The 56958-nt window shown below is 65.4% G+C and carries 48 protein-coding genes (2 of these 48 only partly in view); 16 read left to right on the top strand and 32 right to left on the bottom strand.

Annotated elements, in window-relative coordinates:
• Positions 1-812 carry the 3' portion of a TRAP transporter large permease gene (locus CK620_RS12530; protein WP_095550578.1) on the top strand. The gene continues 454 nt to the left of window position 1, outside the view, so 812 of the gene's 1266 nt are visible here — the last part of the coding sequence; its start codon lies off the left edge, out of view; the stop codon is at positions 810-812.
• Between the two features lie 108 nt (positions 813-920).
• Positions 921-1394: a Cys-tRNA(Pro) deacylase gene (gene ybaK / locus CK620_RS12525; protein WP_095550577.1), complete on the top strand. Its 474-nt coding sequence runs from the start codon at positions 921-923 to the stop codon at positions 1392-1394.
• 93 nt (positions 1395-1487) lie between these two features.
• Here ybaK and CK620_RS12520 read toward each other — a convergent pair whose 3' ends face one another.
• Positions 1488-1994, bottom strand: coding sequence for a disulfide bond formation protein B (locus CK620_RS12520; protein ID WP_095550576.1), 507 nt, complete (start codon positions 1992-1994; stop codon positions 1488-1490).
• Positions 1995-2363: 369 nt separating this feature from the next.
• On the opposite strand from CK620_RS12520, the gene rlmD reads away from it, so the two are divergent.
• Together rlmD and orn are read left to right on the top strand one after the other, a co-directional pair.
• Positions 2364-3893 carry a 23S rRNA (uracil(1939)-C(5))-methyltransferase RlmD gene (rlmD, locus tag CK620_RS12515; RefSeq protein WP_095550594.1) on the top strand — a complete coding sequence of 510 codons (1530 nt, stop codon included), beginning with the start codon at positions 2364-2366 and terminating at the stop codon, positions 3891-3893.
• A gap of 168 nt (positions 3894-4061) precedes the next feature.
• Complete coding sequence (gene orn / locus CK620_RS12510) at positions 4062-4610, top strand: oligoribonuclease (RefSeq protein ID WP_238945884.1); 549 nt, start codon at positions 4062-4064, stop codon at positions 4608-4610.
• Here the strand turns inward: orn and CK620_RS12505 are convergent.
• The 3 genes from CK620_RS12505 to CK620_RS12495 are packed head-to-tail and all read right to left on the bottom strand — an operon-like array spanning position 4597 to position 7037.
• Complete coding sequence (locus tag CK620_RS12505) at positions 4597-5013, bottom strand: group III truncated hemoglobin (protein WP_095550592.1); 417 nt, start codon at positions 5011-5013, stop codon at positions 4597-4599. The two genes, orn and CK620_RS12505, sit on opposite strands and share 14 nt — an antisense overlap.
• Before the next feature lie 18 nt (positions 5014-5031).
• A complete protein-coding gene (locus CK620_RS12500; RefSeq protein ID WP_095550575.1) occupies positions 5032-6597 on the bottom strand; it encodes a diflavin oxidoreductase in 1566 nt (521 codons plus the stop codon).
• 14 nt (positions 6598-6611) lie between these two features.
• On the bottom strand, positions 6612-7037 hold the full coding sequence (locus tag CK620_RS12495) for a PAS domain-containing protein (RefSeq protein WP_095543106.1): 426 nt from the start codon (positions 7035-7037) through the stop codon (positions 6612-6614).
• A 277-nt stretch (positions 7038-7314) separates the two neighbouring features.
• Here CK620_RS12495 and CK620_RS12490 point away from each other — a divergent pair, with 277 nt between their 5' ends.
• The 4 genes from CK620_RS12490 (at position 7315) to tfpB (ending at position 11880) form a co-directional block, all read left to right on the top strand.
• Complete coding sequence (locus CK620_RS12490; protein ID WP_095550574.1) at positions 7315-7911, top strand: RrF2 family transcriptional regulator; 597 nt, start codon at positions 7315-7317, stop codon at positions 7909-7911.
• Positions 7908-9290 carry a DUF2254 domain-containing protein gene (locus tag CK620_RS12485; RefSeq protein ID WP_095550573.1) on the top strand — a complete coding sequence of 461 codons (1383 nt, stop codon included), beginning with the start codon at positions 7908-7910 and terminating at the stop codon, positions 9288-9290. The genes CK620_RS12490 and CK620_RS12485 overlap by 4 nt, the downstream gene beginning before the upstream one ends.
• Before the next feature lie 74 nt (positions 9291-9364).
• Positions 9365-9997 carry an aminoacyl-tRNA hydrolase gene (pth, locus tag CK620_RS12480; RefSeq protein WP_095550572.1) on the top strand — a complete coding sequence of 211 codons (633 nt, stop codon included), beginning with the start codon at positions 9365-9367 and terminating at the stop codon, positions 9995-9997.
• Positions 9998-10047: 50 nt separating this feature from the next.
• Complete coding sequence (gene tfpB, locus CK620_RS12475) at positions 10048-11880, top strand: type IV pilus assembly ATPase TfpB (RefSeq protein ID WP_095550571.1); 1833 nt, start codon at positions 10048-10050, stop codon at positions 11878-11880.
• A 342-nt stretch (positions 11881-12222) separates the two neighbouring features.
• Here tfpB and CK620_RS12470 read toward each other — a convergent pair whose 3' ends face one another.
• A complete protein-coding gene (locus tag CK620_RS12470; RefSeq protein ID WP_095550570.1) occupies positions 12223-13170 on the bottom strand; it encodes a peptidylprolyl isomerase in 948 nt (315 codons plus the stop codon).
• Positions 13171-13438: 268 nt separating this feature from the next.
• Complete coding sequence (locus tag CK620_RS12465; RefSeq protein ID WP_095550569.1) at positions 13439-14989, bottom strand: hypothetical protein; 1551 nt, start codon at positions 14987-14989, stop codon at positions 13439-13441.
• Positions 14990-15434: 445 nt separating this feature from the next.
• On the opposite strand from CK620_RS12465, the gene CK620_RS12460 reads away from it, so the two are divergent.
• From CK620_RS12460 to CK620_RS12450, 3 genes are all read left to right on the top strand, one after another.
• Positions 15435-16550, top strand: a complete 1116-nt coding sequence (locus tag CK620_RS12460) for an acyltransferase family protein (RefSeq protein ID WP_095550568.1) — start codon at positions 15435-15437, stop codon at positions 16548-16550.
• 45 nt (positions 16551-16595) lie between these two features.
• Complete coding sequence (gene ubiE, locus CK620_RS12455; RefSeq protein WP_095543098.1) at positions 16596-17327, top strand: bifunctional demethylmenaquinone methyltransferase/2-methoxy-6-polyprenyl-1,4-benzoquinol methylase UbiE; 732 nt, start codon at positions 16596-16598, stop codon at positions 17325-17327.
• Between the two features lie 73 nt (positions 17328-17400).
• On the top strand, positions 17401-18204 hold the full coding sequence (locus CK620_RS12450; RefSeq protein ID WP_179290656.1) for a ProQ/FINO family protein: 804 nt from the start codon (positions 17401-17403) through the stop codon (positions 18202-18204).
• A gap of 141 nt (positions 18205-18345) precedes the next feature.
• Here CK620_RS12450 and CK620_RS12445 read toward each other — a convergent pair whose 3' ends face one another.
• Together CK620_RS12445 and pyrE are read right to left on the bottom strand one after the other, a co-directional pair.
• A complete protein-coding gene (locus CK620_RS12445) occupies positions 18346-18993 on the bottom strand; it encodes a DUF4124 domain-containing protein (RefSeq protein ID WP_143326099.1) in 648 nt (215 codons plus the stop codon).
• Positions 18994-19157: 164 nt separating this feature from the next.
• The gene (pyrE, locus tag CK620_RS12440; RefSeq protein ID WP_095550565.1) at positions 19158-19871 is read right to left on the bottom strand and encodes an orotate phosphoribosyltransferase; all 714 of its coding nucleotides are present in this window, start codon (positions 19869-19871) and stop codon (positions 19158-19160) included.
• Between the two features lie 22 nt (positions 19872-19893).
• Here pyrE and CK620_RS12435 point away from each other — a divergent pair, with 22 nt between their 5' ends.
• Entirely contained in the window at positions 19894-20715 is an 822-nt protein-coding gene (locus tag CK620_RS12435; protein WP_172424495.1) for an exodeoxyribonuclease III, read from the top strand.
• Between the two features lie 24 nt (positions 20716-20739).
• Positions 20740-21822, top strand: coding sequence for an alpha/beta hydrolase (locus CK620_RS12430; RefSeq protein WP_095550564.1), 1083 nt, complete (start codon positions 20740-20742; stop codon positions 21820-21822).
• A gap of 72 nt (positions 21823-21894) precedes the next feature.
• Here the strand turns inward: CK620_RS12430 and CK620_RS12425 are convergent, their stop codons facing one another.
• A complete protein-coding gene (locus CK620_RS12425) occupies positions 21895-23109 on the bottom strand; it encodes a M20 aminoacylase family protein (RefSeq protein WP_095550563.1) in 1215 nt (404 codons plus the stop codon).
• 174 nt (positions 23110-23283) lie between these two features.
• Here CK620_RS12425 and CK620_RS12420 point away from each other — a divergent pair, with 174 nt between their 5' ends.
• A complete protein-coding gene (locus tag CK620_RS12420) occupies positions 23284-24510 on the top strand; it encodes a DUF445 domain-containing protein (protein ID WP_095550591.1) in 1227 nt (408 codons plus the stop codon).
• Between the two features lie 63 nt (positions 24511-24573).
• On the opposite strand, the gene CK620_RS12415 is transcribed toward CK620_RS12420, so the two are convergent.
• The 3 genes from CK620_RS12415 to CK620_RS12405 form a co-directional block, all read right to left on the bottom strand.
• Complete coding sequence (locus CK620_RS12415) at positions 24574-25554, bottom strand: AEC family transporter (protein ID WP_095550562.1); 981 nt, start codon at positions 25552-25554, stop codon at positions 24574-24576.
• A gap of 64 nt (positions 25555-25618) precedes the next feature.
• Entirely contained in the window at positions 25619-30427 is a 4809-nt protein-coding gene (locus tag CK620_RS12410) for a translocation/assembly module TamB domain-containing protein (RefSeq protein ID WP_143326098.1), read from the bottom strand.
• A 65-nt stretch (positions 30428-30492) separates the two neighbouring features.
• Positions 30493-32427 (bottom strand): autotransporter assembly complex protein TamA, encoded by a 1935-nt coding sequence (locus CK620_RS12405; protein WP_179290655.1) that lies wholly within the window; start codon positions 32425-32427, stop codon positions 30493-30495.
• Positions 32428-32720: 293 nt separating this feature from the next.
• Between CK620_RS12405 and CK620_RS12400 the strand changes: the two genes are divergently transcribed.
• On the top strand, positions 32721-33812 hold the full coding sequence (locus tag CK620_RS12400; protein WP_179290654.1) for an acyltransferase family protein: 1092 nt from the start codon (positions 32721-32723) through the stop codon (positions 33810-33812).
• Positions 33813-33978: 166 nt separating this feature from the next.
• On the opposite strand, the gene CK620_RS12395 is transcribed toward CK620_RS12400, so the two are convergent.
• The 3 genes from CK620_RS12395 to CK620_RS12385 all read right to left on the bottom strand — a co-directional run bounded on the left by CK620_RS12395 (position 33979) and on the right by CK620_RS12385 (position 38105).
• Positions 33979-35532, bottom strand: a complete 1554-nt coding sequence (locus tag CK620_RS12395) for an MFS transporter (RefSeq protein ID WP_095550590.1) — start codon at positions 35530-35532, stop codon at positions 33979-33981.
• Positions 35533-35601: 69 nt separating this feature from the next.
• The gene (locus CK620_RS12390; protein WP_095550558.1) at positions 35602-36822 is read right to left on the bottom strand and encodes a CaiB/BaiF CoA transferase family protein; all 1221 of its coding nucleotides are present in this window, start codon (positions 36820-36822) and stop codon (positions 35602-35604) included.
• A gap of 95 nt (positions 36823-36917) precedes the next feature.
• Positions 36918-38105, bottom strand: a complete 1188-nt coding sequence (locus CK620_RS12385; RefSeq protein ID WP_095543088.1) for an acyl-CoA dehydrogenase — start codon at positions 38103-38105, stop codon at positions 36918-36920.
• Between the two features lie 408 nt (positions 38106-38513).
• Between CK620_RS12385 and CK620_RS13925 the strand changes: the two genes are divergently transcribed.
• On the top strand, positions 38514-38738 hold the full coding sequence (locus CK620_RS13925; protein ID WP_143326097.1) for a hypothetical protein: 225 nt from the start codon (positions 38514-38516) through the stop codon (positions 38736-38738).
• Positions 38739-38782: 44 nt separating this feature from the next.
• On the opposite strand, the gene CK620_RS12380 is transcribed toward CK620_RS13925, so the two are convergent.
• The 17 genes from CK620_RS12380 to CK620_RS12300 form a co-directional block, all read right to left on the bottom strand.
• Positions 38783-39505, bottom strand: coding sequence for a DUF937 domain-containing protein (locus CK620_RS12380; protein ID WP_095550557.1), 723 nt, complete (start codon positions 39503-39505; stop codon positions 38783-38785).
• A 32-nt stretch (positions 39506-39537) separates the two neighbouring features.
• Positions 39538-40059, bottom strand: coding sequence for a signal peptidase II (gene lspA, locus CK620_RS12375; protein WP_095550556.1), 522 nt, complete (start codon positions 40057-40059; stop codon positions 39538-39540).
• A 37-nt stretch (positions 40060-40096) separates the two neighbouring features.
• Positions 40097-40282: a DUF2065 family protein gene (locus CK620_RS12370; protein WP_095540742.1), complete on the bottom strand. Its 186-nt coding sequence runs from the start codon at positions 40280-40282 to the stop codon at positions 40097-40099.
• Positions 40283-40460: 178 nt separating this feature from the next.
• The gene (hflC, locus tag CK620_RS12365; protein ID WP_095550555.1) at positions 40461-41492 is read right to left on the bottom strand and encodes a protease modulator HflC; all 1032 of its coding nucleotides are present in this window, start codon (positions 41490-41492) and stop codon (positions 40461-40463) included.
• A gap of 28 nt (positions 41493-41520) precedes the next feature.
• Positions 41521-42948 (bottom strand): FtsH protease activity modulator HflK, encoded by a 1428-nt coding sequence (hflK, locus tag CK620_RS12360; RefSeq protein ID WP_095550554.1) that lies wholly within the window; start codon positions 42946-42948, stop codon positions 41521-41523.
• Between the two features lie 182 nt (positions 42949-43130).
• A complete protein-coding gene (gene hflX, locus CK620_RS12355; RefSeq protein ID WP_095543084.1) occupies positions 43131-44363 on the bottom strand; it encodes a GTPase HflX in 1233 nt (410 codons plus the stop codon).
• A gap of 167 nt (positions 44364-44530) precedes the next feature.
• Positions 44531-44803: an RNA chaperone Hfq gene (hfq, locus tag CK620_RS12350; protein WP_095550553.1), complete on the bottom strand. Its 273-nt coding sequence runs from the start codon at positions 44801-44803 to the stop codon at positions 44531-44533.
• Positions 44804-45201: 398 nt separating this feature from the next.
• Positions 45202-46554, bottom strand: coding sequence for a ribosome biogenesis GTPase Der (der, locus tag CK620_RS12345; protein WP_095550552.1), 1353 nt, complete (start codon positions 46552-46554; stop codon positions 45202-45204).
• Positions 46555-46666: 112 nt separating this feature from the next.
• Positions 46667-47845 (bottom strand): outer membrane protein assembly factor BamB, encoded by a 1179-nt coding sequence (gene bamB / locus CK620_RS12340; RefSeq protein WP_095550551.1) that lies wholly within the window; start codon positions 47843-47845, stop codon positions 46667-46669.
• Between the two features lie 83 nt (positions 47846-47928).
• Positions 47929-48618 (bottom strand): YfgM family protein, encoded by a 690-nt coding sequence (locus CK620_RS12335; RefSeq protein WP_095550550.1) that lies wholly within the window; start codon positions 48616-48618, stop codon positions 47929-47931.
• A 100-nt stretch (positions 48619-48718) separates the two neighbouring features.
• Positions 48719-50017 carry a histidine--tRNA ligase gene (hisS, locus tag CK620_RS12330; RefSeq protein ID WP_095550589.1) on the bottom strand — a complete coding sequence of 433 codons (1299 nt, stop codon included), beginning with the start codon at positions 50015-50017 and terminating at the stop codon, positions 48719-48721.
• Between the two features lie 274 nt (positions 50018-50291).
• Positions 50292-51563, bottom strand: a complete 1272-nt coding sequence (gene ispG, locus CK620_RS12325) for a flavodoxin-dependent (E)-4-hydroxy-3-methylbut-2-enyl-diphosphate synthase (RefSeq protein WP_095550549.1) — start codon at positions 51561-51563, stop codon at positions 50292-50294.
• Entirely contained in the window at positions 51563-52672 is a 1110-nt protein-coding gene (locus tag CK620_RS12320) for a helix-turn-helix domain-containing protein (RefSeq protein WP_179290653.1), read from the bottom strand. Before CK620_RS12320 ends, ispG begins: the two co-directional genes overlap by 1 nt.
• Positions 52665-53486 carry a type IV pilus biogenesis/stability protein PilW gene (pilW, locus tag CK620_RS12315; RefSeq protein ID WP_095550547.1) on the bottom strand — a complete coding sequence of 274 codons (822 nt, stop codon included), beginning with the start codon at positions 53484-53486 and terminating at the stop codon, positions 52665-52667. Before pilW ends, CK620_RS12320 begins: the two co-directional genes overlap by 8 nt.
• Positions 53483-54703, bottom strand: a complete 1221-nt coding sequence (rlmN, locus tag CK620_RS12310) for a dual-specificity RNA methyltransferase RlmN (protein WP_095550546.1) — start codon at positions 54701-54703, stop codon at positions 53483-53485. The genes pilW and rlmN overlap by 4 nt, the downstream gene beginning before the upstream one ends.
• Before the next feature lie 395 nt (positions 54704-55098).
• On the bottom strand, positions 55099-55524 hold the full coding sequence (gene ndk / locus CK620_RS12305) for a nucleoside-diphosphate kinase (protein ID WP_095540730.1): 426 nt from the start codon (positions 55522-55524) through the stop codon (positions 55099-55101).
• A gap of 97 nt (positions 55525-55621) precedes the next feature.
• Positions 55622-56958: the 3' portion of an extracellular solute-binding protein gene (locus CK620_RS12300; protein WP_420894227.1), read on the bottom strand. Its footprint extends 514 nt past the window's final position; the window shows 1337 of its 1851 coding nt (coding positions 515-1851); its start codon lies off the right edge, out of view; the stop codon is at positions 55622-55624.

Here is a 56958-nt window from a genome sequence, read left to right as displayed (position 1 = left end):
TGTTCGTGGTCTATGGCGTGCTGGCGCAGCTCTCCATTGGCGACATGTTCATGGCCGGCCTGCTGCCCGGGCTGATCATGGGTCTGTCCTTTTGCATCATCGTGGCCGGGGCTGGCCTGATACTGCCTTATCCCAAGGGCCAATGGCTGCCACTGGCCCAGGCCATGCGCGCCATCCTCGGCGCCCTGCCCGCACTGACCGTGCCCGCCATCATCGTCGGCAGCATCCTCACCGGCCTGGCCACGCCCACCGAATCAGCCGGCCTGGCCTCGGTCACAGCCCTGCTGGTTGGCCGCTTCATTCATCAAGAGCTGGCATTCTCACAATTGATGGCCGTGCTCAAACGCACCGCCCACAGCGCCGGCCTGGTGCTGTTTCTGGTCGCCGCCGCTGGCGTCTTTGGCTGGACGATCACCTTTGAGCAAATCCCCCAGCTGGTGGCACAGTGGATCTCAGCCAGTACGGACAGCCCTTTCGTGTTCCTGCTGATGGTCATGGCACTGCTGCTGGCCATTGGCATGGTGCTCGATGGCATCGCCGCATTGATTCTGATCGTGCCCATCCTGCTGCCCATCGCCACACAGCAATTCGGCATCCACCCGTTGCACTTCGGCGTCGTCATCTGCATCAACTTAGTCTTGGGCCTGCTCACGCCTCCTGTGGGCACTGGCCTATTCGTTGCTGCAGCCATGACCGGCGAGCCCCCTCAGCGATTGTTTCGTGCCCTGCTGCCATTCCTGCTGGCTGTCTGCCTGTTGCTGGTGTGGCTGTGTTATGACGCATGGGCCATCAAGGCCCTACTACCGGCTTGATGGCAAAGTGCTCGGCTTGGCCATGCAAGCAATGCTGGGCCGTGTGCACCCGGCAAGCCCAAAAAATACCGGCATACTGCAACTCCCAATTTTGAACCGAGCAATCGCATGACACCCGCCATCGAACTGCTCAAGGCGCACGGCGTGGCGCACCAGGTGCTGAGTTACACGCACGACAGCAAAGCGCCGTCCTACGGGTTGGAAGCAGTTGAAAAGCTCGGCCTGGCGCCGCAGCAGGTGTTCAAAACCTTGCTGGCCCAGACCGAGGCTGGCGAGTTGTTGGTGGCCGTCGTGCCTGTGGCAGCCCAGCTGGATTTGAAAGCCCTGGCCTTGGCCGCTGGCTGCAAGAAGTGCGAGATGGCGCAGCCGCAGGCGGCGCAGCGCGCCACAGGCTATTTGGTGGGCGGCATCAGCCCGCTGGGGCAGAAAAAGGCGCACCGCAGCTTCATTGACGCAGCGGCGCAGGCCTTGGATTGCCTCTACGTCAGCGCCGGGCGGCGCGGGCTGGAGATTGCCCTGGCGCCGCAGGATTTGGCCCGTCTGTGCCAGGCGCGCTTTGCCGCGCTGGCGCGCTCGGCGTGATGCCCGGTTGACGACGTTGACGGCGGCGCTGCATCCGCTCAGGCAACGCCAGGACGCCCGATGCCGCGATGGCGCCTGTTGTGGCACCAGGCATCAACGTGCCCGCAAACGCCAGGCCGCCCACAGCAGCGCGATGCAGAATGCGGCAAAGGTCAGAAAAGACCAGTTGGCGATGGACAGCCCCAGCAGCGACCAATCCACCGCCGTGCAATCGCCCGAGCCCCGAAACAGCATCGGGATGGCTTTGCTGATCGGATAGTTCTCAACGATTCCATAAAAATCACGGCCGCAGGTGACGGTCTCGGGCGGATACCACTGCATCCAGCTTTGGCGCGCCGCAACGAAAGCGCCAAAACCGCTGATCAACAAGGCTGCGCCGCCCCACAGCCAAAGCCACCAGCGCCGCCCCCACAGACTGCCCAGCAATGCCGCCATCAGCACGCCCGTCAGCGCATAGCGTTGCACGATGCACATCGGGCAGGGCTCCAGCCCCACGTGGTGCTGCAGGTAAAGCGCAAAACCCAGCAAACCGGCACAGGCCAGGGCCATCACAGCCAGCAGGCGCCGTGGCGCTGCCAGCAAAAAACTCAAGGCATTCACGAATTCATCCTTTCTTCTTCATGGAGATACGCTGCCGGTGCGGCATCGCCAGCATGCGCGTATTGTCTGCCGTCTTGGCGAGTGCTTTGCCAAGGAAGGCTCTCACGCATCCGCTGTTCAAGCGGCCGCTGCGGGACAGCCGGGATACAGGGCAGCGAGCGTCACACAATGGCCGCCAGCCACCGCAAAGGCCAACGATGCAGCAAACCATCCGATCCAGGGAATGGATGCGGCGCGAGGGTTTTGAGTGCGGGCTTTCCCAGAGTTCCCTCCGCCGGTCAGCGCTCAATGAATACAATGCCCGCCCCGCGCTGCCATGCCAGCGGCCATCCGTCCCACAAAAAACACCCAGGCCAAGCCTGCCGCCCCATGCCCGACGACACGACATCACAACCCGCAGCCCTGCCCCCTCATGCCCTGTGCATCGATGCGCTGGACATGGACGCGCAAGGCGTAGCGCACCGCGACGATGGCAAGGTGGTGTTCGTCGAAGGGGCTCTGACCGGCGAAATCGTCACCGCCACCACCGTGCGCCGCAAAAACCAATGGGAAAAAGCCACGCTCGATGCCGTGCTGCGCGAATCCTCCCAGCGCACCACGCCGCGCTGCCCGCACTTTGGCCTGCACCAGGGCGCCTGCGGCGGCTGCAAGATGCAGCACCTGAGCCCGGCCGCGCAGCTGGCCGTCAAGCAGCGCGTGCTGGAGGACAACCTCTGGCACCTGGGCAAGGTGCGCGCCGAGCGCATTCTGCGCCCTATTCAGGGGCCGGACTGGGGCTACCGCTGGCGGGCGCGCCTGTCGGTGCGCTACGTGCAGAAAAAAGGCGTGGTGCTGGTGGGCTTTCACGAGCGCAAAAGCCGCTACATCGCCGACATGCAGGTCTGCCCCATCCTGCCGCCTCAGGTCGATGCGCTGCTGATGCCGCTGCGCGCGCTGATCGACAGCCTGGATGCGCGCGAGAGCTGCCCGCAGATTGAAGTGGCCTGCGGCGATGCCGTCACCGCGCTGGTGCTGCGCCACCTGCAGCCCCTGAGCGAGACCGACCAGCAACGCCTGCGCGACTTCGCCGCCCAGCACCCGCCGCTGCAATGGTGGCTGCAACCCAAGGGCCCCGATACGGTGCACCGGCTCGATGCCGACGATGGCAGCGCGCCTCTGGCCTATGCCCTGCCGGAGTTCGGCATCCGCATGCCGTTTCGGCCCACGGACTTCACCCAGGTCAACCCGCACATCAACCGCGTGCTGGTGGCCCGGGCACTGCAACTGCTGGGCGTGCAAAGACACGAGCGCGTGATCGACTGGTTCTGCGGCTTGGGCAACTTCAGCCTGCCGCTGGCCACCCAGGCCGCTCAGGTGCTGGGCATCGAGGGCAGCGACGCGCTGGTGGCGCGCGCCAGCGCCAACTGGCAGGCCAACCAGGCGCAGCGCGCTGCGCAAGGCCTGCGCCCGCTGGCACCCACACACTTCGTGGGGCGCAACCTGTTCCAGATGACGCCTGCGCTGCTGCAGGCCGATGGCGCGGCGCAAAAATGGCTGGTCGATCCGCCGCGCGAAGGCGCGTTTGCGCTGGCCAAGGCGCTGGCCGACATCCACCAACGCCGCCACCAACAGCACCACCAGGGCGCCAGCGCGGCGGGCGCCGAAGCGGCCAACGCCACCATTGCGGGCGATGAGCTGCCACCCGAAACCAGCAGCGCCGACTGGCAGGACGACGCCCAATGGCAGCCGCCACAGCGCATCGTCTATGTCAGCTGCAACCCAGCCACGCTGGCGCGCGATGCTGGTTTGCTGGTGCACCAGGCCGGCTACCGCTGCACCGCAGCGGGCGTGGTCAACATGTTCCCGCACACGGCCCATGTGGAAAGTATCGCCGTGTTCGATGCACTGCCGACGTGCTGAGCATCAGCGCCTTTGTCCGCATCAGCGCCCCCCAGGCCCTTGCGCTCGCGCCCAACGGCGTCACCATGCCCCACAATGCCCTCCATGAATACCCGCCAGCCCCCTGCTCCTACCCCGGCCCCATCAGCCACCCCCTGCGCCACGGCCACCGACTCCACAACAGCGCCCATGCTCGCCAAAAGTGACGACAACCTGATCTGGCTGGACTGTGAGATGAGCGGCCTGAACCCGGAAACCGACCGCCTGTTGGAAATTGCCGTGATCGTCACCGGCCCGCAGCTGCAGCCGCGCATCGAAGGACCTGTGCTGGTCATCCACCAAAGCGATGACGTGCTCAATGGCATGGACGCCTGGAACAAGGGCACGCACGGGCGCAGCGGTCTGACGGACAAAGTGCGCGCATCCACCATCGACGAGGCCCAGGCCGAGGCGCAGCTGCTGCAGTTCCTTCGCCGCTATGTGGCCAAGGGCAAATCGCCCATGTGCGGCAACACCATCGGGCAGGATCGGCGTTTTCTCGTCAAATACATGCCCAAGCTGGAGGCCTTCTTCCACTACCGCAATGTCGATGTCAGCACCCTCAAGGAATTGACCCGACGCTGGCAACCGGGCATTGCCAACCAGTTCAAGAAAGCGCAAAAGCACACGGCCCTGGCCGATGTGCACGAATCCATCGACGAGCTGCAGTTCTACCGCGAGCAGGTCATGAAGATTTGAACGCCTTCACCGCAGGCAGGGCCGCAGAGCGCAGATCGCCGCTGGCCTGATAGCCCATCCACAGGCTTTGCGCAATGCGCCGCGCCGCTGCCAGGGCCTGCTCGGCCAAGCGCTCGTTGGGCTGCTCGTCCAGGGTTTGCGCAAACAGCTCCAGCCAGTGCCTGAACAGTTCCTGCGTCAAGCCCGGCAGGGCGGCGTGCTTGGGCATGGGAGCCCCGGAAAAGCGCCCGCTGCGCAACAGGATGCTGGACCAAAAGTCCATCAGCTTGGACAGATGCTCGTCCCAATCGTCGATGTGCGCCTCAAAGATCGGCCCGAGCCGCGCATCCTGGCGCACGCGCGCGTAAAAGCGCTGCACCAGCGCAGTGATTTCCTCTTCAGTGCAAATCGGTTCTGCGCACATGGTCATGGCCGGGCTTGCTCAATACAGCTCCAGGTGCACCCGCCCCTCGCGCCCCAGACGCTGCCAAGGGGTTTCATCGGGGTCCGCCGCGCCTTGCTGCGTATCGGCCAGCAACGCATCGAAAGCGGCCCCGATGGCGCGCTCCAGGTGCTGCTTGTTGCCGCAGACGTACACGTGCGCGCCCTGCGCAATCCAATCGCGCAATGTGACGGCGTGCTCCTGCAAGGCGTGCTGCACGTAGTATTTTTCCGCCCCATCGCGTGAAAAAGCCGTCACCAGCTTATGCAGCACGCCTTCGGCCTGCAGGCTCTCAAGTTCCTCGCGGTAGAGGAAGTCCTGCGCCTGGCGCTTTTCGCCAAAGAACAGGCAAGTCTGGCGCGGTTGACCACTGGCCTGCAGCTCGCGCAGCAAGCCCATCAGCGGCGCAATGCCGGTGCCGGTGCCGATCAGAATCAGCGGCGCTGCGGCATCACCGGCCAGGTGAAAGCCGGGGTTGGCGCGGCAATAAACCTGTACTGGGCCACCCTGCGTCAGCAGCCAGTGCGTGGCCATGCCCTCGCGCTGGCGGCCCTGGCGCTCATAACGGACGTGGCGGATACACAGGTCGATGTGCCCGGCCTGGCCGTGCGAGGCGATGGAGTACGCCCTGGGCAGGCGCGGCGACAGCAGCTGCGCCAGCTCCGCCAGCGGCACCTTCTCGGGCGTGCAAAAGTCCTGCAGCACATCGAGCACATCGGCGCCCCAGAGGTATTGCTCCAGCTGCTGGCGCTGGCTGAACTTGAGCAAGCCTTTGAGCGCATCGCTGCCGCCCAGGCGAGCCAGCTCGCGCAGCACGCCCTTGCTGATTTGGCGCAGCTCCTTGTCGCGCAGCAGCTCGGCGGCCTCGGGCGCGCCGTACCACTGGGCCAGTTGCGCCAGCAGTTGTGGATCGTTTTGCGCCAGCACGTGCAAGGTATCGCCGGCACGCCAGCGCATGCCGCTGCCCTCGCAGGCCAGGCGGATGTGGTAGGCGCCGGGCTCGGCATCCGGCCCGGCATGGTTGAGCTGGCGGCGCTCCAGGATGGCCGCGGCATAAGCATCGTTCTCGCCATAAGCAATCACGCGCAGCGACAATGCCAGGCCGGCCTGGGCGTCGCCCTGCAGCACTTGCTCAAGCACCGACTGCCAGCGCGCGAAGAAGTCTGCATAGCCGATGTCGGCATCCACGCGGTTGATGATGGCCTGCGCGCCGCGCTCTTGCAGCAGCGCATCGAGCTGCTTGGTAAAGCCACAGAAATTCGGATAGGCCGTATCGCCCAGGCCGAAGATGGCATAGCGCAGCTGTGCCAGCGCGCCGCTTTGGCGCAACTGCGCCAGAAAGCCCTCGGCATTGCCCGGTGGCTCGCCGTCGCCAAACGAGCTGGAGATGATCAACAGCAGAGCCTCGTCGCCCCAAGAGGCTTGCAGGTCCACGGCGTTGAGCGGCATGACCTGGGGCTGCAGGGCCGCCACGCAGGGCGCGGCGGCCAGCCCTTCGGCCAAGGCCTTGGCGTTGCCCGACTCAGAGCCATAGGCAATCACCACACGTTGGGCAATGGCATGCATGCAAGGGCTCGCTATTACTTGGCGTAGTACTCGTCGAATTGCTCTTTGGAGAATTCCACAGCCTCGAAGTTGTCCATCAAATCATTGATGACGCGGCGAATGCTGATGTAGGCGTTGATATTGCCCTGTGCATCGCGCAGCGGCTGCACTGTGGTGTCCACCACATACACGCCACCGCCCTTGCCCACGTTGGGGATGATGCCCGTCCAGATGTTGCCGGCCTTGATGGTGTCCCACATTTCCTTGTAGGTCTCCTTGGGCACGGCCGGGTGGCGCACGATGCTGTGCGGCTGGCCCAGCAGCTCTTCGCGGGCATAGCCGGTGAGCTTGCAGAACAAATCGTTGGCATAGGTGATGTTGCCCTGCAGATCGGTCGTGGAGATCACGGCCACGTTTTCCAGTGCGGCCAGCAGTTGTGCGGAATCCAGGGTGTTGCTCATGGTGCTTTCCTCTTTCAGAGTGGTTGAAAACATCTAACCGCAGCCGCATGCGCTGGCCCGCTCTGCCCACGCCACCGGGGCCGCAGGCTGCGCAGCACATGCCTGCCGCAGTCAAAAGGTGCATTCTATATGCACCTTTTGACTGCGGCGGCCAATCTGACCCGCTGCCGCGCGCGATGCGCCCGGCCTGCTCGTATGATTCGCATCTGGCTGAGACGCCAACTGGGCCCAGGCCTCAGGTTCAAGAACCTGCTCCAAGGGCGCTGGAGCGCACACGATGAGACTGACACTCAAGACCGACTATGCATTGCGCACGCTGCTGTTTCTTGGGCAGCAGCAGTCGCTTGTGTCCATCGCGCAAATCGCCCAAGCCCATGCCATCTCGGAGCACCACCTCATCAAAGTTGTTCATGCACTGGGGCGCCTGGGTTTCGTCGACACGCTGCGCGGCAAAGGCGGGGGCATTCGGCTTGCGCCGGCCGCATTGCAGGCCACGGTCGGCCAGATCGTGCGCGCCATGGAGGACGACTTGAACCTGGTGGCCTGCTTCGGGCCGCAAAGCGAAGACAATCGCTGCTTGCTCACTGGCAGCTGCCGACTGCAAGGCGTTTTGCATTCGGCCTTGCAGGCATTCATGGCTGAGCTTGACGGCCACACCTTGGCCGATTTGCTCGGGGCTGCCGTGCCTGCCAAAGCCAACAGCACGCAGCCCATATCGATCAACAGGCTTCGGCCCGCTGCGCCAGTGGCCGCTGGCGACCATGCTCGCCAGCAAGGCAAGCCAATTGGCCCCGCACCAACACCCGCGCCGTCAAGGCGACAGCTCCAAAAATCGGACACTGGGCAAGCGCCCAATGGAGAACACACACCATGACCAGATGGCTTTGGTCTCTCAAACGCATCATGCGCGGCATGTGGTTTCGCACCACGTTGTTTTCGCTGCTGGGCATCGTCACGGCGCTGTTTGCCGCCTGGTTCCAGCACTGGATCCCCAAGGAGTGGACCGGCGTGCTGGGCGAAGGCGCGGTGGACAGCATCCTGCAAATCATGGCCGCCAGCATGCTGGCCGTGACCACCTTCTCGTTGAACATCCTGGTTTCGGCTTATGCCTCGGCCAGCAGCGCCGCCACGCCGCGCGCGACCGAGCTGCTCATCAACGACACAGCCGCCAACAATGCGCTCTCGACCTTTCTGGGCGCCTTTTTGTTCAGCATCGTGGGCATCATCACGCTGAGAACAGGCCTGTACCGCGAGGAAGGTCGGGTGCTGTTGTTCCTGGTCACCATCGGCATGATCGTGCTCATCGTCGCGACCTTGCTGCATTGGATCAACTACCTCTCCACCCTCGGGCGCATGGGTCACACCATCGCCCGGCTGGAAGAAATAGCCTGCGACGAAGTGCGCAGCTATCTGCGCGACCCATACCGCGGCGGCACGCCCTGGCAGCGGCGGGCCGATCCCCTGCCCACCAGCGCCATTGCCCTGCACGCGCCCAAAGCCGGCCATGTGCAATGGATCGACGTAGCCATGCTGCAAGAGCTGCTGCTCGATTACACCAAGCAAAGCAGCGCCCCAATTGAGCACGCCGGGCAGCCCAAGACTGCCGCTGCGCAGATTTATGTGATGGTGTTGCCAGGGCAATTTGTCGCCCCCGGCTCCACACCGCTGTGCAGCGTCGTCGGCCTGCCCGTGCTGGAAGATGAACAAGCTGAGCAAGCCACGCAGGATTTTCTGGCCCGGCTGCGCGATGCCTTCACCATCGCGCCCAGCCGCACCTTCGACAGCGACCCGCGCTTTGGTCTGGTGGCGATGGCGGAGGTGGCCTCCAAAGCCTTGTCGGCCGCCGTCAACGACTGCGGCACCGCCATCGACGTTATCAACCGCAGCCTGCGCATCTTCGAACTGTGGGCGCAGCTGGAAACCCCGGCCCAGCCTGCCACAGCCCCATCCAGCCCAACAGGCGAGCACGAGGTGCGCTACCCCAACGTCAAAGTCCCCGCCGTTGCCCTGGAAGACGTGTTCGATGACTTCTTCCCCTCTGTAGGGCGTGATGGCGCCGCACAACGCGAGGTAGGCATCCGCCTGCAGAAAATGCTCATCAGCCTCTATGCCTTCGGCGGCCCTGAAATGCAGGCCCTGGCCCGCAGCCACGCCCAGCAGGCGTTGCAGCGTAACCTGGCTGCCATGGACTTCCCGCCCGACCGCGAAGCCGTCGAGGCTGTGCATCGCCAGGCCTGGCCTGCGAGCCAATGAGCGGCGCAGTTGGCTTCTGCGCTCGCCAGCGCCCAGCCCGGGCGCGGCCGCAAACACACGGATAATCTGCTGCCATGACGTTGAAACTTTTGGTCGGCCTGGGCAACCCCGGGCCAGAGTACGACGCTACGCGCCACAACGCAGGCTTCTGGTGGATTGATGCGCTGGCACGCCAGCGCGGTGCCATGCTGGTGCCCGAAAAAGGCTTTTTCGGCAACGCCGCCAAACTTCGCATTGGCGCCCAGCAGGTGTGGCTGCTCCAGCCCATGACCTTTATGAACCGCTCCGGCCAGGCTGTTGCCGCTCTGGCCAGGTTCTACAAAATCGCACCGCAAGAAATCCTCGTCGTACACGATGAGCTGGATTTGCTGCCCGGCCAGGCAAAGCTCAAACGCGGCGGCAGCCATGCCGGCCACAATGGCCTCAAGGACATCCAGGCTCAATTGGGCAGCCCGGACTTTTGGCGTCTGCGCTTAGGGATCGGCCACCCAGGCGTCAAATCCGAGGTAGTGCATTGGGTGCTGCGCAAGCCGCCGGCTGCCGAGCGCGACGCCATCGAGGCCGCATCCGAACGCGCGCTGCAGGCAGTGGATGAACTGGTTGCCGGCCAAACGGAGCAAGCCATGCGGCGCATCCATGGCAGCAAGCCCGATGCCCCCGCAGCGCGTAAGCCCGCCGCCGCAGCCATACAACCTGACGACGGCTGAGCCCACAAACCAGACGACAACAACAACCATTACCCATCCGGAGTGAGGCCATGGTCAACCATGCAGACCCTAGAGACAACGCCCCGACCGAGCCACCCGCCAGGCCGCAAAAAACCTTCTTTGGCCCGCTGGACTGGCTGCACGTGGTGCAGTGGCTGCACCATGATGGCGTGATCGCCCCTGAGGAAGCACAGCGCACCATCGCACGGTTTTCGCGGGCGGAAAGCCAGCAAAACCCATTGGTGCGGCTCTCGGCCATTGGCCTCAAGCGCGCTGAAGGCGGCGGCACGCTGGATCTGGACGATCTCAGCGAATTCATCGCGCGGCGCGCCGGCATCGAGTTTCTGCGCATCGACCCGCTCAAGGCCGACGTGGGGCGCATCTCCGAAATCATGAGCGCCGCCTATGCCAGCCGTTATGGCGTGCTGCCTATCAAGGTGTTGCCTGACACCACTGTCATCGCCACCTGCGAGCCTTACGTCACCGATTGGGTGCGGGAGATCGAGCGCCAGACCCGGCGGCAGGTGCGCTTGGTCATGGTCAACCCGCTGGATCTCAAGCGCTACATCGGCGAGTTCTATGCCCTGGCCAGCTCCGTCAGCTCGGCCCAGAAAAGCGGCAGCAACACCAGCAGCCTGGCCAGCTTCGAGCAATTGGTGGAGCTGGGAAAGGCCAATCGCCAGCTCGATGCCAACGACCAAGGGGTGGTGCGCGTGGTCGAATGGCTGTGGCAGTACGCCTTCGATCAGCGCGCCAGCGACATCCATCTGGAGCCGCGCCGCGACCAGGGCGCCATTCGCTTTCGCATCGATGGCGTACTGCACACCGTCTACCAGATGCCCATCGGGGTGTTGAATGCCATGATTGCCCGCGTCAAGCTGCTGGGGCGGCTGGACGTGGTGGAGCGGCGCAGGCCGCAGGACGGGCGCATCAAAACACGCAACCCGCGCGGCGAAGAAGTGGAAATGCGCCTCTCGACGCTGCCCACAGCCTTCGGGGAAAAGATGGTCATGCGCATCTTCGACCCCGACAACGCCATCAAGAACCTGGCCGATCTGGGCTTTTCCCGCCACGATGCCCAGCGCTGGGAAGAGCTGGTGCAAAAGCCCCACGGCATCATTTTGGTCACTGGCCCAACCGGCTCAGGCAAAACCACGACGCTGTACTCCACGCTCAAGCGCGTGGCTACCGAAGAGGTCAACGTCAGCACTGTGGAAGACCCCATCGAAATGATCGAGCCGGCCTTCAACCAGACCCAGGTGCAACCGCACATCGACTTCAGCTTTGCCGAAGGTCTGCGAGCACTGATGCGCCAGGACCCGGACATCATCATGGTGGGCGAAATCCGCGATCTGGAAACCGCCGAAATGGCCATCCAGGCGGCGTTGACCGGGCACTTGGTCTTCTCCACGCTGCACACCAACGACGCGCCATCGGCCATCACCCGCCTGATGGAGCTGGGCGTACCGGCCTACCTCATCAACGCCACGCTGCTGGGCGTGCTGGCCCAGCGCCTGGTGCGCACGTTGTGCAAGCACTGCAAACAACCCGACGAAAATTTCGACCCAGCCTTGCTGGACGATGCCGTCAAGCCCTGGAAAATCAATCTGGGCGAGAACAAAATCACCCCCTACCGCCCCGTAGGGTGTACCGAATGCCGCATGAGCGGCTACCGCGGCCGGATGGGGCTGTATGAGCTGCTCAGCGTCAACGACAGCGTGCGCGAGCAAATCCACGCCCAGCTCAAGTTGCCCACCCTACGGCGCGAAGCCGTGGCCGCAGGCATGCGCCCGCTGCGCCTGGGCGGGGCCCAGCGCGTCAGCGATGGCACTACCACGCTGGACGAAATCCTGCTCGCCACCCCGGCCCCGCAACAGGGTTGAAGAAGGGCTGAAAAAGCCGCTGTAGCCCTCATTGCGAGGACTGCAGCGGCCTGTTTTAGAGCGTGTTCTGCTCGAACGCTGACAAATCCAAGACCTGAGCCGCTGACTGCATCGCAATCTCGCAGGTAGCTCTCGTCATGCCCGCGAAGGCGGGCATCCAGCGCCACCCTTGCGCACGAGAGGGGGATTGGCCAACGGCAGCGCCGTCTGTCAGCGTCGCGGCTGGGCACCAGCCTGCGCGGGTGTGACCAGAGAAGGCAGCACTTGCAGGAAATGTCTTCATGAGAAATCGAAACCGCTCTAGTGCAACGTTCTACGGGCCGGCGGCACAGCCACTGGCAATCAGTATTTTTTGCGTGCCTCGTCTGCCAGCTTTTTGTGTTTTGCAGCGAAAGCCTCCAGCGCCTTTTCATCCACCTTAATTTGCGCCACGGATTTTTCCACCTGATCGTCGCGCAAACCGTCCATTGCTGCCTTGCGCCCTTGCTCCATCAGGACTTCGCGCACCTCATCGAATGACAATTTGCCTGCCTCGCGCCGATCGTCCAGCCGAACGATGTGCCAACCATAACGGGTCTTGAACGGCTCGCTGTATTGGCCATTTTTCTGCAAGGCCTTCAGCGCACCTTGAAACTCCAGCACCATTTTGGTGGGGTCAAAATAACCCAGCGAACCATACAGCGGAGCAGTTTGCGCATCCTCCGAATGCTTGAAGGCCAGCTCGCCAAAATCCCCCCCTTCCTGCAACTGCCTGTAAACAGCCCGGATGCGCTGCTCAGCCTCATCACTGCCGCTGAAAATCAAGATGTGACTGGCCTTGGTTTCTGCTGGCACCATGAAGCGTTGCGGGTTGGACTTGTACTCTGCCTCGGCATATTTGAGCAGCTCCTCCTTTGATGGGGCATGTTTTTGTTCCAACTGCTCCAGCATCAGCTCCATCAGCACGCGCTGCTGGGCCAGCTTTAGCCTGGTTTGCGCTTCCGGCGTCTTGTCCAGGCCGGCGCTTTTTGCTTGTTCTGCCAGTACAGCGCGCACAAACAAAGCCTTGGCCGTCACATCCACTTTTTGCGCGTCGGACAAGGCATGGTGACGGGACGCCAGGTCAACCGCTTTGGCGTCTGCATCGATATCCCAATCCGTCACCTGCACCAAGGGGTCGCCCCCTTGCACGATGATTTGCTGTGCATCTGCATCAACAGCCAGAGACATCCAACCGGCCAGCGCCAACAATGCCGCCACCGGCCAATTGCGGTTTTTTACGGTCCCAAGGGGGCCACAACGTCGATTCATTTCCAATGATTTCCTCTAAGAAAATTCCTGTTCCAGTTTCCAGCCATGCCACTGACAGCGCAGCATATTAGGGGGTAAAACTGTACGCAGCACCAGCCTGTGCACAGCACCAGCACAAACACAGCACACACCCAACAGCTGCCAGAGCAATGACAGCATGCCAAAAAAAAGCAGGCGTTTCCGCCTGCTTTTTTACTTGCCTACACATCAAGCCATGCAAGATATTGCAGCGCTTGATGGAGCGGCGGCTTTACCGCCTAGACCTTCATTACTTGCTGAAGGAGTGTGGCCATGTGAAGCCCAGTGCCTTGCCACCGGCCTGCAGTGCTGCAAAGCCAATGACGGGCAGACCCTTCTTGCCGGAGCCGCTCCTGTTGACCAGGTTGATCTTGCCCCAGCCTGCATCGATAGGCTGCGACAGGAACTTGGGATTAACTCGGTTGGCAGCAATTGCAGCGCCCAGCACAGACTCCTCCACCGGGACATTGAAAGTGAGCACACTCACTTCACCATCGAGCTTGAAGCCGCCATGCGGCGAAGGCACAGCATTCAGAGTACGCTCGTTGTCATCGTAGAAATCGGCGTCGATATCCACATGCACCTGCGGAGCGCCATTATGCTTTACCACTGCAGCGTTTTTGGGGGTGAAGTAATCGCTGGCCGCTTTATCACCCGGCGTCTTGTCATTAAAGACCGCAGCACCGGAGGCATAGTCAACTGCCACACCGTAGCGACGTGTTGGCAGAGACAGCACCCAGTCAGTACGGAATTTCACATCCGACACAGTCACGAATTCATTCATCACTTCGCTGGCTGCCAGCGCCTCAGACAGCGCATTGGCCTGGTTGATAGGATCAGCATCATCACCAGTCGCGTTGCTCAGATAAGGCGTCGACAGATCCGGGTAGTCATAGTTCTTGTCGGCCAGCTTACCGCTACGGAACAAGGGGTCGGCCGTACCAAGCTTATCCCAAGTATCATGTGCCACGCTGGTACTTTGCGGAGCAACCGTCAAATTACCAAGCGCCATAAAATCATCATCATCGACCGCAGCAATCGCCATCATGTTGCCGGTCACTGTCGAATCGGTCACTACTTCAGTAATGGCCCAATGACCGGTAATACCAGCCGTCGGGAAGTTAAAGCCACGACCAAGAACTTCGGCCTTGCTCGTCATTACCGCCATGGAGTTTGCAATCAGCGTAGGATTGCACTCCACATTGCCTGTAACGGAATTGTGCTTGATGGTATTGTACAACGCACCTTTAGCCCCATCCCCCGGCTCAATATCAGCCACCGTCAGGAACTCGACATAACCCTCGAAAGTCTCAGACTTCGATTTCTTGTCATAGACGCGCGCCGTACTGAAAGCACCAAGAGGATCGTTCTCATCAATCAGCACCGAGCGAGCAGGCAGCGTGCAGCTGGTGTCTGGAATATCCAGACGAACCTCGTCCTTTGCATTCTTCCAGACACGGGCGCGCCATACGTCACCAGGCGACAGGAAGACGTAGAAATCGAACACATCGTCCGAGTTGCGCGCGCCACGGAAGCGCACTTTCACAGCCTTGCCGTTCTTGGTATCGGTGTTGATGATGTTCATCAAGGTATTGCGCGTACCCTGAACAGTGTAATAAGGCTGCACCAAGATGTGGCCAACAGCACCCGCATTGATGCTCAGCTTTGTAGACAGCTTCTTGTCAGTGTTATTAATATCAGCCTGCTCAGCCTTGATGTAAGGCGTAGGAGCAGCACTTGCAGCGCCCGCAAAGCCGGCCAGGGCAGCAGCCACACTCAACGCAAAAACGGTTTTTTTCATGAGGGTTAACTCCAAAAATGAAGAGGGTTTGAAAGCGTTACGACCAAGTCTCGATCACGCTGGGAAATCCTAGCATGAAGACTTGCCGTCGAAATGGCTCCACAGACTGAATTCCTATGTTTTTGCAAAAAAACAACGGAACGCAACCGCGCGCAAGTAACCAATGCCATTCTGCGCGGCAGTCTAGTGGCTCCACCCAACGATTGCAAGCAAAAATTGCAGCCCCTGACTGGCCTTGACTCTGGTGCCTTGTTGCTGCAATCACAGGCCCTTGTTCAGCGCCCTCAGCCCAGGCTCTACCCGGCCCACCACAGGTCCATGCTTGCTGATCCAGCGACAAGGGAAGAGGCGGCATGCACCGTTGGCAACGGCCCTGTTGGCATCAACAAACAACCAACACTTTGTTGCCAAGGCACTACAAGGCCATTGCTCGATAATTGGCCAGATGCATGTTTCCTCCTCAGGTGCGCACTTTGCTGCGCTGGATCACGTCCGGGCGCTGGCGGCGCTGTTGGTGGTGACCTGGCATTTTCTGCACGGCCAGCATGGGCAGCCCGTGCCGTTTGAAGGGGCGCCGGCCTGGTGGCCGCTGGCCCTGTTCGATGAAGGGCATACGGGCGTGGCGCTGTTCATGAGTTTGAGCGGCTATTTGTTTGCCCGTTTGCTGGAAGGGCGGCGGGTGGATTTCCCGCGCTTTTTGTTCAACCGTCTGCTGCGCCTGCTGCCGCTGCTGTTGCTGGTGATGCTGCTGGCTGGGCTGCGCATCGTCTGGCATGGGGGCGATGGCATGGCCTATCTGCAGGCGCTGCTGCGGGGTTTTTGGCAGCCAACCTGGCCCAACGGCGGTTGGTCGATTGCGGTGGAAATGCATTTTTACCTGCTGTTGCCGCTGCTCTTGGCCTTGCAGGCGCGCTCGGTGTGGTGGCTGTGGGCCTTGCTGGCCCTGGCGCTGGCAGGGCGCGGCCTGCTGTGGGCCTGGGATGGCACGGTGCAGCACCTGGCCTATTTCACGTTGGTGGGGCGGATCGACCAATTCTTGCTCGGCATGCTGGCTTGCCGTTGGCGCGGCCATTTGGCCGGGCGCCATGGCCTGGCCGCTGCCGTGGCTTTGGCCTTTTGCCTTTTTTATTGGTGGTTTGATGCCAGCGGCGGCTTTTACCAGCGCCCCAGTTACCCCTCACCTGGGCGGCTGTGGATTGTGCTGCCGCTGATCGAGGCCCTGGCCTATGCAGTGCTGATCGCCTGGTACGAGGCCAGCGTGCGCCCCAGCATGCGCGGGCCCAGCTGCTGGCTGGCGCGGGCCGGGGCGTATTCGTACTCTGTGTATTTGCTGCATTTCTTCATAGTCTTCGATGCTGCGCGCTGGGTGCATGCACACATCATGGACATCAGCAATTTTTACGTGGCCTGCCTTTGGGCGCTGCTGTTTTATGGGTTGATGCTATTGCCTGCACACTGGAGCTACCGCTGGGTGGAGGCCCCTTTTCTGCGCCTGCGCGTGCCTTATATCAAGCAGGATGAGCCCTCGTCGCCCGCATCCCGCGCATCGCGCCGTGGATAATCCGCCTCACTGCACAACCTTTTTGAGCTTTGCCACCGCTTTGCCATGAACACGACCCATTTTGGCTTTCAGACTGTCAATGAAGAGGAGAAGGCCGGCAAGGTCCGCCAGGTCTTCGATTCCGTCGCCCCGAAGTACGACGTCATGAACGATTTGATGTCGGCGGGCCTGCACCGCGCCTGGAAGGCCTATACCGTGCTGGTCGCCAATCTGCGCGAGGGGCAAAAGGCGCTGGACATCGCCGGCGGCACAGGCGATCTGGCCAGTGCGTTTGCCAAGAAGGTCGGGCGCAGTGGCCTGGTGGTGCACACCGACATCAACGAGGCCATGCTGCGCACCGGGCGCAACCGCCTGCTCAACCGAGGGCAAATCCTGCCGACGCTGGTGTGCGATGCTGAGCATCTGCCTTTTGCGCAGGACCAGTTCGACGTCGTCAGCGTGGCCTTCGGTCTGCGCAACATGACGCACAAAGACTTGGCGCTGCGCGAAATGCAGCGCGTGCTCAAGCCTGGCGGCAAGCTGCTGGTGCTGGAGTTTTCACGTGTGGCGCCGCCATTGCAAAAACCCTATGACTGGTATTCGTTTGCGGTACTGCCCCGGCTGGGGCAATGGATTGCGGGCGATTCTGAGAGCTACCGCTATCTGGCTGAATCCATCCGCATGCACCCCGATCAGGCCACGCTCAAAGGCATGATGCACGAGGCCGGCTTTGGCCATGTGGACATTCACAACCTCACTGGCGGCATTGCTGCACTGCACGTCGGCATCAAGTGCTGATGCCTCTTGCATTGCCCGCCAACAATCGCTGCCAACACCACTCATCGGCTCAATCGCCCCAAAAACCCACGCCATGCCGCACTCTGCCTTTGCCCCCGCGCCCGAAGGCGCAGCCACATCCATTCCAGCTGCTGCAATTGCCGCCGCTGACGCCCAGACCAGCCCGACTCCGTCCGCTCGGGCCCAGCGGGGCAAGCCTGGTCGCAACACCGCCGCGCACGCGCTGTTGGCCGAGCTGGCGCAACGCTACCCCAAGCTGTTTGGCGAGCACCCGCTGCCGCTCAAGCGTGGCATCTTTCAGGACTTGGTGAACGCCCATCCAGAGCTGGAGACCGAGGCTCTCAAGCAAGCGCTGGGCCTGCATACACGCTCGCAGCGCTATTTGCAGGCAGTGGCCAACAACCAGGCGCGGCGTGATTTGCAGTTGCACGCCGTCGAGCCCATGGCGGCAGAGCACAGCTTCCACGCCCTGGCCGAGCTGTACCGACGCAAACAGCGCCGGGCCGCACAGGCTGCGCAGGAGTCGCAGCGGCCGGCCCTGCAAGAGCAGGCACGTGAATGGTTCATGCAGCGCCTGGGCAAGGCCATCGAGCGCTCAGGCCTTGCGGCACAAGCCTATGCCCAGGCCATCCAAAGCCGAGACCCAGACATCCAGGCCATGCTGCAGACTGCCATCGAACAGGCCACGTTGCAGGCTGCACGCGAGCAAGCCATGCTGGAGGCTTTCGAGGCCAGCGGCGCCGAACTCGCGCAGTTTGCCGAGATGTATGGACAAACTCTCCAGGCCACCGAGCACATGCTGATGCGCGCACGCCTGCGGCGCCTGCCCGCGCCCGATGCAGCGCCCGGCGTTGAAGCCGCGCCGCCTGCAGGCTGATTGCCCCTTGCCAGGAGAGGCCTGCACACACGTCATCGCCGAACCACCCAGCAAGCCAAGACAAAGCCCCTTTAAAGGGGCTTTGTTTGCTCCTAAGCCAGAGCGCTGACTAAAAAGCGAAGCAAGCCAGTAGCCATCAGATTATTTCGCCACCCACAGGCGCTTGAGCTCTTCAAGCTCGGCATTGAATTGGCGGTCAATGCGGGTTTCCTCTTCGCGCTTGCCGTCGATGAAGCGCTGCTGTTCTTCAGTTTCCTTTTGGTTGGTCTGGAACTGACGGCGCAGGATGGCAGGCGCCTTTTTCATATCGCCCTGGTAAAACTCCAGCTCCTGCTGCAGGCGCTGCTTTTCTTCTGCCAGATGCTTCAGGCGCAGCTCACCGCCTTTAATCACATCGCGCAGTGTCTGTTTGGCGCTTTCGCGCGCTGCGTTGTGGGCTTTTTCATCGGGGTAGCGCGCCATCAGCACGCGCTCTCGCTGGCGCTGCTCGCGCACGCGGCGCTGCTCATCCTTGAGGGCCTGCTCGCGCGCGCGGATGACCTTGAGCTCTTCTTCGGTGTAGCTGGGCGCGCGCGTGCCCTGCTGGTGGCCGGTGACGCCATCGAGAATGCGCTGCTCACGGTCAATGCATTCGCGGATCGGCCGATCCGAGGTCAGCGTGCGGCCGTTGACCACACAGGTGTAGATACGGCTGCGCTCCTGCTGCTGCGCCGCCACCTCCTGCCACGGCAGCAGCAACATGCCCAGCGCCCAGACTGGAATGGCGGCGAGAGAATGCAATTTCTTCATGGCGTTTTGCTTGTCATTGTGTTTTTTGCAAATGGCGCTGCGCAGGCCCACACACCTTGCGTGGCAACGCTTAAGAAAGGCCTGCACGGATCGCGGCGGCGTGCGCTTCTGCGGATTCAGGCCCCTGCTTCGTTGCCCGCCGTGCCGAGATTTTGAACAGACCCTTATACCCCGTAGCGCTGCCGGTAGGCCAGCACCGCCTCATGGTGCTGGCGCAGTTGCTGCTGCGCTGCCGTCTGGGTGCCGCATTGTTCCAGAAAACCCAGGATGTCGCCCAGCCCCGCCACGGCACACACCTGCACACCCAAATGCTGTTGCACGTATTGCACGGCGCTGTAGGGCACGTCATGGCCATTTTCGGTGGCCATTTCCTGGCGATCCAGCGCGATGGCCAGTGCATGCGGCGTGGCGCCGGCGCTGCGGATCAGGGCCATGGCCTCGCGCACGGCCGTGCCTGCGGAGATCACGTCATCGACGATCAGCACCCTCCCCTGCAGCGGCGCGCCCACCAGCGTGCCGCCTTCGCCGTGGTCCTTGGCCTCCTTACGGTTATAGGCATAGGGCACGTTGTGGCCCAGGCGCGCCAGCTCCATGGAGACTGCCGCCGCCAGCACGATGCCCTTGTAGGCCGGGCCGAACACCATATCGAACTCGATGCCGCTGCGCACGATGGCGTTTGCATAGAATTGCGCCAGCCGCAACAGCTTGCGGCCATCATTGAACAGGCCCGCATTGAAGAAATACGGGCTTTGCCGCCCCGCCTTGGTGGTGAACTGGCCAAAGCACAGCACACCGCTTTCGATGGCAAATTGCACGAACTCATGCGCGGCCTGGCCGGCATCGGCCTGGGCCTCGGGGGGGGAGGGGCGATTACTCATTCACTGTCCTTTGCACGCTTGCATGCCCAACGATTTGTTCCAGCTCACCAGCCTCAACCTCAATGGCATTCGCTCGGCCGTCAGCAAAGGGCTGGTGCCGTGGCTGGAGGAAAAGCGCCCGGATTGTATGTGTGTGCAGGAAGTCAAGGCGCAACTGCCCGACCTGGAAAAAGCCCAGCTGACCTGCCTGGCGGGCATGCAAGGTTACTTCCACCTGGCACAGAAAAAAGGCTATTCGGGCGTAGGCATCTACACGCGCCACACGCCCAGCGACGTGCGCTACGGCTGGGATCAGGGCGAGTTTGACGCCGAAGGGCGCTGCATCGAACTGCGCTTTGACACCCCGACGCGGCGCCTGTCCATCATCAGCGCCTACTTTCCCAGCGGCTCATCCGGCGAAGAGCGTCAGGCGGCCAAGTACCGTTTTCTCGATGGCTTCTTCCCCTATCTGAACGCCTTGCAACGGCAGCGCGAGTTCATCCTGTGCGGCGACATCAACATCGCGCACCAAGCCATTGACCTGAAAAACTGGCGCAGCAATCAGAAGAACAGCGGCTTTCTGCCCGAGGAGCGGGCCTGGATGACCAAGCTGCTGAGCGAGCGCGATGAGCACCGCGAACCGCTGGTGGACGTCTACCGCACGCTGCAGCCCGAGGCCACCGACAGCTGCTACACCTGGTGGAGCAATCGCGGCCAGGCCTACGCCAACAACGTGGGCTGGCGCCTGGACTACCACCTGGCCACGCCAGCGCTGGCCGCGCAGGCGCGCACCGAGTCGATCTACAAAGGGCAGAAGTTCTCCGACCACGCACCGCTGACCATCGGCTACGCGCTGGCGCTGTAAAAGCCTGTTCTCACATTCACCACCATGCCCAACAGCCCCCTTGCCACCGCCCTGCCCTTTACCGCCTCACGCCGTGCCGCCTTGCGCATTGGCCTGGGGCTGGGCGCCGGCCTGGCTTTGAGCGGCTGCGCAGGCCCGCGCCCACCCATGTCCTCAGCAAGCCCCCTGCCCTCGCCCCACCCCCTGGCCGATCTGCCCATGCACCCAGCGCGCATCGACGGTGCTGGCTGGTTCGATTGGGAAGACCACGCCAGCGGCCAGCGCTGGCGCATCTGGTTGCAAATGCCCGAACAACCCGCCCCGCCCGAGGGCTACCCGGCGCTGGTTGTATTGGACGGCAATGCCATCTTCCCGCTGGCGGCGCAATGGGCGCGGCTGCAGCAAACGCGCCCAGTCTATGTGCGCGGCCAGCCCAGCGTCATCATCGGCATCGGCCACCCAGGCGATGCTTTGTTCGATGCCACCAGCCGCCGCCGCGACTACACCCCGCCCGCACCAGGCGTGCAGGCTCCCGAAGGCGGCGCTGATCGCTTGCTGGATTTTCTGGAGCACGTGCTGTTGGCCGACTGGGCGCAGCGCCTGCCGCTGAACAGGCAGCGCCTGGGCCTGTTCGGCCATTCGCTCAGCGGGCTGTTCGTGCTGCATGCGCTCTTCACCCGCCCGGCGCTGTTTGGCCAGTATTACGCTGCCAGTCCTTCGATCTGGTGGCACGACGCCTACCTGCTGCAAGAGCAGGCCCGCTTCACGCAGCGCTATGCCAGCCACTACGGCGGCGCACAGCCCAGCGGTCAGGCTCAGGTGTTCCTTTACGCAGGCTCGCTCGAAGAGCCCAGCGCCCAAGGCCGCCCGGCCCATGCGCCGCCCACCGGCCAGCGCCACACGGTGCGCCTGCAAATCACCCGCGCGCGCGAGATGGCCCAGCAACTGGCCGCGCTGCGCTGGCCTGGGCTGCAGGCCCAGTTCCAGCTCTGGCCCGACCTGACGCACGGCGACACCATGATGCCTTCGCTGATGCAAGCCGTGGCCAACACCAGCCGCCCCGCGCAGTGGAAGGACGCCGACTACGGCCTGCAGCCGCCGCAGGCCAGCGGCGCCTCCGGGCGCTGAAAGTCCGGCCCCGGCCCTAAAACACCACGGGCGCCTCAAGGCGCCCGGTGCATGTTCCATCCAGTCAAACCATTACTGACTGGCCTGCTCGGCAAACCAGCGCTCGGCCAAGCGCACCCAGTAGCTGCCGCCCAGCGGGATCAGCGCGTCGTTGAAGTCATAGCTGGGGTTGTGCAGCAGGCAAGGGCCCACGCCATGGCCCTCCACGCGGTGCCCGCCATCGCCATTGCCGATAAAGCAATAGGCGCCGGGCTTTTCCAGCAGCATGAAGGAGAAATCCTCCGCCCCCATCGACGGCTCTTGTACCAGGGTGTGCTCGGGGCCGAGCATGTCGTGCATGACGCGCTGCGCCAGCGCCGCCTCGGCCTCGCTGTTGACGGTGGCCGGGTAATTGCGCTCGAAAACGAACTCCACCTCGCAATCGAAAGCGCTGCCGATGTCCAGCGCCAGCTTGCGCATGCGCGCCTCGACCAGGTCCAGCACCTCGGTGCGGAAGGTGCGCACCGTGCCGTGCAGCTCACAGGCATCGGGGATGACGTTGTTGGCCTCGCCGCCATGCACCATGGTCACCGACAACACGGCCGTGTCCAACGGCTTGACGTTGCGGCTGACGATGGTCTGAAAGGCCAGCACCATCTGGCAGGCCACGGGCATCGGATCCACGGCCAGATTGGGCATTGCGGCGTGCCCGCCCTTGCCACGGATGCGCACGCAGAATTCGTTGGACGAAGCCATCACCGGCCCGGCGCCCACAGCCATGCTGCCCACCGGCATACCCGGCCAGTTGTGCATGCCAAAGACCGCATCCATCGGGAATTGCTCGAACAGGCCCTGCTGCACCATCTCCCGCGCGCCGCCGCCGCCTTCCTCGGCCGGCTGAAAGATCAAATACACCGTGCCGTCGAAATCACGGTGGCGGCCATGCGCCCAGTGCGCCGCCGCTGCCAGCAGCATGGCCGTATGGCCATCGTGGCCGCAGGCGTGCATCTTGCCCGGCGTCTGGCTGGCGTGCTCAAAGGTGTTGAACTCTTGCATGGGCAGCGCGTCCATGTCGGCGCGCAGGCCGATGGCCTTGCCGCTGGCGCCGCCATCGCGGCCGTGCACGATGCCCACCACCCCGGTCACCCCCAGGCCACGGTGCACGGGGATGCCCCACTGCGTCAGGCGCTGGGCGACCAACTCGGCCGTGCGGTGTTCTTCAAAACCCAGCTCCGGGTGGGCGTGGATGTCCTTGCGCAATGCCACCAGCTCCTGCGCCTGGTCAACGATGGAATCAATCAGCTTCATAAATCAGAGGGGTGTCTCGTGGAGTCAAGAGCCTGCTCGAAGGCTTGGCGCACGATACCACCATTGCAATGCCAGCACCGCCTGGCGGCCATTGCTGCGGCCGCAGCAGGCTCTGGCAAGATGCGCCCCTGCGCCCCCTTGCCCACCACACCGCCACTGCACCATTTTTCAGCCATGCGACATTCCATTGCCCTGTTCCTGCTGCTCATCGTCACCATCACCTACGTCGTTGCCACTGCCTTGAGTGCACAGCACCCGGCCTGGCCGTATGTGGCAGCCTTTGCCGAGGCCGGCATGGTCGGTGCGCTGGCCGATTGGTTTGCCGTCGTGGCACTGTTTCGCCATCCCATGGGCTTGCCCATTCCTCACACGGCGGTGCTGGCCAAAAACCAGCAGCGCTTGGGCACGGGCTTGGCCGATTTCCTAGACCGCAACTTCCTCAGCGGCCAGCATGTGCGCGAGCGCCTGCTCCGCTGGAATGCTGCGCCCTGGCTGGCGCAATGGCTGCAGCAACCAGACAACGCCCGCGCGCTGGTGCAGCCCATGGTGGCCACGGCGCAATTTGGGCTGACGGCGCTGGACGACGAGCGCGTGCGCAGCTTCTTCACGCGCAACGTGCGCACCGCACTGCAGCAGATCGACGTCTCGCACAGCAGCGCCGCAGTGCTCGATGCGCTCACCGCCGAACAGCGCCACCAGAGCCTGCTCGACGAAATGCTGACCCAGCTGGCCGGCGTGGTCGAAAGCGACAGCGCCCAACAGCACATCACCCAGGCCATTGCGCGCGAGCTGCGCGCGCTGCGCTACCTGGCGCTGGACCAGGCCGCCGCGCGCCTGACCACACGCAAGATCGTCGCCGCCATCGCACGCAACCTGGCCGAGATGGGCGAGTCGCCCGAGCACCCGCTGCGCCAGCGCCTGGACCGCGCCGTGCGCGACTGGATCGAGCGCCTGCGCAACGACCCGCAGCTGCAGCAAAAAGCCAACCAGGTGCGCGATGACCTGCTGCAACACCCGGCCCTGAACGAGTATCTGCAGGCGCTCTGGGGCGACCTGCTGCGCTGGCTGGAGCGCGACGTGCAGGACCCGCACTCCAGCCTGCACCAGCGCCTGATCGCCGGCATCACCCACCTGGGGCGTGAGCTGCAAGACAACCCGCAAATGCAGCAATGGCTCAACGCGCAGGTGCAGGAGCTGGGCCCGCAGATCGTCGAGCGCTACCGCCCGGCCATCCGCCGCTACATCAGCGAGCGCGTCGGCCAGTGGGACACGCGCGAGCTGATCGAGGAGGTGGAGACCCACCTGGGCCGCGACCTGCAATACATCCGCATCAACGGCACGCTGGTGGGCGGCCTGGTGGGGCTGGTCATCCACACACTCACGCAGTGGGCCATGGGCTGAGCGCCTGCCCAGAGCCGCTCGGCAAGGTCTGCTCGAATCCAGCCGGACAGTGCAACGCTGCGCCTATGGCAAATAAGGCACCAAGGCCATGACCAGCGCCACCGTGGCCACGCCCAGCATGGTGGACATGGCAATGGCGGCGGTGACTTCCTCCTCGGCCACGCGGTAACGCATGGCGTACAGGTAAACGTTGGCGCCAATGGGCAGGCTGGCGGCCAGCACCATCACCGCAAAGGGCACGCCGGCAAAGCCCAGGGCCAGCCCCAGCAGCGCCAGCACCAGCGGGTGCAGCAGATTCTTCATCAGCATCAGGCCCAGCGCCACGCGCCAATGGCCGCCCAGGGCCGTGCCCGCCAGGCTGATGCCCACCAGCAGCAGCGCCACCGGGCCAAAGGCCGCGCCCAGCAGCTGCAGCGGCCGGTCGATCACACTTGGCAGCTGCAGGCCGGTCTGCGCAAACAGCAGGCCGCAGAGGATGGGCAGCGGCACCGGGTGCAGCAGCGAGGCCCGGCCGGCGCGCGCCACCGTCAGCGCCAGCTTGCGCAGCCGCGCCGGCCAGTGCAGCGCAGCGGCCGCGCTGCCGTCTGCAGCGCGCTGCTGTTCGGCCAGCACGGCAAATTCCAACACCACGGTCACCATGGTCAGCATCACGAAAGCGTGCAGCGAGACCAGCGCAAACAGCGTCACCAGGCCCTGCTGGCCATAGGCCAGGCCCACCAGCGGCACGCCGATCATCAAGGTGTTGGAAAAGGTGGCCGCCAGGCCCAGCACGGCGGCGCGGCGCGTCAGCCCCAGGCGCCAAAGCACTGCGCCAAACACCAGCCACATGGCGCCGAAGTACACCAGCACCGGGCGGAAGTCGATGTCCTGCACGCGCACGCCGCTCATGGTGCGAAACAGCAGCGCCGGCGCCAGCACCAAAAACACCAAATTGGACAAATCCTTGGTGGCCGCCGCGCCCACCCAGCCCTTGCGGCCCACGCAGTAGCCCAGGGCGATCAGCAGCACCACCGGCAGCAGCGCCTCGAAAACGGGATGGGTCATGGTGCAGGGGCGTTGTTGGTGGCAGCCCTGCCGCAGCAGGGCTTGGTCGTAGGCTGGGTGTGGCTCAGTCGTAGCTGATGGTGTAGATCAAATCCACCGCACTGGTCTGGCCCGTTTGGCCGCGCGCCGTCAGCCGCCGCGTGATGTCATAGAACACGTACAGCGTGCTGGCAGCGCCTGACAGACCGGCCTCGTAGGTGATGTAGAGCTGGTCAGACAGGCGCTTGCCGATGGAGACCCCGCTCTGGCTCAGGCCCACTTCGTCAAAGCCCAGGCCACCGGCCAGGCTGTCGCCCACGCTGCCAGCGAGCAAGCCCAGCGCCGCCTGCTGCATGGCGTTGCCGCCGCCCGAACCCGCGCCCGGCGCACGCCCCAGCACGACCCAGGACAAGGCCTCGGACTCGGGCAGCGAAGGCTCGGAGTACAGCCGCACACGCGGCGCCTGCGCCGTGCCGGTGACGCGCACGCCGGCGCGCACGTCGATGTTCGGGCGCACCGCCAGCATGTCGATGGAGGGGTTGGCGTACGGGCCATTGAAGCGCACCACGCCGCGCTCCACATTCAGCGCCTGGCCCCAGGCGCGGTAACGACCCTCGTCGGTGCGAATCTCGCCGACCACGCTCACCGGCCCTGGCCCCTTGGCAGTGCTGGTCACGGTCAGATTGCCTTCCAGACGCGTGGTGATGCCATAGCCCTGCAATGCGAAGTCGCGCCCCAGGTCAAGCTGAATGCGCAAATCCATGGGCTTGGCCGTTTTCAGCTGGCCGCGCGGTTGCTCGCCCTCTTCCTGCTCGGCCTGCTTCTCGGCCCGTTCTTCAGCCCGTTGCTTCGCACTCTTGGGCGCGACCTGATCTTGCGGCACGCCACGGCGCACCACCAGCACGTCGTCGCCCAGCACTGGCGCTTGGGATTCGGGCAAGGTGATGGCAGCGCGATCGACCCGCACGTCGCCGCGCACGCGCAGCGCGCCACCAGCCAGCGCCGCCTGCAGCGTGCCGCTCAGGCTCATTTGCCGATCGTTGCGCACCAGCACCTGCATTTGCTCCAGCTGCGCCTTCACATCCAGCGCCAGGCCCGTGCCGGCTGCCCCGGCTGCGCCCACGCCACTCCAATCGAGCACGCCGCTGGCCACCATGCGGCCGCGCTCCACCGGCGCGGGCGTGCGGTTGCCGCTCAGGCCGGGCACGTAGGCATTGCTGCCCGTGCCGCCGTGCAGCACCAGCTCTTCGATCTGCAGGCGACTGCCCTGGAGCTGGGCCTCAAGGCGACCATCGTGCAAGTCCACCCCATCGAGCACCGAGCGCACATTGAGCTGGCGCGCCCGGATGGGCCCCTGCAACTGCGGCGCCTGCAGCGTGCCGGCCAGCCGCACGTCGGCCTCCAGCGCGCCGGCAATGCGCCAGCCCAGTGGCGCCAAGCCAGCCCAAACGCCCAAATCCTGCACCTTGGCCTGCACGCGGCCGTCCAGCGGCGCATCGGCTGGCAAGGCCCAGCCACCGCCCTGCTGGGCCAGCCGCGTCTGCACCTGCGCCTGCACGGTGCCGGCGCGCTCGGTGTCCCAATCGAGCGTGGCCTGCAACTGCTCACCCTGCGATTGCAGGCGCAGCGCCAGATTCTTGATGCCTGCGGCCACGCCGCGCCGGCGCGGTGCGTTGCTTTGCACCGTCGTGCCCGGGGCCACAGCCGCTGCGGCTTGCGCGGCCGATGGCTCGCCCAGCCACAGCTCGCCGCTGCTGCGCTGCAGCGCGGCCTGCACGCGCAGCTGCTGGCCCATGTCGATGTCCCAATTGCCTTGCAGCACCAGGCTGGAGTGCAGGCCCGCAGCCTGCAAGGGGCGCTGCTGCGGCAGCAGCGCATCGACCCAGCCAACCACCAGGCCGCTGAACTGGCCGCGGCTTTGCAACTGCATGGCGCCGCCTGGGCGCTGCTGCCATTGCAGCGGCTCCCAGCGCAGCTGCAGCGCCTCGCCCTGGCGGGCCACCTGCGCCGGCGGCGTCAGGCTGGCCTGGCCGGCCGTGGCATCCACGCGCAGCGCCTGGCCGTTTTGCAGCTTCAGGCGCAGGCCATCGGCCACTTGCAAGCGCCAGGGCCCGGCCTGGCCGGGCAGCGTGGCAGCCGCGCCCAGTTGCTCGATGGCAATGTCCCAGGCGGCAGTTGCGCCGCCTGTGGCCTGGGCCTGGCTCATGCGCGCACGCGCATCCAGCACGGCCTGCGCATCGTTGGCGCGCACATCGCCATGCAAAGCCAGCGTGGCGGCAGCCAGATTGCCTTCAAGCTGCAGCTGCAAGGCCTTGATGGCCAGTTGCGTGCCTGGGGCCTGGCCGGCTGACCTGGCGGGCGTTTTCTTCTGAGTTTTGCCTTTGGCCTTGGCTTGGGTTTGCGCGGGGCTGTCGGCCGCGGGCAGCACGATGCGCAGGCCCTGGCTGTGCGCCTTGGCAGCCAGGCGCAGCTGCGGATGGGCGGCGGGCTTTTGCAGGCCTTGCAGCCACTGCTGCCAGCCGCCATTCCAGTCGGCCTCGAACTGCAACGCGCCTTGGGCCTGCAGCGGCGGCAAGGCCGCACCGACCACGGGCAGCCCGCGCAGCCAGGCCAGCAGTTGCTCGGCCGAGGCCACCTGCAGCGCCAGCTTGCCTGCGCCCGTGGCCTGCTGCATGGCCGTGTCGGCCTGCAGGCTCAGGCCAGGCGCGCTGGCGCTGAGCACGGCCTCGATGCGCTCGGCCGCAGGCAAGGCCACCTGCAGTTTGCTGGCCTCGACCTTGGCGCCCAGCGCGTCCAGCTGCAGCTGCTGCACGTCCAGCAGCTGCGGTTGCCAGCGGCCTTTGGCCTGGATGGTGCGCACGGCCCAGGCTGCGCCCGGCCCAGCCTGGGCCGCGCCAGTGCCACGAATGTCGGCCTCGAAGGCGATGTCCTGCTCCAGCTGGCCCTGGGCGGAGAACGCCCCGCTCAGGCTGGGCGCTTGCGCGCTGGCCAGCTCGCCGTGCACGGCCTGCAGCGGCAGTTGCTGCAGCTCGCCTTGCACGGCCAAGGCCTGGGTTTGCGGCGCGAAGTGGCCTTGCAGTTGCAGGTGCGCCGGCCCGGCCTGGGCCGCAGTCTCCGCGCTGGCGGCAGCGGCGCCAAAGTGCGCCTGCAGGGTTTGGACGCTCCAGCGCTCGGGCGCGATCTGCAGTTGCGTCAGCAGCTGCGCCAGTGGCAGGCGCTGCCGATCCAATGGCCCAGCCTGGGCGTTGCGCAGCTCGGCGTCGATCTGCCAGGGCGATTGCAGCCAATCGGGCTGCGCGCCATGTGGTGCGCCATCTGGCGCCTGGGCCAAGGGTGCGCCTGGGGCCGGGCGCAGCTTGACCTGGCCACCCAGGCGCGTGTGCGGCAGGCTGGCCTGCAGGGCCTGCAGATCAATGGCATGCAGCGCCAGATCCAGCTCGGCCGTATTCCAGCGCTGCGGATCGGCCTGGCCGCTCAGTTGCAGCCGGCCGGCTGGGGCTCTGCCTTCGAGTTCCACGGTGGCCTGTTCGATGCGCACGGCCTCGGGGGCATAGTGCAGCAACGCGTGCAGGCGGCGCACAGGCAGCCGCTGCGCATCCCAGTTGCCGGGCTGGCGGTTGTCGATTTCGGCCTGCAGTTGCCAGGGCGCGGCCCACGGATCTTGCGCCTGCGCCGCCGGGGCTGGGTTTTGCGGCGCCAGCGTCAGCGTGCCGTACAAATCGGTGGCCGGGGCCTGGGCATGGAAGGCCTGGGCGTTGAGGTGCGCCAGCTGCACGCGGCTCTGGCCCAGCGGCAGGCGGCGCCAGGGGTGGATCTGGGCCTGCAGCTGCAATTGCGCCTGCGCTGCGGCGCTAGCGGCTGGCTTGACCGCTGGCTTGGCTGGCGTCTTGGCCGCTGTTTGGGGGGCCGAATCTGTGGCCGCCGCAGCTTGCGGGGCGCTGGTCTGCGCGGCCTTGCTCGCCTCTGCTGCCGTCTCTGCTGCCTCCACAGCCCAGGCGGCCAGCAGATCGGCCGGGGCGCTGGCGGTGGCGGCGCGCTCCTGCGCCTGCAATTGCAGGCGCAGCTGGGCATCGGGCCCGCCGGCCAGCGTGCCCTCGGCCGTCAGCAGGGCCTGCATGGTCTGCGGCGTCTGGGGCACCACGTCGTGCAGCCAGGCGCCCAGCGTGGCCTGTAGATCAAGCTGCTGGGCGTGCAGCCGCACCAGGCCCTGAGCCTGGCTTTGGCCATAGTGCAGGCTGTGCAGCTGCAGCGCGTGCCAGGGCGCGTCATAGCGGTAGTGCGCGCGCAGGTTTTGCAGCACCTGCATCTGGCTTTGGCCTGCGGCATCAACGGTTTCGATCTCCAAAGTCTGCACCTGCAGCGGCAATTGCACGCTGCGCAGCGGCAGGGCCAGAGAGTCGGGCATGACAAAGGGTTGCTGCTCAGGCGGGGGCGGTGCATCGGGCTGGGGCGTCAGGCGCACATGCAGGCGCTCGGCCTGCAGAGTGCGCACGTGCAGCGCGCGGCCCAGCAGTTCGGACAGCGTCCAGTCCAGCCGCAGATCGTCGATGTGCAGCGCCACGCCGGGCATTTGCCACTGCAACGTGCCGATCTGGCCGCCGCCGGTGATGGAGCCTTGCGCCTGGCTGTAGTCAAGCGTATGGCCGGCAGGCAGGTAGCGCTGCGCCAGCGCCAGCGCGCGCGGCAGCGAGCCATCGCGGCTGGCCCACCACCACAGCCCGCCCAGCGCCAACGCCAGCAACAGCACCAGGCCCAGCAGTAGCCACAGCAAGGCGCGCAACCAGCGTCGGCGCGGGCGGCGCGCTGGCTGGCCGGCGGCCGGGGCCGCAGGCACGCGGCCCGCGGCGATGGAGGGGTCAGTGGGCGGCGCATCCGCCCGGGTGTGATCGTTCATCATTCAAGCGCCAGGCGGCGCAGCGTGGCGTGGCCCTGGGCCATGCGCCGCGCTGCGCCGCTTGTTCAGAAAGTAAAGCCCATGCGCAGGTGCAAGCGCAGCTGCTGCTTTTTCAAGCCGTAGGCGATGTCTGCCTGCATGGGGCCAACAGGGCTGTTCCAGCGGATGCCCGTGCCCAGGCCGGTGTAAAGCGCGGAGCGGCCGGAGTGATCGGCCACCGTGCCCATGTCGAGAAACACGGCGTGCTCCCAATCGGCGCTGTTGCCCATGAGCGTGATGGGGCGCTGCCACTCCAGGCTGCCAATGCCCATGTAGCGCCCGCCGTAGAGCTTGCCCGCCAGCGAGCGGGTGCCGATGCTGTGATAGCTGTAGCCGCGCACCGTGGTGTCGCCGCCGGTGAGAAACAGCAGCGCTGGCGGGATTTCCACATCGTCATCGGCCAGCACCGCGCCCAGCTCGCCGCGCAGCGCCAGGCGGCTGCGGCGCCCTGCGGCATTGCGCTCGCCCATGGGCCAGAAGTACATGCCGCGCAGGTGCAGGCGCAGGAAGGGGTCTTGCGAGGGCGTCAGCGTCATGCCCAGGCCAGCCTGCGCGCCCAGGCCGTAGCCGCGCGTGGGGTTGCTGTCGTTGTTGAAGTAGCGCCCGGTCCAGGCGTAATTGGCCATCAGCGCCGATGCGCTGCCCGGCGCATCGCCGCCTTCGAGCCGGCCCATGTCGTACTGCAGGTAGTAGCGCCGCTCGATGTGGCCCACGGACTTGCTGCGCCCGCCCACCAGCGCCAGGCTTTGGGACTTGAAATCGCCGGCATCGGCGCGCTCCAGCGCCGCGCCCATGTACCACGACCAACCGGCGCGGTTGGGCATGGCCGTCCACTGGGTCGAAGCCTTCTGGTTCTTGGCGTCCAGCGCGATTTGGCTGAGCGCGCGCCAGCCCAGCGGCCAAAGCCGGTTGTGTGTGTGGTCGAACGACAGGCGCGGCCCGGCATCGGTGCTCAGGCCCAGGCCGAACACGGCCTTTTGCAGCTTGGCCTCGCGCAGCTGCGCAATCACCGTGGCGTTTTCGGGGTCGCTGTTTTCGGTGTCGAGCATCAGAAATGCCGACTCGAAATAACCGCTGCTGGCCAGGCGCTGCTGGGCGTCGAGCAGCACGTCCTCGCTGTAGTCTGCGCCGAGGGGCAGGCGCACGATGTTGCGAATGCCCTCGGCGTCGTAGCGCTGCACGCCGGTGAGCTTGAGCTGGCCAAAGCGGTACAAGGGGCCGGCGTCATAGGCCACGTGCAGGGTGGCGCGGTTGTCATCGGCGTCAATGCGCGCCTGGCTGTGGGCGATCTGCGCCGTCGGGTAGCGCCGGCGCTGCAGCACGCGCAGCCCCTCGCTCTTGGCGCTGTCCCAAGCCGACTGCGTGAAGGCATCGCCCGGCTTGAGCGACCAGCGCCGCTCAATGCGCTCGCGCTGCGGCTGGGCCTGGGCATCGCTGGCCATGGGCTCGGCAAATTCGATGCGGTGGCTGGCCACCGTGGTCTGCGGCCCCGGATCGACCTCGATCACGATGCGGCGCGGCGCCTGCTCCTGGCCTTGCTCCACGCGCAGCTCCAGCTGTGGATTGAAATACCCCAGCGCAGCGAGCAAATCGCGCGCATTGGTGTCGGCCTCGGCCATCAGCCGGTTGAACTCCAGCTCGCGCAAATCCGGGAAATGCACATAGCGTTGCAACGCCAGGTGGCGCTCCAAGTGCTTGGCAATGTCGCGCTGGCTGCTGCGCACCTGCACCGTAAAAGACAGTGGCGCCTGCGCGCCCTGCTGCAGCTCGGCATCGTCGGCAGCTGCATCGTCGGCCGCATCGGCCGCCACATCCGTAGCGCCGCCTGCGGCAGCATCGGCGGCAGGCTGGGCACTGCCTTGGGCTGCGTCCATGGTCGCATCGGTCATCGCTTCGGCGCCGCTGCTGCGGCGCTGGGCGGCGGGTGGGCTGAAGGCCTCTGCGGCAGCGCCTGCAGGCACGGCCTGGGCTGCGACACCTTCCGTCTGGGCCTGCCGCGGCTGCTCAGACAGCGCGCCACACGCTGTCAACACCAGCGCAGCGACGCCTGTCAGGGGCAAGCAAGCCCAGCGCTGCACGCTGGCCTGAGCGCCCCGTGAAAAAAATACACCTTTCATGGCCCCGTATTCTGACACTGGCCACCCGGGCATGCGGCCGCGCCCGGCAAAGGGCCTGTGCGAAGGAAGTGAACCCCATTCGCAACGCGATAATGTCCGCCATCCCCAGCACCCGCAGCCGGCCCAGAACCCGCCCAATGATCCACAACATCCAAGCCCTGCGTTTCGTGGCCGCTTTTCTGGTGGTCATGCACCACACGCTGCCGCCCAACATCCACCCGGCGCACTACGCCAGCATCCCGGCCTGGTTCACCGAGATTTCCCGCTACGGTTTTGCCGGCGTGGACATTTTCTTCGTCATCAGCGGCTTCATCATGGCCCAGACCACGCGCGGCCTGCAACCCGGCCTGGCCAGCGGCATGCGTTTTACGCTGCGGCGCTTTCTGCGCATTTACACCGGCTACTGGCCAGCCTTCTTCCTCACGCTGGGCTTGAGCATCTGGCTGGGCATCTTCCAGGGGCCAGAGATCAGCCGCCTGGGATCCTTTCTGCTGCTGCCGCAGCAACACTACCTGCTCAATGTCTCATGGACGCTGAGCTACGAGCTGTATTTCTACTTGCTGGTTGGCCTGATGCTCTGCCTCACGCGCCGCCATGCCGCGCTCGTCATGGGGCTGCTGTTTGTGGCGCTGGCCGTCTTCGTGCTGCTGGCGCACCGCGCCGGCATGTACTTGCCGCAGCACTACGACGGCCTGGCCTTTTTGCCGCAGGTCTTTCTGACCTCGCCGCTGGTGCTGGAGTTTCTGGCCGGTTTCCTGCTCAGCGAATACCTGCATCGTTTTCCGCGCCAGCCGGTACTGCCCTGGCTGCTGTTGACGCTGTGCGCCATCGCCGCCAGCGTCTGGTACCAGAAGTGGGGCGGCCTGCAGGGCGTGGGCATGGCCGCCTTTCTCTATTACCCAGAGCGCGTGCTGTGCTTTGGCACGGCCTCGCTGGGTCTGGTGGCGCTGGCGGCCATTTTGCCGGCCGGACGCCACTGGCTGCTGCGGGGCATGCAGCGCCTGGGCGATGCCTCCTACGCGCTGTATCTGCTGCACATCCCGCTGCTGGTCATCCTCTACGGGCTGTGGTTCCCCAAGATCCCCGGGCTGCTTTGGATCGCCGGCGGCAAACTCAGCCTGCTGAGCTACCTACTGCTGTGCATCGCCGCCGCCTGGCTGTACCACCGCTGGATCGAGCGCCCGCTGCACCGCTGGACGCAGCGCCTGCTGCCCACGCAAAGCGCCTGAAGCGCCAGGCCCTAACAGGCTGCTGAAATACTGAATCGACAGGCGGAAAAGCCCCAGACTTGCCGCCTCAAGCCATCGTAAGTCGTTGATTTATGGTCGGCGAAGGGGAACTGAGGGCATCTGTTGGATGTTTTTCGCCCATCTTCGGCAGTATTTCAGCAGCCTGCTAAGCGCTGTCAGCCGGCAGCGCGGGCCGCCACAGCCACAGCGCCAGCAAGGTGGCGGCCAGCAGCGCGGCGCTGGCGCTGGCCACGGCCACAAAGGCGCGCTCGAACGCGGCGCTGGCCGCTTGCTGCAGCGCATCCGCCCAGGGCGCTGGCAAGGTTTCGGCGGCCAGGCGCGCCTCATCCAGACTGTCGTAAATCTGCGGCAGGGCGGCGTATGCGGGCGCATCGGGCAAATGCAGGCTGGCGGCGTACACCGCCGTCATCAGGCTGCCCAGCAGCGCCACGCCCAGCAGGCCGCCCAGCTCGTAGGAGACTTCCTCCATCGACGCGGCCATGCCGGCCTTGTCCTCGGGCGCGCCAAGCATGATGGCCGATGAGGCCCCCGTCACCGCCACGCCATAGCCGCCGCCCAGCAATGCCAAGGCCACCACCAGCGGCCAGCCCATGCCCTGATAAAGCGCCAGCGTGCCCAGCAGCCCGGCCATGCACACCGCCATGCCGCCGAGGATGACGGCGCGCGGCCCGCCCCGCCCGGCCAGCGCGCCCGCCAGCGGCCCGGCGACGAATGAGGCCAGGGCCATGGGCAACATGTACAGCCCGGCCTGCAAGGGGCTGAGCGCGCGCACCAGTTGCAGCCATTGGCTGAATACGAGCTGGAAACCGATGAAGGCGATGGAGCACATCAGCGCCGCTGCCACGCCGCTGCCAAGCCCAGGCAGGCGCAGCAGGGAAAAGTCGATCAACGGATGGGAGATGCGCTGCTGGCGCCGCACGAACAGCCACAGCAGCGCCAGCCCCACGACCGCAGCCAGCGCCAGCTGCGCCCAGGGCGGGCGCAGCTGGGCAGCAGCCTGGATGGCATAGGTCAGCCCCAGCATGCCCAGCAAGGCCAGCAGCGAGCTGGGCCAATCCCACACAGCGCGAGCCTGGCCTGCGCCCTGGCGCTGACGATCGGGGCCGATGACGGCAAACACCAGCCCCAGGCTGAGCAGCACCACCGGCACATTGATGAGAAAGGCCGAACCCCACCAAAACCGCGTGAGCAAAAAGCCCCCCAGCACCGGCCCCAACGCCGCGCCGCCCGAAGCAACGGAGGCCCAGATGCCAATGGCCAGACCGCGCTCGCGCTCATCGACAAACGTCAGGCGGATCAGCGCCAGCGTGGCGGGCATCATCAACGCCGCACCGCAAGCCAGCGCAGCGCGCGCGGCAATCAACGAGGCCGCGCTGGGCGAGTACGCGGCCCACACCGAGGCCAGGCCAAACAGCGCCAGCCCGGCCGCAAACACCCGCCGGTGGCCCAAGCGGTCGCCCAGCGTGCCCGTGCCCGGCAGCAGGCCGGCCACCACCAGCGGGTACATGTTGACGATCCACAGCTTTTGCGCCGCGCTGGCGCGCAGCTCGTGCGTGAGGATGGGCAAGGCGGTGTAGAGCACCGTCATGTCGATGACGATGAGCAGCAACGCGCTGGAGAGCACCGCCAGCGCCAGCCAGCGCCGCGCGTCGGGCTTGTCCGGCCCTGCGGCCGGGCCAGGGCGAAGGGGCTTGTTCATCATCGGACTCCGGGTTTCAAAAATTATGGCTGTGGCCTTGGCTCACCCACCCAGCTCACACACACTCGATCACACCACGCCCCGTTCGCGCAGCGCAGCAATGGCGGCGGCATCCAGGCCCAGCTCCTGCAGCACGGCCTCGGTGTGCTGGCCAATGGCTGGCGGGGCATGGCGGTTTTGCACGGGCGTGGCCGAGAGCTTGATCGGGCAGGCCACCTGCGGCACCTGGCCGAGCTGGGCATGGGGCAACGTGAAGGCCATGCCGCGCGCCTGCACTTGCGCATCGGCAAACACGCCCGAGAGCGTATTGATGGGGCCGCAGGGCACGGCCTTGGCCTCCAGCGCGGCAATCCACTGGGCGGTGCTACGCTGGCGGGTGAGGGCTTGCAGCAAGGGGATGAGCGCGTCGCGGTGCTGCACGCGCTGGGCGTTGCTGGCAAAGCGCGCATCGGCGGCCAACTCGGGCGCGCCCGCTTCGGCGCAAAAGCGCTGGAACTGGCCGTCGTTGCCGATGGCCAGAATCATGTGGCCGTCGGCGGTGGGGAAGTCCTGGTAGGGCACGATGCTGGGGTGGGCATTGCCCAGGCGGGTCGGGTCCTGGCCGGTGGCCAGGTGGCCCAGGGCCTGGTTGGCCAGGCAGGCAACCTGCACGTCCAGCAGCGCCATGTCGATGTGCTGGCCCTGGCCGCTGTGCTCGCGCCAGGCCAGTGCGGCCAGGATGGCGTTGCTGGCGTACAGGCCGGTGAGGATGTCGGTCAACGCCACGCCCACCTTCATCGGCCCGCCGCCGGGCTCGCCATCGGGGCGGCCGGTCACGCTCATCAAGCCGCCCAGGCCCTGGATGAGAAAGTCGTAGCCCGCGCGCGGCGCGTAAGGGCCAGTCTGGCCAAAGCCAGTGATGGAGCAATAGACCAGCCGTGGGTTGAGCGCAGCCAGGCTGTCGTAGTCCAGCCCGTACTTTTTCAGCCCGCCGACCTTGTAGTTCTCCAGCAGCACGTCGGCCTTGGCGGCCAGCTGGCGCACCAACGCCTGGCCCTCGGGCTGGGTGATGTCGATGGCGATGGAGCGCTTGTTGCGGTTGGCGCAGAGGAAGTAGGAGGCGGTGTCACTGGCCTGGCCCTGCGCATCCTGCGCCCAGGGCGGCCCCCAGTGGCGCGTGTCATCGCCCTGGCCGGGGCGCTCGACCTTGATAACATCGGCGCCCAGGTCGGCCAGCAGTTGCCCGGCCCAGGGCCCGGCCAGGATGCGCGAGAGATCGAGTACGCGGATGTGCGAGAGAGCGCCTGTCATGGTGGAGTCCTTCCTTGTTGGGCAGGAAATGAAAACGGGCGGCCTGCGCCGCCCGGAACGACCAGCGCCTGCGGCAAGCGCAGGCCCGGCAGATGTCAGTTGGCAAACGCGGCAATGCCGGTGATGGCGCGACCCAGGATCAGCGCGTGTACGTCGTGCGTGCCCTCGTAGGTATTGACCACTTCGAGGTTGACCAGATGGCGCGCCACGCCAAATTCATCGCTGATGCCGTTGCCGCCGAGCATGTCGCGCGCCATGCGGGCAATCTCCAACGCCTTGCCGCAAGAGTTGCGCTTGATGATGGAGGTGATCTCCACCGGCGCCTGGCCTGCGTCCTTGAGGCGGCCGACCTGCAGGCAGGCCTGCAAGCCGATGTGGATTTCGCTGAGCATGTCGGCGAGCTTTTTCTGCACCAGCTGATTGGCCGCCAGCGGGCGGCCGAACTGCTTGCGGTCCAGCGTGTACTGGCGCGCGGTGCGCAGGCAATCCTCGGCTGCGCCCAGCGCGCCCCAGGCAATGCCATAGCGCGCCGAGTTCAGGCAGGTGAACGGCCCCTTGAGGCCGCGCACCTCGGGAAAAGCGTTTTCTTCCGGCACGAAAACCTCGTCCATGACGATCTCGCCGGTGATGGAGGCGCGCAGCCCCACCTTGCCGTGGATGGCCGGCGCCGACAGGCCCTTCCAACCCTTTTCCAGCACGAAGCCACGGATCTGGCCTTCGTCGTCCTTGGCCCAGACCACGAACACATCGGCGATCGGGCTGTTGGTGATCCACATCTTGTTGCCCGTGAGCGAATAGCCGCCATCGACTTTGCGGGCCCGCGTGAGCATGGAGCCCGGGTCGGAGCCGTGGTTGGGCTCGGTCAGGCCAAAGCAGCCGATCCACTCGCCGCTGGCCAGCTTGGGCAGGTACTTCTGCCGCGTGGCCTCATTGCCGAATTCGTAGATGGGCACCATCACCAGCGAGGACTGCACGCTCATCATCGAGCGGTAGCCCGAATCCACGCGCTCGACCTCGCGCGCAATCAGCCCGTAGCTGACGTAGTTCAGCCCCGCGCCTCCGTATTGCTCGGGGATGGTCGCGCCCAATAGGCCAATGGAGCCCATTTCACGGAAGATGCCCGGATCGGTCTGCTCATTGCGAAACGCCATCTGCACACGCGGCGCCAGCTGCTCCTGGCAATAGGCGCGGGCCGCATCGCGCACCTGGCGCTCGTCCTCGCTCAGCTGTGCATCCAGCAGCAGCGGGTCTTCCCAATTGAAAGTGGCTTTGGTGGCGGCCATGCGGTCAGTCTCCTTATCGTTCGTTGCAAAAAAATGCCGCCGGCCGGGGCGCTGCAAAGGCGCGAGGCCCAACCAACGGTTTGAAGTTTGGCATTCTAGAGCGTGTGATGCACTTTGCGCCCCCCGCGCTGGCCCCAAAACCGTGTCATCGCAAGGCGGCGCGCGCGGCCAAGGCTGGCTGCCTTGGCAAGCGAGCCAACGCGGCGAGTGCATGGTTTTGGGGTCAGCCCGAAGGGAGAGCGCCTCGGCATGCGCATTGCGGCGTTGCCGTTTCCTTGCAGCCCGTCAGGCTGCGGCGCAAACGGCGCCTTGCACTGCACACGCCGGGGTGCTCTCGCGGGGGGCGCAAAGTGCATCACACGCTCTAAAAAGCCCAAACCCTGCCCACAAACGCTTTTTGGCACCTTCTTGACGAAATCTCTTCGCCCCAGACTCAAAGTTCTGCGCAAAGCCAGCAAAAAGTCAGCGTGGGGGATCGACAGTGCGCAAAGACTTGCATGGCAGGCGCTGGCGCGCGCTGCCCACAGGCTTCTGCGCGACAGCGAACTAGCCAGAGCGCAGATGCAAAACAAAAATGCTTGCAAGGCATACAAGCTTGCAAGCATTTTCAACGCCGCAGATTCCGGTTCTTGACCGAAAACACCGCCGCAATACTGAATCTCAATAGCCCCTGAACTTCAGCGACGCTTGCCGCCCAGGAATTGCGCGCCGAGCTTGAGCACATCGCCCATGTCCAGCTTGCCGTCGCCGTTCTGATCCAGAACGGCCCCCAGCAGGCCGCCTGCAGCGCCGCCGCGCTGGCGTACTTGGCTGCGCTCGCGGCCCAGCAGCGAGCCCAGGGCATCGGCAGACGAAGCCCGGCCACTGGTGATTTGGCGCCCCAGATAGCCCATGACCAAAGGCGCCAGCATCAGCAGCAGCTTGTGCACCATGGCGCTGTCCAGGCCTGTGGCCTGGCTCAGACCGCTCTCCGCCTGGGCCTTCTTACCGCCCAGGATGTGGCCCAGAATGCCCTCGGCATTGAAGCGGCCAGAAGGTGCGGGCGCGGCAGCAGCGGCAGCAGCGCCACCCGCGCCGCCGAGCAAACCGCCCAGGGCGCCAGCCATGCCCGCGCCGCCAGCGCCGCCGAGCACGGCCCCCAGCAAGCCGCTCAGATCGGGCATGCCCGCTGCCGCCTGCGGCGCAGTCGCATGGTCGCGCTCCAGCGCGCCAAACAACGCCTGCGCCCCTTCAGGCTGGGCGGCGTTCTGGCCCAGAGCGCCAAGCAGAAATGGCACGGCTGTTTCCACAGCGCTTTGCGTCTGCTGCTCGCTCACGCCCAGCTGCTGCGCCAACTGCGCCAGCGGCATGCCGCGCAATTGGGCAAGTAGATCATCGGTGATGGAAGTGGATGGGTTCATGGCAAAACTCCTAATCATCAACAGCTTGCTTTTCAACGGGCGGCCCGCTCCTGGCGCCAGCGCAGCCATTCAGCCAGCAGCACGCCCACGACACCCAGCGTAATGGCCATGTCGGCCACATTGAAGGCGGGGAAATGCGTCCCCCGCCAATGAAAGTCCAGAAAGTCCACCACATAGCCGTGGGCAATGCGGTCGATCACATTACCAATGGCGCCGCCCAGAATCAAGGCCAGCGCCGCCGAGGCCAGGCGTTGCTGGCCATGCGCACGCAGCTGCCAAAGGATGAACAGCGCCGCCAGTGCGGCAATGGCCACGAAAAACCAGCGCTGCCAGCCGCCTTGGCCGGCCAGAAACGAAAACGCCGCCCCGGTGTTGTGGGCCCGCACGATGTTGAAGAACTGCGTCACCGGCGTGAACTCGCCCCAGCGGTAATGCTGCAGGATCCACTGCTTGCTCAGTTGGTCGAGCACCACCACCAGCAACGCCAGCGCAAGCCAGCGCCAGAACGGGCGCGCCCCGTTGGCGGGCTGCCCAGAGGAAGAAGAGACACTCATAAATTGTCCAATCGTTGGAGCCGTCGCGGGCGCCGCGTCACCACAGCCACAGCAAGGCCAGCCCCAGCAGGATGCTGATCAGGCCCAGCCCGCGCACACTGGCTTGGCTTTGCTGCGCAATCTGCTGCATCCAGCGCTGCCAGGCGCCTGGCGCCAAAAAGGGCAGCAGGCCTTCAATGATGAACACCAGCCCCAAGGCCAGCAGCAAGGTTTCGGCGTGCATAGGGTCGTTGGGTCGGGCGCGGCCGTCGCGCAAAAAGCGGCATGGCCACGCGGCGGCCAAAGAAATGTCTGTACGAATCGCAGCGGCAAAGTGTGCGCTGCGCATTCGTGCAGGCCCTCCAAAAGGGTTTTGGCAAAGGGGTCTGGGCCGGGCGCACTGCGCCGGCGCGCCACTGCCATCAGGGCCTGCGGCCCTCAGCGCCAGGAGTGCGCATGGCCTTGAAGAACTCGGACTCGTTGGGGTCGAGCACCATCACATCGCCCGGCTTGCCCAGGCTGCTGCGGTAGGCCTGCAGGCTGCGGTAGAACTGGGCGAAGTCCGGATCCTGGCTGTAAGCCCGGGCAAAGGTTTCCGTGGCGGCGCTGTCGCCTTGCGCGCGGATTTCCTGAGCCTCGCGGTAGGCCGCAGCCAGGGTCTCGGTGCGCTGGCGGTCGGCATTGGCGCGGATGCGCTCGCCCTCGGCCTGGCCTTCGGAGCGCAGGCGGTTGGCCTCGCGGGTGCGCTCGGCCTCCATGCGCTTGAAGACGGATTCGGTGATGTCCTTGGAGTAGTCAACGCGGGTGATGCGCACATCAACGATTTCGATGCCCCAAGAGAGCTTGACGCGCGCCTGACCATGCTCGTCGAGCTCCACCTTGGCCTCGGCAGCCTGAGCGCCGTCTTGCGCCACAGGCTGCTCAGCGCTGGTGGCGCTGGCGGCGTCCGATGCAGGCTTGCTGCCTTCGACGGGGCTGCCGCCAACGCTTTCGGAGACCTGGCGCAGCACGTCCTGCATCAGGCCACGCCGATCCTCGGAGAGCAGCTGGCGCACGGTGCGGCGGTTGACTTCCTCCTGGAAGGCGCTGCGCACCACGCGGCCGAGCTGCGCGGCGCCGGCTTCCTCGGTGCGGCCCACGCTGCGGATGTAGGCCTCGGGGTCGGTGATGCGCCAGCGCACATACCAGTCGATCACCACCCATTGCTTTTCCTCCGTCAGCGTCGGCTCCAGCGAAGGGCTCTCCAACGTCAGCAGGCGCTTGTCCAGATAGTCCACCGTCTGGAACGGCGCTGGCAGCCACTTGACGTGCAGGCCCGGCTGCTTGACGACGCGGCTGATCTCACTGAGGTGGTACACCACCCCGTAGCGGCGCTCGTCCACGACGAACAGCACCGAACTGGCCGCTGCCAGCAACAGCAGCAGCGACACCACCCAAAACCCAATTCGATTCATGATTGATTCCTCTTGCTAAGGGCTGCGTTCAGCGCGATTCCCGGGTGGGGCGGCGGGTGCCCTGCGGCGCGGCCGGGGCGTAGCCCGCGCTGGGCGCGGCGGGTGCACTGGCGGCCTCGGCGCTGGCCGTGCCTTCTGCGGCGGCCGCGTGGCTGCGCACTGCGGCGGCGGCGCTTTGCTCCATCAGCTTGTCCAGCGGCAAATAGACCAGGTTGTTGCCGCCATCGCCGCCGTCGAGCAGCACCTTGCTGCTCTTCTTGTAGATCTCCTCCATGGTCTCCAGGTACATGCGCTCGCGCGTGACGGCCGGCGCCTGGCGATAAGCGCCCAGCACGGCCGAGAAGCGCGCGGCATCGCCCTCGGATTCGGCCATCACGCGCAGGCGATAGCCCTGGGCTTCCTCCTTGATGCGCGCGGCCTCACCCACAGCGCGCGGGATGATGCGGTTGGCGTAGGCCTCGGCGTCGTTCTTGGCGCGCTCGCGCTCCTGATCGGCGCGCAGCACGTCGTCGAAGGCTGCGCGCACACTCTCGGGCGGCAGCACGCCGCTGTCCTGCATGTTGATGGCCACCACCGTCACGCCCAAGCGGTAGCGATCCACAATCTCCTGCATGATCTCGCGCACGCCAGGGGCGATTTCGGCGCGGCGGTTGGCCAGGGCCTCGTCCATGGTCATGTCGCCTATGACTTCCCGCACCGCCGTCTCGGCCGCAGACACCAGCGCGCCCTGCGGGTTTTGCGCATTGAACTTCCAGTTCTCGGCATTGGTGATGCGGTATTGCACGTTAAAGCGCACCTCGACGATGTTCTCGTCCTTGGTCAGCATGGCGTGCTCGTTCAGGCCCGTGGCCGGCAGCATATTGTTCGAGCCCACGGCCAGCGGCTGGATGCGCATGTCCACAATCTCATGGCTGCCAATGGGCGAGGGCAGGCGGTAGCGCAGGCCAGCTGGCACGGTGCTCTGGTACTTGCCAAAGCGCAAGATGACTGCGTTGTGACCTTCCTGCACCACAAAAAAGCCCGAGGCCAGCCACAGGCCCAGCAGCACCACGGCCACCAGTGACACCAAGCCGCCAGAAATGCTAGGCGGCTTGAAACCGCCAGGCATGCCACCGCGCGGGCCGCCCGGCGGGCGGCGTCCGCCCTGCCCCCCCAGCAGGTTGGAGAGCTTGCGGTTCAAATCCCCCATCAGCTCACTCAGATCGGGTGGCTGCTGCTGCCCGCCCCGGGGGCCGCCTTGCGGGCCTGCAGGGGGGCGAGGCGGCATTGGTGGCGGTGGGGGCGGCGGCAAGGCATCGCCCTGATCAGCGCCCCCAGCGCCATTGCCGCCGCGCGCACCACTGCCGGACTGGCCAGCCCCCGCATCCCTGCCCCAGCCTGGGTCGTTGAGGTTCAACAGGGCGCGCAGCCGCTCCAGAAAGCGCGCCAAACCTTGGCGGCGTGGTAATGCAGTCATTCACTCAGTCTCGTTGGTTGAATCTCGTGTGGCGCGCACTGCGCATGGCCGGGCCAGAAGGCGCACGGCGCCATGCAGGGCGCCAGGCCGTGCAAGCCACCGGCTTGCGCGCAGGCCTCCGCGTGGCGGCAAAAGCCGCGATTGTGCCCAAAAAGCACAGGGCTCAGGTATTCCCCAGGCCATTACAGGGCATCGCTGCCCGAGGCTCCTGCCTGCGCATCGCCCGCCCCTTGGATGCCCTCTTCCGATGCCCGGCCATCGGCCTCGTGCGAGCCATCATCGCCCCGATACTGCAGGCACCATTGGGCCAGGGCCTGGCGCAGGCCATCGAGCCCCTGGCCGGTCTGGGCGCTGATGAACACGCGCGGCACCTGCACGCCGCCCATCTCCATGGTGTCGCGCAGGCTGCGCGGCTGACGCTCGGGCGGCAGGCTGTCGATCTTGTTGAACACCAGCAGCTGCGGGATTTGCGCTGCGCCAATTTCTTCGAGCACTTTTTGCACCTGCTGCACCTGCTCGGGGAATTGCGCATTGGCCGCATCCACCACGTGCAGCAGCAGGTCGGCATCGACCGCTTCTTGCAAGGTGGCTTGAAAGGCCTCGACCAGGCCGTGCGGCAAATCGCGGATGAAGCCCACCGTATCCGACAGCGACACGGCCATGCCCGCCTCTTGCAAATACAGCTGGCGGGTGGTGGTGTCCAGCGTGGCAAACAGCTGGTCGGCCGCATAGCTGCGGGCCTTGACCAGCGCATTGAACAGCGAGGACTTGCCCGCGTTGGTGTAGCCCACCAGCGAGATGCTGGGCACTTGGTTGCGCTGGCGCTGGCGGCGCTGCGTGCTGCGCTGCTTCTTGAGCTTGGCCAGGCGATCGCGCACGCGCTTGATGGCGTCGCCAATCATGCGTCGGTCCAGCTCGATCTGCGTCTCGCCTGGGCCGCCGCGCGCGCCGATGCCGCCGCGCTGGCGCTCCAGGTGCGACCAACGCCGCACCAGGCGCGTGCTCAGATACTGCAGCCGGGCCAGCTCAACCTGCAGTTTGCCTTCGTGGCTGCGGGCGCGCTGGGCAAAAATTTCCAGGATCAAAAACGTGCGGTCGTACACCGGCAGGCCAATCTCGCGCTCCAGGTTGCGCTGCTGCGCAGGGCTTAAGGCCTGGTCGAAGATGATCTCGCTGGCGCCATGGCCCATGGCCAGGGCCTTAAGCTCCTCGACCTTGCCCTTGCCGATGAACAGCGCCGCATCGGGGAATTTGCGCTTGACGACGATGCGCTCACACGGCTGCAGGCCCGCCGTCAGCGCCAGCTGCGCCAGCTCATCGAGTTCATGGTCGAAATGGGCCTCGCCAAAATCCACCCCGACCAGCACGGCCGTAGGCGTTGGCTCAGGGGTGATGGCAAACGTGTTCTTGCTCAAGACGGATCAGGTTCCTGTACGGGCATGGCGCATGCCATGCATTGGGCGGGACAAAAAACTCAGGGCCTGCTGCTGCGCAGACAGGCCCTGAATCGAGAACAGCGCAAAGGCCAAGTTCAGCAGTGACATGCCCTGGGGCACTGCGCCGCCTGCTTGGCCCTGCATCATCAGGCTTGGCCTGCTGCTTTTTTCTCAGCCGCGCCGGCCTGCTCGGCCGACAGCGAGGCAAAGTTGACCGGACGGGCCGGCACGATGGTCGAGATGGCGTGCTTGTAAACCATCTGAGTGACGGTATTGCGCAGCAGCACCACGTATTGGTCAAAGGACTCGATCTGCCCTTGCAGCTTGATGCCGTTGACCAGATAGATCGACACCGGGATGTGCTCGCGGCGCAGGGCATTCAAAAAGGGATCCTGCAACAGTTGGCCTTTATTGCTCACGATATAGCTCCGTGTTGAAGAGGCCTGGGCAGGCCTCTTGGGGCGGGCCTCAAGCGTTGGGCTTGAGAACCTGTTCTAAGAAGAAAGCGAAAGGCGGCACCTTAACACAGTGCTGCTACTTACGTGCAAACCCGCAGGCTTTTGCGCCATTTCCCCCCGTCTGCCGATGCAGGCGCCGGCGATGACAAGGCCATGCGCGCCGCAAGCAGCAAGAAAAGCCGCCAAGCGTAAAGCTCAGAGCCTGTTCAAAATCTCGGCGCGAGCGGGCAAGAAGCGGTTTGGGATGGGCTGCAAGGCGCAAAACGCAGCCATAGCTGGAGCTATGGCGAGGCTTTGCAACGCAGCAGACCGCCCAAATCCGCTTGATTGCACGCCGTGCAGGGATTTTGAACAGGCTCTCAGGACTTGTCCGCGTAAGGGTTGTCGCTGGTGCGCAGCTCGATGCGCAGCGGCGTGCCCTCAAGCTTGAAGGCCTTGCGGAACCAGGTTTCCAGAAAGCGCCGGTAGGCCTGGTCCAGATGGTCCAGCGAGTTGCCGTGGATCACGATCACCGGCGGGTTCATGCCGCCCTGGTGGGCATAACGCGGCTTGGGGCGGAACATGCCGCTCTTGCGTGGCGCCTGGTATTGCACGGCTTCTTGCAACAAGCGCGTGAGCTTGGCTGTGGGCATTTTGCGTGTGGCCGCAGCATAGGCCGCGTCGATGGCCTTCCACAAAGGCTCCAGCCCCTGGCGCTTGAGTGCCGAGATGTGCTTGACCGGCGCAAAGCGCATGAAGCCCAGGCGCAGCTCCAGCGACCGCGCCAACTGCTCGCGCTGATAGCGATCCAGCGCGTCCCATTTGTTGATGGCCACGACCACAGCCCGCCCAGACTCCAGAATGAAGCCGGCGATGTGCGCATCCTGGTCGGTCACGCCCTGCGTGGCATCGATGACCAGCACCACCACCTGCGCGCCCTCGATGGCCTGCAAGGTCTTGACCACGGAAAACTTCTCCACCGCCTCGAACACCTTGCCTTTGCGACGCAGGCCGGCGGTGTCGATCAGCTCATAGCGCTGCGCGCCGCGTTCGATGGGCACGCGAATGGCGTCGCGCGTTGTGCCCGGCATGTCGAAAGTCACCAGCCGATCCTCGCCCAACCAGGCATTGATCAGCGTGGACTTGCCAGCGTTGGGCCGGCCAGCCACAGCAATGCGGATGGGCGCGGCTTGCTCTTGGGCGTCGCCATCGCCGGCGGCATCGTCTGGCTGCGGCTCGGGCGGCAGCTGCTCGGCGGCCAGCTCCAGCAGATCGCGCACCCCCTGACCATGCGCGGCCGAGACGGCATACACCGGCCCCAGGCCCAGCTCATAGAACTCAGACAGCTGCGCGCCGCTTTTCATGCCCTCGGCCTTGTTGGCCACCAGCAGCGTGGGCTTGCCCAGACGGCGCAGGTAGCGCGCAATTTCCTGATCCTGTCCGGCCAGGCCGGCGCGCACATCGACCAGGAACATCACCAGGTCGGCCTCGGCAATCGCCTGCTGCGTCTGGCCAGCCATCTTCTCGAAGATCGCGCCTTCGGCGCTGTCCTCCAGCCCGCCAGTGTCCACGACGATGAACTGGCGCGCACCCCAGCGCGCCGTGCCGTAGTGCCGGTCGCGCGTCAGCCCGGCGAAGTCGGCCACGATGGCATCGCGCGTGCGCGTGAGGCGGTTGAACAGCGTGGACTTGCCCACATTGGGCCGGCCCACCAAAGCAATGACCGGAAGCATGGCAATCGTCCTTGGTTGTAAAGCAGGTAATGGGCCAGCGCCCTCTTGCCCGCTCAAGCGGGTACGGGCGAGGCAAAGCCCAGCGGCACCGTACTCAATGAATTGTTGGGGATCAATCAGGCCTGAAGCCGTACACCGTGCCGTTGTTGCTGATGGCAATCAGCGTATTGCCCGCATAGACCGGCGCGATGCGCAAGCCTGAGCGGTTGGTCTGGAAACGGTTGAGCGGGCTGCCATCACTGCCCTCAAGCAAATGCAGCCAGCCGCTGGCATCGCCCACGGCCAACACGCGGCCCAGGCGCAGCGGCGCAGTCAACTGGCGGTACTGGAGCCGGTCAGACAACCATTGCTGATGCCCATCCTGCCGGCTCCAGGCCTGAATGCGACCTGTGGCATCGACGCTGTAGACCGTCTGTCCATCGCCATGCACCCCCACTGCGCCATTGAGGCGCTGGCTCCAACTCGTGCTGCCCGAGCGTGCATCGACGCAGCCAATGGCCGCCTGGAAGGCCTGCACGCACAGGCTGGAATCCTCGCGGCTGAAATGGCCAACCACGTCCACCAGGCGCTCGATGTCGTTGATGCCGCGCGGCACGGCCACGTTGGCCTCCCAGCGCAACGTGCCTGTATCTGGATCAATGCCGACGACGCGGCCCGAAAAGCCCGCCACCAGCGTATCGCCCACGGCCGTCAGCAGCAGGGCCTGCTGCAGCGCCAGGCTTTCTTCATCGTCCGCAGGGCGATCCCAGATCAGCGCGCCATTGTCGGCATCCAGCGCCAACAGCGCGCGCTCGGCCGTGATGACGAAAACCCGCCCGCCGGCCACCAACGGCGGCGTGAACGAACGCCCAGGCAGGGCATAGCGCCACAGCACCTGGCCATCGCGCAAGGCCACAACCTCATTGCGCGCGCTGATGACGGCAAAGGTTTGGCCATCGCCACCGACGCCGGCTACCAGGCGCTCGCCCACGCGGGCCTGCCAGAGCTGCTCGCCCGTGGTCGGCTGCAGGCTCATCACCGTGCCCGAAGCCGTGGCCAGCGTGACCGAGAGCTGGTGCACCAAGGGCTGCAGCTCAATGTTGCCCAGATTGCCAATCTGCGCCGTCCAGACCTGGCTGGCGGCAAAACGCGCTTCGTTGGGTTCGAGCTCGCGCGGCTTGGGGGCCTTGCTGCTGCTGAACATCGCGCAGGCCGCCAATTGCCCGGCCAGCGCCAACACAGCCAGCGCCCGAGCAGCGCGACGCGCCGGCGTGCGCGAAGAACACGACAAAGAGGAAGAGAAAGCGGACATCTCTGGACTCCAAAAATCGAAACGGGCCGGCCTGCCCGGGCAACAGGCCAGCCGACCCTGGCGGCACATGCGGCCCAGCCCCATCAGGAGCTGGAGCCTGCAGCCGCAGGCGCTTGGGCAGCAGCCGCAGGCTGCTGGCCCAACGCGGTCAGCTTGCTTTGCACGACGCTGCGGTAGTGGCTGAACGGCCCCAGCCCGTCGAAAGCGGCCTGGTAGGCGCTGATGGCCTCCTGCGTCTTGCCTTGGCCAAGCAGAATGTCGCCACGGCGGTCGTCGCGCAGCGGCCTGAATTCATAGGGGAAGCTGTGCGCATCCAGCGCGGCCAGCGCCTGCTCGCCCTGCTCCTGCTGCATCTGCACCGAAGCCTTGTGCAGCACGGCCAGGGCTTTGAAGCCCTCGTCCTTGCTGTGGCGGGCCAGCCAATCAAAAGCCTGTTCGGCAGCGGCCCAATCCTGCTGTTGCACCAGGTGTTTGCCTGCCAGCAGCGTGGCCTGGCTGGCCTGGGCCGTCTTGGGGAAGCTCTGCTGCAGGGCCTGCAGGCTTTGCTGCACGACCGCCTGCTGGTTCTGCACCGTGGCCTGCAGAACCTGGTCGTACAGCACTGCGGCCTTGGCCGCCTGGCTGCGCTGCCAGTACTGGTAGCCATTGAGCCCGGCCACCACGGCCACGATGGCCAGCAGCGCGGCGCTGATCAAGTTGCCCCAGCGATCCCAGAAGTGCTTGAGGGTCGCCAGCTGTTCCTGTTCCTGTAAATCGTATTGCTGCATTGCCATTGGAATGGGGTTGGATCAAGCCCTTGCGGCGCAAGGGCGGCGGCTGTTGTGCCGCAAGCGAGGCAGCAGGCGCCTGCCTGTTGCCCAAGGGGGCTGGCGCTCACGCAGCCAGCGGCGATTGTATGCGCGCGGCCAACCCCGCCAGATCGGCCAGCGGGCACAGCTGCTGTGCCGCCGCCCCATCCTGCCCCGGCGCGGCCCGCAAGGGCTTGAGGGCCACTTCGCCGCGCGCCAGCTCGTCGGCGCCGAAGATCAGCGCGAAGCGCGCGCCGCTGGCGTCGGCCTTTTTGAATTGGCTCTTGAAGCTGCCCATGCCCTGGGCCGAATCGGCGCTGGCGTGCATTTGCACGGCCACGCCAGCGGCGCGCAGTTGGGCCAGCACGGCCATGACTTGCGGCAGGCTGGCCGCATCGGGCACCACGGCGTAGGCGTCGGGCACAGCCTCGGGCGGGGTCACGCCCTCTTCCTTGAGCAGTTCCAGCACGCGCTCCACGCCCAGCGCCCAGCCCACGGCCGGGGCGGGCTTGCCGCCGATTTGCTCGATCAAATAGTCGTAACGGCCACCGCCACAGATGGTGCCCTGCGCGCCCAGCGATTCGGTGATGAACTCGAACACCGTCAGGTTGTAGTAGTCCAGCCCGCGCACCAGGCGCGGGTTGATGCGCCAGGGCACGCTGTTGGCGTCCAGAATGGCCTGCACGGCCTTAAAGTGCGCCAGCGAGGCTTGGCCCAGGTAGTCCATGAGCTTGGGCGCGCCTTCGGCCAGCGCCTGCATGGCGGGGTTCTTGGTGTCCAGAATGCGCAGCGGGTTGCTGTGCAGGCGGCGGCGCGCGTCTTCGTCGAGTTGCTCGGCGTGCTGCTCGAAGTAGGCGATCAGCGCGGCGCGGTGCGCGCGGCGCTCTTCGGGCTGGCCCAGGCTGTTGAGCTCCAGCCGCCAGTTGCGGATGCCCAGCTCGCGCCACAGGGCCACGGCCAGCAGGATGAGCTCGGCATCGACCTCCGGCCCGCCAAAGCCCAGCGCCTCGGCGCCGATCTGGTGGAACTGCCGGTAGCGGCCGCGCTGCGGGCGCTCGCGCCGGAACATGGGGCCCATGTAGTACAGGCGCTTGCCGCCGTCGTAGAGCAGGTTGTGCTCCACCGTGGCGCGCACCAGGCCGGCTGTGCCCTCGGGGCGCAGCGCCAGGTGCTCGGCGCGGCCGTGCTGGTCGGCGCGGTCCTCGAAGGCGTACATCTCTTTTTCGACGATGTCGGTGACCTCACCAATGCCGCGCACGAACAGCGCCGTGTGCTCCATGATCGGCAGGCGCACGTTGCGGTAGGCGTGGCCCGCCATGACGCGGCGCACCGCATCTTCCAGCCACTGCCAGCGGCTGGATTCGGGCGGCAGGATGTCGTTCATGCCGCGCACGGCGCGCAGCGCTTGGGTGGCGGCCTTGTTGGTCTTCTCGGTCGGGGAAGAAGGGGCAGGCTGAGTCACGGTGTTCACCAGGGCAGTGTCAAAAAGAAGGCACAAAAGAAATGGCTGGCCACTGCCAAGCAGCGGCCAGCACAACGGGCGCGATGTTACCAAGTCTGTCGTCTGCGCTGGCGCTTGTTCATGGTCTCGGTACAGGCAGAGAAAATGCCAGCGAGCGGGCCACGACTCTCTTGCCGATCCCCAAGCTTGCAGAGGCTCAAACTGCCGTGGCCGTGCCGTAGCGCTTTTCCACGTACTCGCTGACGATGCGGTGGAACTGCTGGGCAATGTCCTCGCCCTTGAGGTGCATGGCTTTTTCGCCATCGATGAAGACAGGGGCCGAAGGCGCTTCACCATTGCCGGGCAGGCTGATGCCGATGTCGGCGTGCTTGCTCTCGCCCGGGCCGTTGACGATGCAGCCCATGACGGCCACCTTCATGTTCTCCACGCCCGGATAGCGCGCGCGCCACAGCGGCATTTGCGCGCGCAAAAAATCGTCGATCTGCTTGGCCAGCTCCTGGAAGGTGGTACTGGTGGTGCGCCCACAGCCCGGGCAGGCGGTGACGCTGGGCACGAAGGTGCGCAGGCCCAGGGCCTGAAGGATCTCAGCGGCGACCACGACTTCCTGCGTGCGCGCCTCGCCCGGCTGGGGCGTGAGGCTGACGCGGATGGTGTCGCCAATGCCTTCTTGCAGCAGCAGCGACAGCGCCGCAGCCGAGGCCACGGTGCCCTTGGCGCCCATGCCCGCTTCAGTCAAGCCCAGGTGCAGCGGGTAGTTGCAGCGGCGCGAAAGCTCACGATACACAGCCACCAAGTCCTGCACGCTGCTGACCTTGCAGGAGAGCACGATCTGCCCGGCGGCCATGCCCAGCTTCTGGGCCTTTTGCGCCGAGTCGATGGCTGAAGAAATCAAGGCTTCGTACATGACCTGGCGCGTGTCCCAGGGCTGGGCGCGCTGCAGGTTTTCATCCATCAGGCGTGCCAGCAGCTCCTGATCCAGGCTGCCCCAGTTCACGCCAATGCGCACGGGCTTGTCCCACTTCAGCGCAGCCTCGATCATCTGGCCGAACTGGATGTCGTGGCGCGCACCCTTGCCCACGTTGCCGGGGTTGATGCGGTATTTGGACAGGGCCTGGGCGCAGTCGGGGAAGTCGCTCAACAGCTTGTGGCCGTTGAAGTGGAAGTCGCCCACCAGCGGCACATGCACGCCCATGCGGTCGAGCTGCTCACGGATGTGCGGCACGGCCTCGGCGGCCTTGTTGGTGTTGACGGTGATGCGCACCAGCTCCGAGCCGGCCTGAGCCAGCTCCTTGACCTGGATGGCCGTGGCGATGGCGTCCTCGGTGTCGGTGTTGGTCATGGACTGGATGCGCACCGGCGCATCCCCGCCAATGGTGACAACGTGCTCGCCCCAGCGCACCTGCGCCTGCAGGGAGTGGTGCGGGCGCGGCTCGGACAGTGCGATGGGCGTGGCCTGCGCCGCACTCATCACGGCGACACCTCAAAGCGCGCCACATTGCCACGCGCAAAGGGCTGCAGGTCGAAGGGCTGGCCCTTGACAGTGACCTTGACGGCATCGGCGCGGCCGATTTCCACACGCAGCGGTGGCTCGTTGGTGATGGCGATTTCACGCCCCTTGGGCAGCGTGCTCTGGTGCAGGATGGCGTTGGAGGCGTCGCGAATCTGGATCCACACCGACTCCTGCGCCTGGATGTGCAAGGTGTGCGCCGGCGCTGCGACGGCGGTGGCTTCGCCCGCCCCGGCGGCGGCATTGGCAGTGGCTGGCGCAGCCGCCGAAGACGCTTGCCCGGCGGCCGTGTCGGCACCAGCCTGACCAGGGCCTGCAGGCGCAGCGGACGCGCTGCTGTCCTCTTCGTCCGGCTTGTCCTCGGGCTCTTCCGGCGCCTGGGCGGAGCGCGGCTCAGCCCCAGCGCCAGCATTCAGGCCAGGGATGTGCAGCGGCTGGCTGCGCAGGCCGTCGGCCGTGCTGGGCGCATCCGCTGCCTCGGACATGCCCGAGGCTTCGCCCGAAGTCGCCCAGCCCAGGCGCTGCTGAATCTGTGGCCAGAAAAAGACCGCCAGAGCAGCCAGCAGCAACAGTACGCCAAGCACCCAGGCCGAGCGTGGAATGCCCGCAGATGGCGGCTTGCGCTCCCCGCCCAACGCGGGTTGTTCCGTGGCCTTGAAGGTTCGGTTCAGGCCATCGGAGTCACGCGCCAGACGTGGTGCATGGGCGCTGGGGAACAATGCCATGACGGGCTGCGCATCCGCGCCGAGCAAGCGGCAGATGCTCAATGCCAGCGCGCGGGTGAAGACCATGTCGGGCAGCATGGCGTAGTCGTCGCGCTCCAGCGCCTGGAGCTTGTCCACCGGCACCTTCAGCACGGCCGCCAGCTCGGGCAGACTGACCTCGCGCTCCATGCGGTAATAGGCCAGCAACCCGCCCGGGGTTTTGAAGGACTCAATCGAGGGCTTGTTCAAGCCAGGCATGGCCTGCCCGTCCAGCTGCGCTTCGTCCTGGGCTGCAGCCATGGCAGTTTCATCGGCTGCCGCATCGTCGGCCGACGCCGCTGTGCGGGCTGATTCGTAATCACTCATAGAAAGCCCCACGCTCATACAGGGCGAACTCGCGCGAGTTCGGGAAACGGTGTGCCAGCACGCTGCCGAGTTCGCGCACGCGATCGCGCCGGCCCAGAGCGTTTTCTACCTTGATGCCCAGCCACAGCGTCTCGGCATTGGCCAGGTCGGAGCCATTGAGGCGGCGCAAATAGGTCTGTGCATCAGCCACGCGCCCGGCGTGATAGAGCATGCTGGCCAGGTTGTAGGCCACGATGGGGTTGTTGGGATCAACTTCATAGGCGCGCTGCAGCGTGGCCATGGCCGCGCCGGCCTTGCCAGCGCTTTGCTGGCACAGGCCCTTGGCCATGAGCGTACGCGCCGAAGCGGTATAGCCCGGCACGGCCAATACGCGATCAAAGTAGCCTTCAGCATCGGCATAGCGGCCCTGGCGGCACAGGATCCAGCCGTAGTTGTGCAGTGCATCGGGGTCATTGCCGCGCTCGCGCATGACGCGCGCGTAATCGGCCTCGGCGGCGGCAAAGTTGTGCTGATCGGCGTAGATCATGCCGCGCAGCATGTAAGCCTCGACCATGTGGGGCGCAATGGACAGCACGTGGTTGATTTCCTCCAGCGCGACGCTGCTGCGCCCAGCGCGCAGGTATTCGGAGGCCAGTTCCAGGCGCACCTTGGCCGCGCGCTGCGCATCGGGCTCGGATGCTGCGGCTGCTGCGCCCGGCGTGGCCACCGGCACGGATGAGCGCGTGTACGACGTCTGGCAAGCCGTCAGGCCCAGGGCAGCTGCCGCCAGGGCCAATGCCGCAGGCAAGCGCCAGAGAGGGTGGCGAGGTTTCATGCGTTGGTCTCCAAACGATAGGCCGGGCCTGGCGCCATGGCTGGGCCGGTTTCCGGGGCTGCCTGTACAGCGGCCTGCAAGGCAGCAGGTTGGCGCTGGCGCTGCATGCGCACCAGCGCATGGGTGCGATCCTGCACTTCGCCAGCCAGTTGGCCGCAAGCGGCGTCGATGTCGTCGCCGCGTGTCTTGCGCACGGTCGTGACGATGCCCGCCTCCAGCAGCACCTGCGCAAAAGCCTGCACGCGCTGCGGTTTCGAGCACTTCAGGCCCGAATCGGGAAACGGATTGAACGGTATCAGATTGAGCTTGCACCAGCCCGTGTCCTGGCGAGCGCCGCCTGGCGCGCCGCTCAGCAGCTCGACCAGCGCGCGGGCATGGGCATCGCTGTCGTTGACGCCATCGAGCATGCAGTATTCGAAGGTGATGAAATCACGCGGCGCGTATTGCAGGTAGCGCCGGCAGGCGGCCATCAGCTCGGCCAGCGGGTACTTGCGGTTCAGCGGCACGAGCTGGTCGCGCAGCGCATCGCTTGGCGCGTGCAGCGACACGGCCAGCGCCACGGGCACACTTTGACTGAGGCGGTCCATCATCGGCGCGATGCCCGAGGTGGACACCGTCACGCGGCGGCGCGAGAGGCCATAGGCGTTGTCATCGAGCATGGTGCGCAGCGCCGGCACCAGCTGGCCATAGTTTTGCAGCGGCTCGCCCATGCCCATCATGACCACGTTGGTGATGATGCGCTCATCGCGCGCAAAACGGCGGCGCAGCGTGTGCTCGGCATACCAGAGCTGGGCGATGATTTCGGCGCTGCTGAGGTTGCGGCTGAAGCCCTGGTGGCCCGTCGAACAGAAGCGGCAGCCAATCGCGCAGCCAGCTTGCGAGGACACGCACAGCGTGGCGCGGTCGCGCTCGGGGATGAACACGGCCTCGACCGCATTGCCTTGGCCCACATCGAACAGCCATTTGATCGTGCCATCGCGCGAGACCTGTTCGGCCAGCACCGGCAGCGCCTGCACCTGGGCCTGCTCGTGCAGTTTGGCGCGCAGCGACTTGGCCAAGTCGGACATGGCATCGAAATCGGCCACGCCGCGCTGGTGAATCCAGCGGTAGAGCTGCGTGGCGCGAAAGCGCTTTTCCCCCAATTGCGCGCACCATTGCACCAGGGCCTCATGGTCCAGCCCCAGCAGGGAAACTTTCTGCGCAACGGGAGAGCTCATTGGCTAATGTGTGTGATCCGGATGCCAGTCCTGCAGAGCCGCAAGCGCGGGCATCGGGAAGAAAAAGAAAAACAAGCGACAGGGACAGCCCGTGCCCATGCGCGGGAGTGTCGCACATCAGCACCGCCGCCGACAGGCGGCGCCGCCGTGAAAGAGCAGCGCAGCCCTAAAAAGGTTCCGGCGTGTCTGCCAAGAGCCTGTTCAAAATCTTTGCACGGCGGTCAAGAGCGCGGATTTGGGCGCTCTGCTGCGCCCGCAAAGCCTCGCCATAGCCCCAGCTATGGCTGCGTATGGCTGCGTTTTGCGCCTTGCAGCCCATCCCAAACCGCTTCTTGCCCACTCGCGCCGAGATTTTGAACAGGCTCTAAAGAAATCCAGACACACCGGATAGGCCATCAACGCGAATAGATGTTCAGGCCAGGGAAGAAGAAGGCCACTTCGACCTGGGCGGTCTCGGCGGCGTCCGAGCCATGCACGGCGTTGGCGTCGATACTGTCGGCGAAATCGGCGCGGATGGTGCCAGCGTCGGCTTTCTTCGGATCGGTAGCGCCCATCAGCTCACGGTTCTTGGCGATGGCGTTCTCGCCCTCGAGCACCTGCACCATGACGGGGCCGGAGACCATGAAATCCACCAGATCCTTGAAGAAGGGGCGCTCCTTGTGCACGGCGTAGAACTGCTCGGCCTCCTGGCGCGAGAGGTGCACCATGCGCGCGGCGGCGATCTTCAGGCCGGCGTTCTCGAAGCGGGCATAGATTTGACCAATGACGTTTTTCGCCACGGCGTCGGGCTTGATGATGGAAAGGGTGCGTTCGATTGCCATAAGGGTTCCCAATGGGTTGAAAGAAACGGAAAAAACCCGTGATTCTAACTTTTTGCCGCCCGATGTGCCGCGCCGGCATCAGAGCCAGCCCAGCCGCTCAGCGCCTGTGCCACCAATAGGCTATGGCCCAGTTCTCCAGCACCTGCACATACGGCGGCATGGGCGCTTGAAAGGCCAGGCGCTGGGCGTTGTACACAACGCGGAAGTTGCTGGCGTACCAAGCGGGCACCATGACGTTTTCGGCGGTGACGACGCGCTCCAGCGCGCGGCAGGCGGCCTGGTAGTCGGCCTGGGTGCCGGCCTGCACCATACGGGCGATGAGGGCGTCCACCGCCGGGCTTTTCAGGCCGCTGTAGTTGGCCGAGCCGTTTTGATCGGCCGCGGCGCTGCCAAAGAACTGGGCGTATTCCTGGCCGGGGTTGTGCGTGCCCTGGATGTTCAGCGAGGTGATGTCGTAGTCGAAAGCGTCCATGCGCTGGAGCATCAGCGCGAAATCGACGACGCGAAAGCGCAGCTCGATGCCGATTTTTTGCAGGTTGCGCTGCCAGGGCGCGACGGTGCGGATGCCCGCTTCGTTGCTGTCCATCACCTCCAGCACCAGCGGCTGGCCCTGGGCGTTGCGCAGCGTGCCGCCCTGCAGCGTCCAGCCCGCCTGGGCCAGCAACTCGCGCGCCTGGCGCAGGTTCTCGCGCAGGCCGTGCTCGCTGTGGTCGGTGCGCGGCGGCTCGGGCATGGGGCCGAAGGCTTCGGGCGGAATCTGGCTGCGCCAAGGTTCGAGCAAGGCCAGCTCAGCGGCGCTGGGCAGGCCCTCGGCGGCGCATTGGGTGTTGCCAAACAGGCCACGGACGCGGCGGTAGCTGCCGTAGAACAGGCGGCGGTTCATCCACTCGTAATCCATCGCCAGGGCCAAGGCGCGGCGCACGCGCACATCTTGCAAATGGGGGCGGCGCAGGTTGAGAAAGTAGCTCTGAAAGCCCGTGGGGTTGCGGTGCTCGAACTCGGCCTTGACCAGCTCGCCGCTGTCAAAACGCCGCCCCTTGACGCGCCGCGCCCAGTCGCCCGCGCTGTGAAACTGCATCAGATCGAACTCGCCGGCCTTGAGGGCTTCGAGCCGTGCGGTGGCGTCCTTGTAAATGCGGATGGTGATGCGCTCGAAGTTGTGTGCGCCTGCGTTGACGGCCAGCTCGCGCCCCCAGTAATCGGGGTCGCGCACGTAGGTGATGTCGCGCCCGAAGACGACCGGGCCGATGCGGTAGGGGCCGCTGCCAATGGGCGTGTCGGTGATGATTTGGTCGAAAGGTTTGCGCTGCCCGTTTGCGTCCAGGCCCCAGTCGCGGCTGAAGATGGGCAGGCCGCCCACGACCAGCGGCAGCTCACGGTCCGGGCTTTTGAAGTGAAAGCGCACAGTGCGCGCATCCAGCACCTCGGCGCGGG

The organism is Vandammella animalimorsus (assembly GCF_002285285.1).
GTDB lineage: Bacteria > Pseudomonadota > Gammaproteobacteria > Burkholderiales > Burkholderiaceae_C > Lampropedia > Lampropedia animalimorsus.
This window is presented reverse-complemented; position numbering and strand designations above follow the sequence as displayed.

What these genes read in the sequence shown, in the direction of transcription:
- ybaK (WP_095550577.1), top strand. Translation starts at nt 921, where the DNA reads ATGACACCCGCCATCGAACTGCTCAAGGCGCACGGCGTGGCGCACCAG.
- rlmD (WP_095550594.1), top strand. Translation starts at nt 2,364, where the DNA reads ATGCCCGACGACACGACATCACAACCCGCAGCCCTGCCCCCTCATGCC.
- orn (WP_238945884.1), top strand. Translation starts at nt 4,062, where the DNA reads ATGCTCGCCAAAAGTGACGACAACCTGATCTGGCTGGACTGTGAGATG.
- CK620_RS12505 (WP_095550592.1), bottom strand. Translation starts at nt 5,013, where the DNA reads ATGTGCGCAGAACCGATTTGCACTGAAGAGGAAATCACTGCGCTGGTG.
- CK620_RS12500 (WP_095550575.1), bottom strand. Translation starts at nt 6,597, where the DNA reads ATGCATGCCATTGCCCAACGTGTGGTGATTGCCTATGGCTCTGAGTCG.
- CK620_RS12495 (WP_095543106.1), bottom strand. Translation starts at nt 7,037, where the DNA reads ATGAGCAACACCCTGGATTCCGCACAACTGCTGGCCGCACTGGAAAAC.
- CK620_RS12490 (WP_095550574.1), top strand. Translation starts at nt 7,315, where the DNA reads ATGAGACTGACACTCAAGACCGACTATGCATTGCGCACGCTGCTGTTT.
- CK620_RS12485 (WP_095550573.1), top strand. Translation starts at nt 7,908, where the DNA reads ATGACCAGATGGCTTTGGTCTCTCAAACGCATCATGCGCGGCATGTGG.
- pth (WP_095550572.1), top strand. Translation starts at nt 9,365, where the DNA reads ATGACGTTGAAACTTTTGGTCGGCCTGGGCAACCCCGGGCCAGAGTAC.
- tfpB (WP_095550571.1), top strand. Translation starts at nt 10,048, where the DNA reads ATGGTCAACCATGCAGACCCTAGAGACAACGCCCCGACCGAGCCACCC.
- CK620_RS12470 (WP_095550570.1), bottom strand. Translation starts at nt 13,170, where the DNA reads ATGAATCGACGTTGTGGCCCCCTTGGGACCGTAAAAAACCGCAATTGG.
- CK620_RS12465 (WP_095550569.1), bottom strand. Translation starts at nt 14,989, where the DNA reads ATGAAAAAAACCGTTTTTGCGTTGAGTGTGGCTGCTGCCCTGGCCGGC.
- CK620_RS12460 (WP_095550568.1), top strand. Translation starts at nt 15,435, where the DNA reads ATGCATGTTTCCTCCTCAGGTGCGCACTTTGCTGCGCTGGATCACGTC.
- ubiE (WP_095543098.1), top strand. Translation starts at nt 16,596, where the DNA reads ATGAACACGACCCATTTTGGCTTTCAGACTGTCAATGAAGAGGAGAAG.
- CK620_RS12450 (WP_179290656.1), top strand. Translation starts at nt 17,401, where the DNA reads ATGCCGCACTCTGCCTTTGCCCCCGCGCCCGAAGGCGCAGCCACATCC.
- CK620_RS12445 (WP_143326099.1), bottom strand. Translation starts at nt 18,993, where the DNA reads ATGAAGAAATTGCATTCTCTCGCCGCCATTCCAGTCTGGGCGCTGGGC.
- pyrE (WP_095550565.1), bottom strand. Translation starts at nt 19,871, where the DNA reads ATGAGTAATCGCCCCTCCCCCCCCGAGGCCCAGGCCGATGCCGGCCAG.
- CK620_RS12435 (WP_172424495.1), top strand. Translation starts at nt 19,894, where the DNA reads ATGCCCAACGATTTGTTCCAGCTCACCAGCCTCAACCTCAATGGCATT.
- CK620_RS12430 (WP_095550564.1), top strand. Translation starts at nt 20,740, where the DNA reads ATGCCCAACAGCCCCCTTGCCACCGCCCTGCCCTTTACCGCCTCACGC.
- CK620_RS12425 (WP_095550563.1), bottom strand. Translation starts at nt 23,109, where the DNA reads ATGAAGCTGATTGATTCCATCGTTGACCAGGCGCAGGAGCTGGTGGCA.
- CK620_RS12420 (WP_095550591.1), top strand. Translation starts at nt 23,284, where the DNA reads ATGCGACATTCCATTGCCCTGTTCCTGCTGCTCATCGTCACCATCACC.
- CK620_RS12415 (WP_095550562.1), bottom strand. Translation starts at nt 25,554, where the DNA reads ATGACCCATCCCGTTTTCGAGGCGCTGCTGCCGGTGGTGCTGCTGATC.
- CK620_RS12410 (WP_143326098.1), bottom strand. Translation starts at nt 30,427, where the DNA reads ATGAACGATCACACCCGGGCGGATGCGCCGCCCACTGACCCCTCCATC.
- CK620_RS12400 (WP_179290654.1), top strand. Translation starts at nt 32,721, where the DNA reads ATGATCCACAACATCCAAGCCCTGCGTTTCGTGGCCGCTTTTCTGGTG.
- CK620_RS12395 (WP_095550590.1), bottom strand. Translation starts at nt 35,532, where the DNA reads ATGAACAAGCCCCTTCGCCCTGGCCCGGCCGCAGGGCCGGACAAGCCC.
- CK620_RS12390 (WP_095550558.1), bottom strand. Translation starts at nt 36,822, where the DNA reads ATGACAGGCGCTCTCTCGCACATCCGCGTACTCGATCTCTCGCGCATC.
- CK620_RS12385 (WP_095543088.1), bottom strand. Translation starts at nt 38,105, where the DNA reads ATGGCCGCCACCAAAGCCACTTTCAATTGGGAAGACCCGCTGCTGCTG.
- CK620_RS12380 (WP_095550557.1), bottom strand. Translation starts at nt 39,505, where the DNA reads ATGAACCCATCCACTTCCATCACCGATGATCTACTTGCCCAATTGCGC.
- lspA (WP_095550556.1), bottom strand. Translation starts at nt 40,059, where the DNA reads ATGAGTGTCTCTTCTTCCTCTGGGCAGCCCGCCAACGGGGCGCGCCCG.
- CK620_RS12370 (WP_095540742.1), bottom strand. Translation starts at nt 40,282, where the DNA reads ATGCACGCCGAAACCTTGCTGCTGGCCTTGGGGCTGGTGTTCATCATT.
- hflC (WP_095550555.1), bottom strand. Translation starts at nt 41,492, where the DNA reads ATGAATCGAATTGGGTTTTGGGTGGTGTCGCTGCTGCTGTTGCTGGCA.
- hflK (WP_095550554.1), bottom strand. Translation starts at nt 42,948, where the DNA reads ATGACTGCATTACCACGCCGCCAAGGTTTGGCGCGCTTTCTGGAGCGG.
- der (WP_095550552.1), bottom strand. Translation starts at nt 46,554, where the DNA reads ATGCTTCCGGTCATTGCTTTGGTGGGCCGGCCCAATGTGGGCAAGTCC.
- bamB (WP_095550551.1), bottom strand. Translation starts at nt 47,845, where the DNA reads ATGTCCGCTTTCTCTTCCTCTTTGTCGTGTTCTTCGCGCACGCCGGCG.
- CK620_RS12335 (WP_095550550.1), bottom strand. Translation starts at nt 48,618, where the DNA reads ATGGCAATGCAGCAATACGATTTACAGGAACAGGAACAGCTGGCGACC.
- hisS (WP_095550589.1), bottom strand. Translation starts at nt 50,017, where the DNA reads ATGAACGACATCCTGCCGCCCGAATCCAGCCGCTGGCAGTGGCTGGAA.
- ispG (WP_095550549.1), bottom strand. Translation starts at nt 51,563, where the DNA reads ATGAGTGCGGCGCAGGCCACGCCCATCGCACTGTCCGAGCCGCGCCCG.
- CK620_RS12320 (WP_179290653.1), bottom strand. Translation starts at nt 52,672, where the DNA reads ATGAGTGATTACGAATCAGCCCGCACAGCGGCGTCGGCCGACGATGCG.
- pilW (WP_095550547.1), bottom strand. Translation starts at nt 53,486, where the DNA reads ATGAAACCTCGCCACCCTCTCTGGCGCTTGCCTGCGGCATTGGCCCTG.
- rlmN (WP_095550546.1), bottom strand. Translation starts at nt 54,703, where the DNA reads ATGAGCTCTCCCGTTGCGCAGAAAGTTTCCCTGCTGGGGCTGGACCAT.
- ndk (WP_095540730.1), bottom strand. Translation starts at nt 55,524, where the DNA reads ATGGCAATCGAACGCACCCTTTCCATCATCAAGCCCGACGCCGTGGCG.